Genomic DNA, 57,671 nt, shown 5'->3' on the forward strand with positions numbered 1-57,671 from the left:
CTCGCCCTCGTGGATGTGGATCGAGACGTTCTCCAGCGCTTGCGCCTTGCCGTAGTGGACGCTGACATTCTCGACCTGGAGCAGCGGCACCTTGTCCTTGAAGCTGGTTTCGGGACGCGCGTGGGTCTCGATGGCGCCGCCGAGATAGACCCGCCGCACGGTCTCGTTCTTCATGACGTCCTCGGCCTTGCCGGTCACGATCTCCTCGCCGAGATACATGGCGAGCACGCGGTCGACCAGCGCCGCGACGCTCTTGACGTTGTGGTCGACCAGCATCACCGCGCGGCCCTCATCGCGGAAGCTGCGGATCAGGTCGGAGAAGACGTCGACCTCGGCGCGCGTGAGGCCGGCGAACGGCTCGTCCACCAGCACCACCTTGGGATCACGCGCGATCGCCTTGGCGAGCTCGAGCCTGCGCAGATCGGCGAAGGGCAGCGTCGGTGGGCGGCGGTCCATCACCGAGCCCAAGCCCACACGGTCGGCGATCCATTTGGCGCGCTCGACCAGCGCCCTGTCCGGAAACAGCATGAACAGGCTGTCCGGCAGCAGGGCCACCATGATGTTCTCCAGCACCGTCTGCCGGTTCAGCGGCCGCGAGTGCTGGAACACCATGCCGAAGCCCTTGCGCGCGATCTTGTGCGCGGGCAGGCCCGCAACGTTTTCGCCCTCGAAGATCACGTCGCCTGCGGTCGGGCGCTCGATGCCCATCACGCTCTTCATCGCGGTGGATTTACCCGAGCCGTTCGGCCCGATCAGGCCGAAAATCTCGCCGCCATTGACGTCGAAGCCGAGGTTCTTCACCGCGGTCAAGCCGCCAAAGCGCTTGGTCAGGCCGCGAACTTCCAGCACGGGCCGGTTTGAAAGCCTCTGATCCATTACGAGCGAGCCTCGCGCGAGAGGGCCGCTCCGAGGAAGCCGCCGGGGAAGAACAGGACGACGAGCAGCGCCACTGCCGAGACGATGAAGGTCGCGAGCTCACCGGTCGGGCGCAGGAACTCGCCGGCGACGATCAGGAAGATCGCGCCGAGCGCTGCGCCGAGCACGGTGCGCCGCCCGCCGAGCACCGCGGAGACGATCACGTTGACGCCGACCGCGACGTCGACGACGGTGCCGACCGAGGCGGTGCCGAAATAGAACACGAGCAGCGCCCCCGACAGTCCCGAGAAGAACGCGCTGACGATGAAGGCGGCGAGCTTGTGCTTGACGATGTTGAAGCCGAGTGCGCCGGCCTGCACCGGGTCCTGGCCGCTGGCCTGCAGCACGAGGCCAACAGGCGATTGCGACAGGCCGTAGAGGATCGCCGCCGAGATCGTCATGAAGCCGAGCGCGATCCAGTAATTGGCGCCGGCATTGATGGTGATGACGTCGGGGATGGTGAGGCCGATCTCGCCGCCGGTGAGATCGGCGAACACGACGATGAAGTTCTGCAGCATCAACACCGCGACCAGCGTGGTCAGCCCGAAATAGGGCCCGCGCACCCGCAGCGCCGGCAGCGCCAGCACCAGGCCTGCGATGACGGAGGCGAGCGCACCGAGCACGATGCAGAGATAGACCGACCAGCCGAACTGGGCATTGAGGATGCCGGCGGTGTAGGCGCCGACACCGATCAGGAAGGTCGGGCCGAAATTCACCTCGCCCGCGAAGCCGAACAACAGGTCCCAGGCCATCGCGAACACGCCGAAATAGAACGCGACGGTCAGGAGCCCGAGCACATAGCCGGAGACATAGAGCGGCAGCGTGGCCGCGATGATCACGAGCGCCAGTGAGACGAAGAACAGGCGCGAGGTAAAGAAACCAGCCATCTCAGCGCCTCCCCAGAAGGCCCTGGGGCCGGATGTACATCACGAACACGAGCAGCAGGAGCGCTGGAATGGTGCGATAGGCCGGTGAAACCAGATAGGCGGTCAGCGTTTCGAGATAGCCGACCACGAAGGCTGCGATCAGCGAGCCGGAGACGCTTCCGAGGCCGCCGAGCACCACGATCGAGAAGGCGCTCGCGGTCAGCGGTCCGACGCTATATGAGCTGACCCCCAAGAACATGCCGAGCAGCACGCCGGCGATGCCGGCGAGGATCCCGTAGATCGCCCACACCACGATGTAGATGTTGGTGAGCTCGAGCCCGAGCAGCGTCACACCGCGCGGGTTCATCGAGGCCGCCAGCACCGCCTTGCCGGTGCGGGTGCGGTTCACCAGCAGCCACAGCAGCGCGATGACGAGGCAGCATACGATCGCGGTAAAGATCTCGTTCGTCGGTGTGCGAACGCCGAGGATATCGACGACACCCTCGACGATCGGCAGCACCGTCTTGGCGTTGTTGGTGAAGAAATAGGCGATCAGCTCCTGGATCATGATGCCCCAGAGCAGCGTGCCCGTGAGGACGAAGATCTCCTTCTCTTCGTTCGGAATGCGCCGGGAATCCTGGATCGGCTTCACCACCGCGAAATAAGTCGCGAACGCCGTGAGGAGCGCGACGCCCACCCCGATCAGCGCGCCGGCATAGGTGCCGACGCCGAGGATGCTGGCGGCGGCCCAGGCCGCGACCGCTGCCGCCACCATGATGGCACCGTGGGAAAGATTGAGCACGCCGGAGACGCCGAAGATCAACGTGAAGCCGGTGGCACCGAGAGCGTAGAGAGCGCTGATGGCAAAGCCATCGATCAGAATCTGGAAAGCTCGCATTGATGATTGGCCGCGTGGCAGCCGGGCTGCCGCTTTGAGGGAACGTGCTGCTGATGTCGCAAGTGGAAGCTCCCGGGAGGCGGTCCCGGGAGCAATTCCGATCAGTTGCTGAGCTTGATGAAGCTCGGGAACTTGATGTCGACCTTGGCGATGTCCTTGGGCCAGACCGCGCTCTGCTTGCCGTCCTGCCATTGCAGCATCAGCCCGGTGATCAGGCCCTTGCCGTATTTGATCGAGTGCGTGAACGGATCGTCCTTGCCGTAGAACTGGACGCGGCCGATCGTGCCTTCCCAGTCGGTCTTCTCCAGCGCATCGACCAGCTTGTCGGCGTCGGTCGAGCCGGCGCGCTTCACGGCGTCGGCGATGTAGTAGACCTCGTCATAGGCGGTGTAACCGGCATAGGACGGGTAGTTGCCGAACTTTTTCCTGAAGTTTTCCGCGAACGGCACCGACTTCGGCGTCACCGCGACGCCGGGGCCGGAGACGCCCTGATAGAGCACGCCTTCGGCGGCCTGGTTGGTGTCCTTGCCGAAGGTCTCGTTGGTGGCCTGCGAGGAGATGCCGAACATCGGGATCGGCACCTGCTGGTTCTTCCACTGCACCGTCGGCTGCACGCCGACGTGGGAAATGCCGGTGATGATCACGTCTGGCTTGGCGCCCTCGATCTTGTTGAAGATCGGCGTGAAGTCCGTGGTGTCAGGCGAGAAGCGGATGTGGTCGAGCACCTTCAGCCCGATCTTGGGCAGGCACTCCTCGTAGCCGACGTCGAGCGGCTTGGTCCAGGCGGCGTCCTCGCTCATGATGACCGCCGACTTCATGTGCATCTTGTCGACGAGCAGGTCCTTTGCGGCGTCGCAGACCGACAGCGCCAGCGCCGCCGAGGTCAGATAGCCGTGGAAGGTGTACTTGTTCTTCTCGTAATCGGCGTGAACGCTCTTGCTGATCTCGTTGGAGGCCGCACCCGGCGTGACGAACGGCGTCTTCAGACGCGAGGCCCAGGGTTCCAGCGCCAGCACCACCTCGCTGATGTAGCTGGCGATGACCACGTTGACCTTGTCCTCGTTCACCGCGCGCTGGAAGGCGCGTACCGAGTCGGCCGAAGAGGAATGATTGTCGTAGCCGATGATCTCGATCTTGCGGCCGTTGACGCCGCCGCTGGCGTTGATCTCGTCGGCGGCGAGCTGCGCCGCCTGCGGGATCGATGCGCCGGCGATCGCCTGCGCTTCGGCGATCACGCCGATCTTGATCGGATCGGCCGCAAAGGCCGCACCTGAGGCTGCCAGCAATGCGCCCGCCGCGGCCGCACCAAACGCACTTCGTAACGCACCAGAGAGTGCTTTATTCATATTGTTCTCTCCCTTGAACCAAGCTTCTTTGAGCTATTGTGGCCGGACTATAACGGCGAGAGAATCCTCGGCAAGTAAAACTGTATTCAGGATTGTACGATGGGGACTAAAGTCTAGCTGCGCAGATATCGGGCACGGCGGATGCGTATTCCGCATGCAGGCATGCAGATTTCGTCGGTGGGCATGCGACAGCAGCACAGGCCCGCAAACGCGTCACCGCGATCGCCGCGGCTGCACATCGAGTGGTTTGAGGCGGGCAGGATCGAATGGAGCGAGGTCGACGATTCGCGCTGCGCCTTCGACAATCAACTCCGCTAGCGCTTCGCCGCTTGCGGGCGCATTGAGGATATGCCCCAGACACCATGTCCACAACATGGAGTCCCTCATTCCGCGGCACGCGCCCAATCAAGGGTAAGCCGTCCTCGGTCACCGGACGAAAGCAGGCCTGCTTCGCGATGATCTTCTCTGGCCGGAACAGCGGCGACAGTCGTTCCGACATTTGTTGCAACCAGTCCATAAGATTGGGCTCGGGCTTCACGTCGGCTGGATCGGTCGGAAAGGCAGCGGTGTCAGGGCAAGCAGTGACATAGGTGCTGCCATCCGGGCGAGGGAACACCTCGATGGGAGTGGTCTTGCCGTAGATCTCCATCTCGAGAAACAAGGCGTCTGCCGACACAGGCGTGCCGGTGTCGTACACGATGCTCGGGCTGCGCTCGCCATGGATTGCGGGCAGACTCATCCATTGCGCAGCGAGCAGCGACCCTGGACCCATTGCGATCACCACTGCGTCGGCATCGATGACGCTGCCGTCGACTTCGACGCCCTTCACCGTCGCGCCGTCGGCATCGCGCACCGCGCTCGTAACGCGGCCATCACGAAGCTCTGCGCCGTGCACGATCGCCGCGTTCATCACGACCGACGTGAACCTGCGTGGATGAACGATGGCCGTCGTCACGGTCGTGCCGATGCGCTGCGCGATGACGACGCCGTCGCTGAGCCAATCTAGCGCGGAAGGCGCCGCGCCAGCGCGTCGAACGGCGTGCCCGCACACCAGTCGCGCGCCAGGAAGCCGGCGACCTTGCCGGAGGCTGCGGCCCGCCACCTCTGTCCGCTCGACGACGATGACATCGACTCCATGCAGGCGTGATGCATGGAAACCTTTCGAGTCGCGGGTGGGCAGTGTCGCACGCAAGCCTAAGGCGCCGACGCGAGGGCTGAAAGGCGGCCTCATTGCGGCGGCTTGTTGGCAACGCGACAATTCGTCCGCCCGCGCAGTCAACCAAAGCTTGCCGTGAGCATGTCAAGCCTTGACCTCGCTTACGATGCTTCGCAAAACCGTCCGGGGCGAAAGGCCGGAGTTTGCCGTGGGTGTTGCTGTACTGACCATCTTGCTCGCGATTGCGTTTGCGGCCGGCTACTTCCTGCGCGATCTGATGTCCCGCAAGCGCCGTGCGGAGGCCCGCCGGTGGCGCGGCTACGCGCAGCCGGACTGGCTCAACGCGCGTCCGCCTGCCAACACCAACGAAGTGACCACCGTCAATCAAATGGCGGCGCCGGCCCCGGCGACCAGCGAGCTCGGCCAGATGCTGGACCGTTGGGAAACCAGGGCGCGCGCCCGCCGCGCGGGGTAGGCGGCCGTCTCAGCTCGCATTCCCGCGCCGTGGACGGCCATGATAGGTCACCTATACTGACCATCTTTTTGGCGTTGCAGTTGCGGTCATTTCTCGTCTAGAAACGGCGCGTTGAGCCTTCCGGCAACCAACCGTCAACGGTTTTGACCGAGGATTTGGGGCTCAAAAGGGTCTGGCAATGCTGATTCGCGGCCAAATCGATGGGATTTCGGGGGAGGTGGCTCTGGCCGCCGCCACGATCCCGGCCGCGCTGCTGCCCACCCTCCTTATTGGCGGCCTTCTTCTTACTTGCCCCTGAGGGCCGGCTGGGCGCCACGCGCCTGGGCGCTCAGGGGTTGGTCGAGATCACCGGACACCTCAAGCGCCCTTAAGACTGACGGCGCGAAAGCTCAAAAGGAATATTGCAATGGCCCCCGCGAACAAGTCCGACAAGGACCGCGTCATCATTTTCGACACCACCTTGCGCGACGGCGAGCAGTGCCCCGGCGCCACCATGACCTTCGAGGAAAAACTCGAGGTTGCCGAGCTGCTGGACGATATGGGCGTCGACGTCATCGAAGCCGGCTTCCCGATCACCTCGCAGGGTGACTTCGAAGCGGTGAGCGAGATCGCCCGCCGCTCCAAGAATGCCGTCATCGCCGGCCTGTCCCGCGCGCATCCGGCCGACATCGACCGCTGCGCCGAAGCGGTGAAGTTTGCCAAGCGTGGCCGCGTCCACACCGTGATCGCGACCTCGCCGCTGCACATGCGGGTGAAGCTGAACAAGACGCCGGAAGAAGTGCTCGAGACATCGGTCGCGATGGTCGCGCGCGCCCGCAACCAGATCGACGACGTCGAATGGTCGGCCGAGGACGGCACCCGCAGCGAGATGGACTACCTGTGCCGCATCGTCGAGGCCGTCATCAAGGCCGGCGCGACCACGGTGAACATCCCCGACACCGTCGGCTACACGGTGCCGGAGGAATACACCCACTTCATGAAGACGCTGATCGAGCGCGTGCCGAACTCGGACAAGGCCGTGTTCTCGGTCCATTGCCACAACGACCTCGGCATGGCCGTGGCGAACTCGCTGGCCGGCGTGGTCGGCGGCGCGCGCCAGGTCGAGTGCACCATCAACGGCATCGGCGAGCGCGCCGGCAACGCCGCGCTCGAAGAGATCGTGATGGCGATCAACGTGCGCAACGACAAATTCCCCTACTGGAACAAGATCGACACGACGCAGCTGACCCGCGCTTCGAAAGTGGTGTCGGCGGCGACCTCGTTTCCCGTCCAGTACAACAAGGCCATCGTCGGCCGGAACGCGTTCGCGCACGAGAGCGGCATCCACCAGGACGGCGTGCTGAAGGACGCCTCGACCTACGAGATCATGCGGCCCGAGATGGTCGGCCTGAAGCAGTCCTCGCTGGTGCTCGGCAAGCATTCCGGCCGCCATGCCTTCGTGCACAAGCTGGAAGAGATGGGCTACAAGCTCGGCCCGAACCAGCTGGAAGATGCGTTCACGCGGATGAAGGCGCTGGCCGACCGCAAGAAGGACATCTACGACGAGGACATCGAGGCGCTGGTCGATGAGGAGATGGCGGCCTCGCACGACCGCATCAAGCTGACCTCGCTGACCGTGATCGCCGGCACCCATGGCCCGCAGCGCGCCACCATGAAGCTGGACGTCGACGGCCAGATCAAGATCGAGGAAGCCGAAGGCAACGGTCCGGTCGACGCGGTGTTCAACTGCATCAAGCGCCTGGTGCCGCACGAGGCCAAGCTCGAACTGTATCAGGTTCATGCCGTGACCGAAGGCACCGACGCGCAAGCCGAGGTCTCGGTGCGGCTGTCGCATGACGGACGCTCGATGACGGCCCGCGCGGCGGATCCGGATACGCTGGTGGCGTCCGCAAAGGCCTATCTCGGCGCGCTCAACAAGATCGTCATGAAGCGCCAGCGCGACACCGTGACGACGGCTGCTGCGAGCTGAGAAGCGAAGCTTGTCATTCCGGGTCTGGTCCTGCGGACCATCCCGGTATGACGGTGCTTTGGCTGCGAATAGCTGCCCTGCTAACGGCCGGTAGCGGCTCGATGCGTGAGCCGCTATTGATGCTCCCGGCTCGAGGACAGGCCGCCCGCATGGGGCGGCCCAAGAGAATAACAGGGAGAGAATATGCGCACCTTCGCGATCGCGGCATCCGTCGCGACATTGGCATTGGGTCTCGCCGGCCCCGCCAGCGCCGACCCGATCATCATCAAGTTCAGCCACGTCGTCGCGACCGACACGCCGAAGGGCAAGGCGTCCGAGAAGTTCAAGGAACTCGCCGAGAAGTACACGGGCGGCAAGGTCAAGGTCGAGGTCTATCCGAACTCGACGCTCTACAAGGACAAGGAAGAGCTCGAGGCGCTGCAGCTCGGCAGCGTGCAGATGCTGGCGCCGTCCAACTCGAAGTTCGGCCCGCTCGGCATCCGCGAGTTCGAGGTCTTCGACCTGCCCTACATCCTCCCCGATCTGAAGACGTTGCGGAAGGTGACCGAAGGCCCCCTTGGCGCGCGGCTGCTCAAGCTGCTCGAGCCGAAGGGCATCACGGGCCTCGCCTATTGGGACAACGGCTTCAAGCAGATGAGTGCCAACAAGAAGCTCGTCACGCCGGCCGATTACCAGGGCCTCAAGTTCCGCATCCAGTCCTCGCGCGTGCTCCAGGCCCAGTTCAAGGCGCTCGGCTCGCTGCCGCAGGTGATGGCGTTCTCGGAAGTCTACCAGGCGCTGCAGACCGGCGTCGTCGACGGCCAGGAGAACACCTGGTCGAACATCTATACCCAGAAGATGCACGAGGTGCAGAAGTACATCACCGAGACCAATCACGGTTACATCGGCTACGTCGTGATCGTGAACAAGAAGTTCTGGGACGGCCTGCCGGCCGACATCCGCGACCAGCTGTCGAAGGCGATGAAGGAAGCGACCGATTTCAACAACGCGCAGTCGCAGAAGGAGAACGACGACGCGCTCGCCGAGATCAAGAAGAGCGCCAAGAGCGAGATCATCAAGCTCACGCCGGAGCAGGACGAGGCGATGCGCAAGGCGATGGAGCCGGTCTACAAGGACGCGGCGGGCCGCGTCGGCCAGCCGCTGATCGACGAATTCCAGAAGGAAGCCAAGAGCACGATGAACTGAGTGCACGACGAACGAGGCTCGACGCGACCTCGCTTGAACGAATGATGAATGAAAGGCTTCCGTGCGGATCGCACGGAAGCCTTTGTTGCGAACGATTTCCGATTGCGGCTGAATTAAAATTCATGGCCGTTACATCTTCGTAAGAGCGCTCTCTCTGTCCAAGTTGTAAGTTGCACCTTGGCCTTGCGACGCCCATCTTCAGGACATCCTTCCAGAGGAGGTTCTTATGAGGAAGTTCACCATCGCCGCCATCGCCGTGCTCAGCATCGCCGGCTCGGGCGCGGTCTATGCCCAATATCACCGCCCGTGGATGGAGCACTTCCACCACATGCGCATGAACCCGGAAGATCGCGCCGCCATGGTCGACGCGCGGATCGCCGCCGTCCATGCCGGGCTGAAGCTCAACGCCGATCAGGAGAAGCTGTGGCCGCCGGTCGAGGCCGCGGTGCGCGACTTCGCCAAGCTGCGGATCGACCGCGCCAATGCCCGGATGAACGCAGGTCCCGGCGACAACGACGCCGGCAAGCCCGATGATCCGGTCGCCCGCCTGCGCCAGCGCGCCGACGACATGGGCGCAACCTCCGCGGCGCTGAAGAACATCGCTGACGCCGCCGACCCGCTCTACAAGACCCTCGATGACGGCCAGAAGCGGCGCCTTGCCCTGCTGACCCGCCACCGCGGTCCGTTCGGCGGCGGCGAGGACGGACCGCGCCACCACTTCATGGAGCGGGGCATGGGCCGCATGATGGAGCGTGGCATGGACCACTTCCGGGGCGGCGACGGTGGCCCCGACCGGGAAGGGCGTCTTTGAGCGCACCGGGATTCCCCGGATATTAACCTCTGAGAAGCCGCTGGAATCCAGCGGCTTTTCGCGTTTCCAGGGCTGTGGAAGAACCTTGGAAAACATGCGTCACATCGCTTGCCATACCCGGATCGCTTTGCTAAACGACCGGCCTCGCAAGGCATTGACCGCCTTTCGGGCGCATAGCTCAGTTGGTAGAGCAGCTGACTCTTAATCAGCGGGTCCCAGGTTCGAGCCCTGGTGCGCCCACCAAATCCTCGTAAAGATCAATAGCTTACAAGGTGGTCGCACAGCGTTGCGGCTGCTTTACCTGCATGGGTCACGTCTGGGTCACCAACTGGATCGAATAATGCACCCGTGACGGGCGATCATCAGTCGATCAAGATCGAAGCTAAGCGGGTGAAGCCGGCCCCGTGGGGAGCCACTGAAATCTGGCAGTCGAGTCGGCGGAGCTGGGGATTCTCGTGCAGCAGCCGCGGCCAACCAAAATTCCGTGCCCGGAGGTCCGAGAGGCGCGTCCAGTTCAGTGACGGCGTCCCAGGGCGCATGCCCAGACCCCACCCTGCCAGACGCGCTGCCAGCGGCTTGATCAAAGCTGCGCCGATCACAGCGATGGAGGGCCTCACGGGATCATGACCTGCAAGAGGCGGGACCGGACACTTCTCCCGGTGGAGGAGTCTATCGCGTCGATTGCTCATATCTACGGTCGCAATCCCGTGCCGCGCCAAGTCGAAGCGTAATGTCGAGTTCAGCTCAGTCCGCGGGAAGAATGGTGTGCAAGCGTTTCTTCGCGGGGATACGCGCAGCAGTTCAGGTGTGCTTCATCAGAACGGTGGTGCCGGCGCGTCCGACACGGGATGTTGCGGCGAGGCGGACAAACAGCGAATTTGCGCTGTGATGCCGGCACATTTGGATACGCCCAAACAGCACAGATGAGAGGATGAGCACCAGCGGTTGTCTTCAGGGAGTGCGACGGTGAACAAGGGAATTGTGGTTGCCGAGCAGCCCGACGCAGTTGAGGTCGGCGCTCGCATTCTGATGGCTGGCGGCAATGCCGTCGATGCGGCTGTCGCATGTGCTTTCGCACAAGGCGTCGTTGACCAGATGAACGGAGGCGTGGCCGGCTATGGATGCGCTCAGGTCTATCTTCCCGGGCGGGGCATCCATGATGGCTTGAACTTCCTGTTTCAGGCGCCCGCAGCTGTGGTCCCTGGCATGTGGAGCCATCTGCTGGAACGCGAGACCCCGGATGGTTTCGGTTTTGTGTTAAAAGGATACATCAACGACTTCGGCTATAAGTCGATTGCGGTGCCGGGCGCTGTAAAAGGCTGGCACGACCTTCATCGTCGCTTTGGGTGCTTGCCGTGGGGGGAAGTCGTCCAGCCGGCCCTGCGTCTCGCAGTAGACGGATATCGCATCACGCCTGCCGTGCGCGAACAATGGTTCGTCGTCGATGACGCGGGCCGGGCCGATAACATCCATCGTCTACGTCAGACGCCGGCTTACGCACATCTGTTCTTTGCTCCCGATGGTGGCGCACTGAAGACGGGTAGCGTGGTGCGCAATGCGGATTATGGTGCGACCCTCGAGACCATTGCCCGCGATGGCGCAGCCGGCTTCCACACGGGCCGCATCGCTGATGCTATCTCGGAGGATATGGCGAGAAACGGAGGCCTGTTGCGCCGTGATGATCTCGAGACCTATGAAGTCGAACCCGTAGCGCCGCTATGGGGCGAGTACCGCAGCCATCGAATCAGCGTGCTGCCGCCGCCGACCAGCGGGGCGATGCTGTTGCGTATGCTGGGCACACTGCAGCATTTCGACCTTCATGGGATGGGCCACAATACGCCTGACTACATCGCCACGATTGCCGAAGTCATGAAGCGCGCTCAGCTCGCAAAAGAAAAATTGATCGGAGATCCGCGGCATGACCGCGTAGACGCGGCGGCAATTTTCGATCCCGTGATCTGCCGGCAGGACGCAGACGAGATAAAACGCGGGGAGCGCGCGCGTATCGAACGTGTGGGTGACGGGGAGGCCAAGACGACCACCCATATTTCGGTGATAGATGCACATGGCAATGCGGTCACCATGACGCACTCCCTGGGAGCTCAGTCGGGTGTTCTGACCCCTGGGCTGGGCTTTATGTATAACGGCGCTATCGGAATGTTCGATCCTCGGCCCGGCAACTCCCGTTCCCTCGAGCCCCATCGTCGTCGCGTCACATCCATGACCCCCGCCATGGTTTTCGCCGGAAACCGATTGCGAATGCTCCTCGGTGCTCCGGGGGGATCGCATATTCCGATGGGCGTTCTTCAGGTGATTCTCAATGTCGTCGACCACGGCATGTCGATCTCTGACGCAGTCGCCGCACCGAGGTTTTCGGCACCCGGTGAGGTGATCGATCTGAGCGCCCGGATTCCGGCCTATGTTTCCGATGGGGTAGCAGCGCGCGGGTACCGCATTGCTCGATCGGCGCAGAGCTTCACCGTCGCGAAGGTTCACGCAATTCTCTGCGGCGATGCGGGCAAACCCGAGGGGGCGGCTGATCCCGGCGGGGGAGGGATGGCTCTGGCCGTGTAGGAAGCTGCAGTTGCCTGCGGATCCGGATTGGCAGCGCAGCTGCCTTACACCTGCTCCATCGCTTATTCCGATAGACCGCGCCCTGTAATTTGAATTTCCAAAGGCTGAGCCGGCTCCATAGGCTCGTCATGGTTTGAAACCCCGCCGGCTCCCAGGAGTGCAACATGGATAGTTCTCGCCGTTCTGCCGCGCCCGTGCCGTTTGGACGCCTCACTCGCCGCGGGGCTCTGCTTGGGGCGACGGCTGCACTGATCGGAGCTTCAATTCCTGCTGGAGCGGCGGCGCCGAAGACGATCCGGGCCGTCATGCACGCGCCGTTGCGTCTGATCGATCCGATCACGTCGACGGCCTATATTTCCCGCGATCACGGCTACATGATCTACGATACGCTCGTCGCCGCCGATGACAATTTTCAGCCCCAGCCGCAAATGGCCGAGTGGACGATCTCGGACGACAAGCTCACATACACATTCACGCTTCGCGATGGTCTGGCCTGGCATGACGGCCCGGCTGTGACTGCGGAGGATTGCGTCGCCTCGATCAAGCGCTGGTGGCAGCGCGACACCATGGGGCAACTGCTGGCGAACTATGCCGCCTCCCTCGAGGCATCCGATCCGCGGACGATCGTCCTGAAGCTGAAGCAGCCGGTCGGCTTCGTTCTCGATGCGCTGGGCAAGCCGTCGTCGAACGTGCCGTTCATGATGCCGAAGCGGGTGGCCGATACGCCCGCCACGCAGCCGATCACTGAAACGATTGGATCGGGGCCCTTCAAGTTCGTGAAGGAAGAGTTCCAGCCCGGAGTCCGTTCGGTCTACGTCAAGAACGAGAAGTACATCCCGCGCAAGGAAAAGCCCAGTTGGACCTCCGGCGGCAAGGTCGTGAAGGTCGATCGCGTGGAATGGATCGTCATGCCGGACGCCCAGACCGCCATCAATGCTCTGGCGAACGGCGAGATCGACTATATCGACGAGCCGCAGGTTGATCTGCTCAAATTGTTCGAGGGCAGCAATGACGTCGTCGTCAAGAATAACAACAAGTTCGGTCTGCAGGTCCTTGCGCGCATGAACTTCCTTGCGGCGCCATTCACGAACGAGAAGATCAGGCGAGCGGCGATGCTCGCGTTCAAGCAAGAGAATTTTCTCGCCGCTATGGTGGGAGATCCTTCGGGCTACAAGGTGTGCGGGGCCATGTTCGTGTGCGGCACGGCGCTGGCTACCGACACGGGCTCCGAATCGCTGGTCAAAGGCGACGGAATGGCCGAGGCTCGCAGGCTCCTCAAGGAAGCGAACTACGACGGGAAACCGATCAGGATCATTCAGCCCACCGACGTCAACACGCAGAAGGCGCAGCCTATCGTCGGGGCGCAAGCCCTCAAGGACGCCGGCTTCAATGTCGAGCTTCTGCCGATGGACTGGCAGACCGCCGTGGCAACGCGCGGCAATTCCAAGCTGGCGCAGGAGGGTGGCTGGCACATGTTCTTTACCGCCCTGGGCGGTGCGGAAATGTCCAATCCGCTGACGAGCGCGCCTTTGAATGCGATAGGCGCTGCCGGCTATCCCGGCTGGCCCGACGACAAGGAAATCCAGGCACTCCGGATTCGTTTCGCGGAAGCAGGAAACCTGGACGAGCGAAAGAAGGTCGCGGCGGAGTTGCAGAAGCTCGCCTACGAGCAAGTGATCTACATCCCGCTCGGCCAAATCGCGACGCCCGCCGCATGGAGTTCCAAGTTGACCGGCGTGCTGGATGGACCAGCCGTGCCTTACTTCTGGAACATGGATAAATCCTGATGGAGCATCGCCCTTGGGCGCTCGCTCTGCACTGGAAGGCGAGCATGCGCTAACGCCACCCGATGAAGGCTCCCATGTTTGGTTTTATTCTGCGACGCATCTTCGCCTCGATTCCGGTCATGTTCGTCGTGACGGTGACAATCTTCATGCTGCTTCGCCTGACACCCGGCGATCCCGCATCCGTGATTGCCGGCGACAACGCGACGGCGGAGCAACTTGCTCGCATCCGCGCACAGCTTGGGCTTGACCTGCCGCTGCAGCAGCAATTCTTCGATTGGATGTGGCGCCTGCTTCACGCCGATTTCGGAACCTCCATCATCTCCGGAACACCGGTTTCGACGCTGATTGCCGATCGGATCGAGCCAACATTCAGCCTCGCGCTGGCGACGATCACGCTGTCGGTCATCATCGCCGTACCGTTGGGTGCCTTAGCTGCCGCGCGGCATGGTACTTGGGTGGATCGAGCCGTGATCGCGCTTTCTGTCCTTGGCTTCTCGATTCCGGTGTTTGTCATCGGGTACGGCTTGATTCAGATCTTCGCCGTCGACCTTCGCTGGCTGCCCGTTCAGGGCTTTCGCAGTATCCGGTCCGGTTTGGCGGAGTTCAGCCTGCGTATGGTCATGCCGACGCTCGCGCTCACTTTCCTCTACGTCGCACTGATTGCCCGCATCACTCGAACGAGTTTGCTCGAGGTGCTCGGCGAGGACTACATCCGCACGGCGCGTGCCAAGGGCATTTCGGAGCGAACCGTATTCATGCGTCACGCGCTGCGGAATGCTGCGGTGCCAATCATCACAGTTATCGGCATCGGCTTCGCTCTCCTCGTCAGTGGTGTCGTCGTGACCGAGAGCGTGTTCAACCTGCCCGGTGTTGGTCGGCTGACGATCGATGCGGTCCTCGCCCGCGATTATCCAGTGGTGCAGGCCGTGATCCTCCTGTCGAGCTTGCTTTACGTGCTGATCAACCTGGCCATCGACGTTATCTACGTGCTGGTCGACCCGCGGATTCGATACTGATGAGCCTCAATTCGCACCTCGAACCAGTCGAGCCGAGGCGGTTCAGTCCGTTTTTCCTCGCGCCGGCGCTCGCGCAGGCCCCGTTGGTGGCGCTGTCCGGCGCCATCTTGATCGCGATCCTGGCCATGGCGCTGCTGGCCCCATGGCTGGCGCCTCACGATCCCGCCCTGCTGAGCCCGCTGATGCGGCTGAAGCAGGCGAGCGCCCAATATCCGCTCGGAAACGATGCCTACGGCCGTGATCTGCTCTCGAGAGTACTCTACGGCGCGAGAGTGTCCCTCGGTATCGGGCTCGGAGCTGCGCTGTGCAGCGTCGCGGTTGGACTCGCCATCGGGCTCCTTGCGGGATTCATCAGGTGGCTCGATTCCATCATGATGCGCGTGGTGGATGGATTGATGGCGATCCCGAACGTGTTGCTCGCAATCACCATCGTAACACTTTCGGGGGCGAGCCTGACGACGGTGTTGATCGCCATTACATTGCCGGAGATTCCACGCATCATCAGGCTCGTTCGGTCGGTCGTGCTGACGGTTCGCGAGGAGCCTTACGTGGAGGCCGCGATCGCGCTTGGCACCTCGACCCCGCGCATCCTGTGGCGGCATTTGATGCCGAACACGTTCGCGCCACTGATCGTCCAGGGTAGCTATGTCTGTGCATCGGCCATTCTCACTGAGGCCGTGCTCTCCTTCCTCGGCACAGGCATCAACCCGGTGACCCCCAGTTGGGGAAACATCATGGCCGAGGGTCGGAGCTATTTCCGCCTGCGGCCGGAGTTGATCTTCTGGCCGGGGCTGTGTCTGTCGCTGACGATCCTGTCGATCAACATTCTCGGCGACGCGTTGCGCGACAAGCTCGACCCTCGTCTGGTTAAGCGTGGGGAAGGACGGTGAGCGGCGTGTCACTACTCTCGTTGCGGAACCTGTCCGTGGCTGACGCATCAGGCCGGGTTGTCGTCCGCGACCTTTCGATCGACGTTCATCCGGGCGAGACGATGTGTCTGGTCGGCGAATCCGGATCGGGCAAATCGGTTACGTCGCTCGCGGTCATGGGACTGCTTCCGCGCGGCACACTGCGGCCCGTCGGAGGCGAAATCCTGCTGGCGGAAGAGAGCCTGCTTGCAGCCGGCGAGACGCGCCTGCGGGCATTGCGCGCGACAAGCATGGCCATGATCTTTCAAGAGCCGATGACGGCGCTCAATCCGATCGAGCGGGTCGGCAACCAGATCGACGAGGTGCTGCGCGCCCATACCTCCCTCGGGGCCCGCGAAAGACGATCGCGCATCCTAAGCATGCTGGAAGAGGTCCATCTGCCGGACGTCGAGCGAATTTGTCGTTCTTTCCCGCATGAGATGTCGGGCGGCCAGCGTCAGCGCATCATGATCGCGATGGCGCTGATCCTGCGTCCGCGGCTACTCATCGCCGACGAGCCGACCACCGCACTCGACGTGACCACGCAGAAGCAGATCATCGGATTGATCAAGGAGCTGCGCGAAAACCACGGAACCGCCGTTCTGTTCATTACCCATGACATGGGTGTCGTTCGCGAGATCGCGGACCGCGTCACGGTGATGCGCAACGGGGCCATCGTGGAGTCCGGGTCGGCGCAGGATGTCCTGGCGACGCCGCGCGAGGAATACACACGCCGGCTTCTCGCAGCCGTACCGAGCCTTGTGCCGCGCCAGCGCCGCCCCGAAACCGGCTCCAAGGTCTTGTTGCAGGTTCGCGGCCTTGGCAAGCGCTACGGGCTCCGTTCAATGTGGGGTAAGCCGCGTCAGGTCGTGGCGGCACGGGACGTCGACTTCTCGCTGCGTGCCGGACGCACATTGGGCATCGTCGGCGAATCGGGTTCCGGGAAGTCGACGGTGGCGCGATGCGCGATCAGACTGACGAATGCCAGCGAAGGGACGATCGACCTCGACGGTCAATCGGTGACCGGCGGGTCGCCGCGCGATCTCAGGCTGCTGCGCCGTCGTGTGCAGATGGTCTTCCAGGATCCGTATCGTTCGCTGAACCCGAGGATGCGCGTCGGCGACTCGATCATCGAAGGGCCGACCAATTATGGTGTTCCCCGCAGCGAAGCCATGATCGAAGCTCGCCGACTGCTCGAGCTGGTCGGCCTTCCGGCTGACGCAGTCAAGCGGTATCCGCACCAGTTTTCCGGTGGACAACGACAACGCATCGCTATCGCAAGAGCCTTGGCGATGAAGCCGGAGGTCCTCGTCGCCGATGAGGCGGTCTCGGCGCTCGATGTTTCGGTCCAGTCCCAAGTGCTTGAGCTATTGCGCGACGTGCAGGAGCGGTTTGGGCTCGGAATCCTGTTCATTACCCACGATTTGCGGGTTGCCGCCCAGATCTGTGACGAGATCATCGTGATGAAGAGCGGCAGTATCGTCGAGCAGGGACCGGCAGATGCGGTACTCGGCAAGCCGCAGGCGCAGTACACGCGCCTGCTGTTCGAGGCCGCTCCCGGCCGCCAGTGGGATTTCGCCAATTGTCGCCCGATTCAGCCGACGGCGCTCGCGGTGGCGGCGGAATGATCCGATCGACCGCCGGTCGCTCCAACCCAGCAGAAGGACTCCTTGTGTCCCGCTCGTATCGTATCTCGGTGATTCCCGGTGACGGCATTGGCAATGAGGTGATGCCTGAAGGCGTGAGGGTGCTCGAACATGTCGCGGCGCTGTTCGGCTTCTCGCTGAAACTGGACTGGTACGATTTCGCGTCGTGCGACTACTATCTCAAGCATGGCGCGATGCTGCCTCCCGATTGGAAAGAGAAGATCGGCGGCTCGGATGCAATCTACTTTGGTGCCGTTGGCTGGCCGGAAAAGGTGCCAGACCACATCTCGCTGTGGGGCTCGCTTCTTCAGTTCCGACGTGAGTTCGATCAGTATGTGAACCTTCGGCCGGTCCGCCTGATGCCCGGGGTTCCCTGTCCGCTGGTCGGCCGGAAGCCTGGTGATATCGACTTCTGGGTCGTTCGCGAGAACACGGAAGGCGAGTATTCCAGCATCGGCGGACGCATGTTCCCGGGAACGGACCGCGAGATCGTGATGCAGGAAACGGTCATGAGCCGCCAGGGCGTGGACCGTGTGCTGAAATTCGCCTTCGATCTCGCGTCAAGGACCTCGCGGCGGCATCTGACCTCGGCGACCAAGTCGAATGGCATCTCCATCACGATGCCGTATTGGGACGAGCGGGTCCGGGAGATGGCCGCTCAATACCCCGACGTGCGCTGGGACCAATATCACATCGACATTCTGACCGCGCATTTCGTTCTCAACCCGAACCGCTTCAATGTCGTTGTGGCGTCGAACCTGTTCGGGGACATTTTGTCGGATCTCGGTCCGGCCTGCACCGGAACGATCGGCATCGCCCCCTCAGCCAATCTCAATCCGGAGCGAGGCTATCCATCCGTGTTCGAGCCGGTCCACGGCTCGGCGCCCGACATCTTTGGTCAGAACATCGCCAATCCGATCGGACAGATCTGGTCGGGCGCCATGCTGCTGGAGCATCTCGGCGAGACCCAGGCGGCCCGATCCATCGTAGCCGCGATCGAACGGATACTGGTCGAGCCGGCGCTCAGGACACGAGATCTGGGTGGTCGCGCCAGCACGCAGGAATGTGGCAAGGCGATCAGCGAGGCGCTCGATCGCTGATTGTCAGGATGCCGCCAGGCCATCGAGCATCAGGTACTTCAGCTCGGTATATTCCTCGATGCCATGGCGGGATCCTTCCCGCCCGAGCCCGCTCTGCTTGACGCCCCCGAAGGGCGCGACCTCGTTCGAGATGGCGCCCGTGTTGATCCCGACCATGCCGTATTCGAGGGCCTCGCTGACGCGGAAGATCCTGCCGACGTCACGCGTATAGAGATATGCCGCAAGTCCGGAAGCCGTGTCGTTCGCAGCCGCGATAATTTCGGCTTCGGCCTCGAAGCGGATGACACCGGCAACGGGACCGAAGGTCTCTTCCTGTGTCATCTTCATGCCGGCTTTCACGCCGGCAAGAACCGTCGGTTCGTAGAAGGTTCCGCCGAGACCGTGCCTGCGGCCACCGGTCACGACCCGCGCGCCGGAGCGGACGGCGTCAGAGACGTGATCTTCGACCTTCCTGACGGCATCCATCGTAATGAGCGGCCCCTGGACGACGTCGCTGTCGAGGCCGTTGCCGACCTTCATCTGCCCGACCCGTTCCGCCAGACGAGACAGGAACGCATCGTGAATGCCGGCCTGGACATAGATGCGGTTTGCGCACACGCAGGTCTGTCCCATGTTGCGAAACTTGGAAACCATGGCCCCCTCAACAGCGGCATCGATATCGGCATCGTCGAAGACGATGAAGGGTGAGTTGCCGCCGAGCTCGAGCGCGACCTTCTTCACCGTGGACGCACACTGGCGCATCAGCAGCTTGCCCACCTCTGTCGATCCGGTGAAGCTGACCAGTCGAACGGCGGGGTGACTGGTCAGCACGCCGCCGATCTCTACGGCGTCGCCTGTAAGGACATTGAGGACGCCCGCGGGAAGTCCTGCGCGCTCGGCAAGCATCGCGAGCGCGAGTGCCGAAAGAGGGGTCTCTGGTGCCGGCTTCACGACCGCGGTGCACCCGGCCGCGAGCGCCGGCGCAACCTTTCGCGTGATCATGGCTGCGGGAAAGTTCCAGGGCGTGATCGCCGCGACGACGCCGACAGGCTGGCGGACGACCATGATGCGGGAGTTTGCGCGCGGCGAAGGTATGGTCTCGCCGTAGACGCGCTTGGCCTCCTCGGCGAAGAACTCGACGAAGGATGCGGCATAATCGATTTCGCCGCGAGCCTCAGCCAGCGGTTTTCCCTGCTCGAGCGTCATGAGCAGCGCGAGGTCGTCACGCGCGGCATTGATGAGCTCGAACCATCGCTTGAGCACAGCCGAGCGCGTCTTCGCCGTGGAGCGCGACCAGGCCGGGAACGCCTGTTCGGCTGACAGGATTGCTGCATCGGTCTCCGCCGCGCCAAACCGCGGAACGCGGGCGACGACAGCCCCGGTGGCCGGATTCATAATCGGGTCCGCCGCTTCGCCGCACCATTTCCCTCCGACGAAGCAACGCTCGGAGAGCAACGCCGGATCGCGCAAGGAGATCGAGGTCATGACGCCGGCGATGATTGGAGGACGTCACGCATGGCCGCAAGAAAGATGTCGGCATCGTCCCGTGAGAAGGGAAGCGGGGGACGAATTTTCAGGACATGGCCATCGAGGCCGGATGCACTGATCAGGATGTTCTTTCGTCGCAGGTCGTTGACGAGGCGCATTGCGATCTCGGGAGCCGGACTCTTGCTGTCCCGGTCGCGCACGAAATCCGCGCCGATGAAGAGGCCGGCGCCGCGAACGTCGCCGATGCAATCGTGCTCGCGTGCCAGCCGGCGCAATCCGGCCTTGATGTAGTCGCCGACGTCGAGCGCGTTACGCTGCAATTTCTCCTCTGCGATTACGTCGAGCACCGCTAGGCCAGCCGCACAGGAGACCGGATTGCCGCCGAATGTGTTGAAATAGCGTGCCGTGGCCGCGAAGTCGTGCAGGACCTCGGGCCGCGCGACCACGCCGGCAAGCGGAATGCCGTTGCCCATCGGCTTGCCCATGATGACGATGTCGGGCACCACCTTGTGACGCTGGAACCCCCACATCGCATCACCCGTCCGCGCGAAGCCAGGCTGGACCTCGTCCGCGATGAATACGCCGCCGGCGCGCCTGATTACGTCAACGGCGGGCGCGAGGAAGCCGGCGGGCTCCGACAGAATGCCATCACTCGAGAAGATGGTATCGGTCACCAGAGCGGCGGGTTTGATGCCGTGACGCTTGAGGTCGTCGATGGCGCGCTGCACGTGATCGGCAAATATCTCGCCGACCTGGGGACCCAATCGATAGGAATCCGGTGCCGGCACGGTCCGGACATGCTGGCCAAGCGGCACGCCCGCGCCGAGTGACGGTGAAAACTCCGAAACCGCGGCCGTGATGCCGTGATAGGCGTTCTCCGTCACGATGATCCCGGCGCCCTTGGTGAAATTCTTCGCGACCCTCACCGCGAGATCCGAAGATTCGCTTCCAGTGCAGGTGAACATCACGTTGGCGAGTTCGCTGGGAAAGGTGGCGATCAGGCGTTCCGCATAGGTGACCACGACCTCATAGAGGTATCGCGTATGCGTGTTCAGGGTCGCCGCCTGACGGGCGATCGCCTCGACAACGCGCGGGTGACAATGACCGACCGAGGGCACGTTGTTGTAGACGTCGAGATATTTCGTTCCGTCTGCGCCGTGCAGCCAGACGCCCTCGGCGCGGACGACATGCACGGGTTCCTCGTAGAACAATTTGTATGATGGCCCGAGGACGCGCTTGCGACGTTCCAGCAGCGCGGCGACATCATCGGCCAATTTTCCGGCCCGGGCCGGATCGAACGCGTTGACCATCAAGGGACGTGACATGGTTTCACCTGGTTGTGTTGGCGCGCAGCGCTCGCTGCGCCGTTTCAGGAGAGATGCGAGCGAGGCGGTCGAGGCCGTCCCATGCCGCACCATTGTTCTTGAGGATATACGGACTGTTATCGGGGTAGCGCTCGGCGCGCCAGCCGGTGATCAAGACAGTAACCAGCAGCCGGGTCGCAATCAAATCGGGCAACACCTCAATTTCTTCGGCCCGCAGCGGCGTGACGGCCTGGTACGCCTCGGCGAATTCGCTGGGGCCCTGGAGAGGGTCCGGGCCGGCGGCAATATGATAGGCGGCGCCGATCGCGACGTCGTTGACAAGTTGAGTGCGAACAATGTCGCCGAAATCGATTATTCCGGAGACCTTATTCGTGTCGGCGAGATCGACGAGGACATTGTGTGTATTGAGGTCGTTGTGGACGACCTGGGTACGAAGCCGGTTCAGGCGGGGCTTGACGATTGTCCGGAAGCGCTTGAGCGCAGTCTGCGCGAGAGCTTTCTTTTCCGCGTCTCGAACATATTCAAGCAAGGGCTGTAGCCGATCCGCATTCGCAATATCCCAGGCGAGCTCGTAGCTGTCGGACGGATGACGGAAGTTGGCGAGTGCACATGCAAGTCGCGCGAGCGCCCGGCCAAGCCCGTGGCGCTGGTTGATCGTCCCGCCGGTCTCTGAGAGCGGGAGGCCTTGAAGAAAGCTGAAAAGGCGCACCGTACGCCGCGTGGTCGCGCCGATCGAAAGGCGCAGCTCAACTGCGCCGTTTCGCGCTTTCTGGATGCGCTGGACCGGAAGTGCCGCGTCAACTTGCGCGATCCATTGCAACGCCGCCGTTTGCAAGTTGGTGACCTCCGGAGGTTCGGCGGGGTTCGTGACCTTCAGGAGATATTCGACGCCGGCAGCATCGCGAAGACGGAACATTTGGTCCCGCTCGCTTGCCAGCTTCTTCGCGGTCGTTTCCAGGCCGTAGTGCAGTTGCGCAATCTCGGTGGCCTGCTCGTCGGAGACGTCAGGAGACGGCGTGGACAGGATTGAGGACAGGATGGGGTCGTTGAAGATCCCCATTCGGTCGACGCTCACGATTCGACTCCAAATGCGACCCCGTCATGTCCCGGGTCGGCGCCACCATCGAGACGGCCGTCGACCAATCTGATGCCGTGAACGGCCGCGAAGCCAAACCCGTAGGGGGAGCGGATGATCTCGTAACCGTCGCCCTCCAGCTCCTTTGTTACATGCAGCGAGATACGGTTCGAGACGTCGATGGCATCGCTCGTCGACGAGAATCTCGGAGCGCTGACGGCCTCGGTCATGGTCATCCCGAAGTCGAGCACGTTGAGAATAGCCTGGAGCACGCCCATGGCGATCTGCGTGGCGCCGGGAGCGCCGACAACGAGGTAGGGGCGTTCACCGCGGAACAGGATGCTGGGGCAGATCGAACTGAAACGCGATTTGCCGGGCGCGATCGAGTTGGCGTGCCCCGGCCGCGGGTCGAAGACGGCCATGCAGCCGTTGTACATGAAGCCGAGGCCATCGGTGATGACACCGGACGGCTGACCCAGCGAATGGGTCATCGACACGCAGCATCCGTCCTTGTCGACCACGGACAGGTGGGTGGTGTCCTTGGTGGGGAAGCCACCTCGCAGGCGCGTAACGCTCGATCGCTTGCCATGTCGGATGTCGTTGGCAATGACCGACGCGTAATCCTTGCTCAGAAGCCGCTCAAAGGGAACCTGCACGAAGCCGGGATCGCCAACGAACTTGTCCTTGTCGGAAGTGGCCCGCTTCATGGTCTCGCTGACCGTCCGAAGGTAGGCGGCAGTGTTGTGGCCGAGCGAGACGAGATCGAAGTTCTCCAGCACATTCAGCATTTCGACCAACATGAGCCCGCCGCCTGGCGGATGGTTGGTCGAAACTCTGTAACCGCGGTAGTCACCCCAGATCGGCTGGTTCAGTTTCGGCTGGAAGGCTGAGAGATCGTCGAGCGCGATCAGTCCGCCCTTCGTCTTCATGTCCTCGGCGATCCGGTGCGCAATTTCACCCTTGTAGAAGACGTCTGCACCGCCTCTGGCAATCAGCCGCAGGACGTATCCAAGATCCCGGTTGACGACCTTATCCCCGACGCGCTTTGGCGAGCCGTCCGCGCGGCAATAGAGATCTCGCCCTGTCTTGCTGAAGGCGATGCGGGCATGATTGGGAGCGCGGCCCATTTCGCCGTCATCCGACCAGAACCAATGCACATGTGGCCGCACGGTCCAGCCGCTCTCGGCATAAGCGATGGCCGGCTGAACGATCTCAGACCAAGGCAGCCGTCCGTGGGCGCGGTGCGCCGCCTCGTAGGCACGTAGCGAGGCCGGGATTGCGGCCGAACCGTAGCCGAGATCGTTGACCTGCCCCTGCAAGACAAATCCGAAGCCGTCGCGCGTCTCGTCGACAATCAGATCGCTCCACATGTCGGGCCGCGCCGAAGCGGGCGCTGGTGCGTGAAAGTCGATGTAGCCGTGATGCTTACCTGGGGCATAGATCGCCATGCTCCCGAAGCCGGCAATACCGCACATCAGGGGATCGACGACCCCTTGCACGAAAGCACAAGCGATCGCCGCGTCGACGGCATTGCCGCCCATACGCAGGATATCCGCGCCGGCATCCGCCGCTTCGGGTTGCGGCGCTGCGATCATGGCAGTGATCTCTGACAATTTTGGCTCGCTCTGTTCGAGGGACATGCAGCTCAAAGCTCGGCTGCCCCGTGCTGCGCTATCTGACGGGAAGCTGAATTTTATAGAGATGATGGTCGAAAAAGCGACCGTCTGACCTTGCGGTGAAGTTTCCGGTTACGATGCCGCTGGCGCCATCGAAACGACCGCCGCCGCCGATAATCGTCCACGCGATCGAACCGGCGGCCGCGCCCCCGGGCAGGTCGACGCTGCGGCCAGGATGGCGGGTTTCAACGACCAAATGACTGCCGATGCCGGGAAAATCGACGCGCCCGGCCTCCCAAAACTGGCCGTCCTGGGCGAACACCATGGTGTCGAAACTGGCTTGCCCCGGGATGCATTCGATCCTGGCCTCGGCAGACAGTCCTTCATTTTGCACGTCGAGGATCGTGCCGGTGGCTTGCGATCTCACGAATCCCTTGGCATCAGGCATCGGAGCGCCTTCGCCTTCGAAGTGAACTAGCACGGTCAGGATCTTCATCTGCCTCGCCTCGCCAAACTGCTGCCTCAATGCAACATAGGCGACTGGCGATGCTGACAGGTTGTGAAAGGGCGGCGAATATCAGCTCGGATTCGCTGAATTGCTCGATAATATCAGCGGATTCCGCTGGCCTATTTTGACTAGCTTGACCCAGAAGCATATCGGGAACCAACAAGGTTCATCATGACGCAAGCATACGACGTTGCCATTATCGGCGCTGGCCACAATGGGTTGGTCTGCGCGAATTATCTTGCCCGGGCTGGGCTGAAGGTCGTGGTGGCGGAGGCCAGGCCGGTCATCGGCGGTGCCTGTACCACGGAGGAGCTCATCCCTGGTGGACGCTTCTCATCGTGTTCCTACATCCAGATGATGTTGCGCCACGAGGTCGTCGAAGACCTCGAGCTGAAGAAATACGGCCTCGTGTCCGTGGCGCCCGAGATGCAGGAGATGGCGCTCTGGAGCGACGGCGATCATGTCATGCTCTGGCAGGAGATCGACCGGACGCTGCGATCGATCGAAGCGCATAGCAAGGAGGATGGCCCCAACTTCATGCGCTTTGCAACGCAGTTGCGCCGCTTCGGCGACATCACGCAGTCGGCACTGCTCAGCGATCCGCCAACGGCCGACAGCCTGCGTCGCACCTTTAGCGAGGCCGGCGAAAACGAGCTGTTCGAGGAATTCATCCTGCTTTCGGCGGAGGAATTGCTCTCGCGCTACATCAAGTCGGACCGCCTCCGCGGCTTCATGATGTTCATGGGCATGGTCTCGACGTGGGGCAGTCCGACGACGCCTGGGACGGCCTACGTCTACGGATATCATGCGCAGGGCGAATTCGAAGGCCATTTCGGCCGCTATGGCCTGCCCAAGCAGGGCATGGGCATGATCGCAGAGGCGCTCGCGGCCGGCCTTCGCGCGCATGGCGGCGAACTCCGTACCGGCCTGCCGGTGAAATCCGTTCGCATCGAGAATGGCGTTGCGACCGGCATCGTGCTGGCCGATGGCAGCACAATCGCGGCCGCCACCATCGTCTCGGGCGCGGACCCGAAGCGATCGCTGGTCGATCTTCTGCCGGGTGGCGCACTCGCAGCGCCGGTGGCCGCGAAGGCAGGAAATATCGACCAGCGCGGCTCGATGGCGCGAATTCATCTTCTGATCGATGCCTTGCCCGATTATGTCGGCTTTCCGGCCGGGCAAGCAGGGCCCCAGCATCAAGGCCTTGCCATCCTGGGCCCGACGCCGGCGCTCTATGAGCAGGCATGGCAGGCGCAACAGCGCGGCGAGTTTGCCGATGACTACGTGATCGAGGCCTTGATTCCTTCGGTAACCCATCCGGAGCTCGCGCCCCCTGGTCAGCATACCTTGTCGCTGGGTGTCCAGCAGCTTCCCTTCGAGCTCGGTCGCGGCAACTGGAATAGCCGCAAGGAGGAATGGGCGGACCAAGTCATGGAGATGTACTTCCGCTATGCTCCCAATCTGCGGAACCATATTCGCGGTCGTCACGTCATCACGCCGCTCGATCTGGACCGGACCTACAACATTACGGGCGGCAACATCTTCCACGCCTCGATGGTCGGACTCGAAAACCTGTTCGAGCAGCGCCCGATCGCTGAAGCTTCGACGTATCGAACGCCGATCGCCGGTTACTATCTCTGCGGAGCCGGCAGTCATCCGGGCGGCGGGGTCACCGGCGCGCCCGGCCACAACGCAGCCCATCGCATCCTTGCCGACCTAAATGGCCAGCGTGACCAGCGCGTTGTTCGCAATCCCCGAGACTATGAAGCGGGTATGCTCGACGGCCTCTTGAAAACCGACATAGGGCAGAAGCTCGGATATCAGGTCGCGAAGTCACGGGTCTTTCGCTCCGTGACGGAGTTGCTCAATCGGAATCGATAAAGGCTCGGTCCGAAAGACTCAGGCCGAGCCGCGTGGAACAACCTTGCGATATTGCCGCCCATAAACTTCGTTCTCGCCTTCGTGTGCCGAGACGAGGGTATCGACAAAGAAGTTCTTGTCACTGCTCGTCACGATGGCGTCGACTGTGACCCTCGTCGACCAATCGGCACGGCCGAGCGTCCAAACGGCCGAGGTCGTACAGCACGCCGACAGCGGATCGTTCGCGACAATGCTGTAGGTTCGCTTCATCGTCGACCCGAATGTGAGGCCGTCCTTTTCCAGCCGGATCTCGCCATTATCTTCATCGACGACAGTTTCCAACAGCGATGATCCGACGTCGAAGCTACGGCGGCGCTCAAGTTTCGGTGCGCGCAGCACGGATGCAGCCAATGCAGGCGCATTCATCACGATGGAGGGAGCTGGCGGAGCGCAGCGATGGCCTGCCTTGCGCAGCGGCAACCTCAACTCGCATCTGGCGAGATCGAGGGTCAAGGTCGCATGGTGGGGGGCGGGCCAGATGATCGGGAAATAGCTCGTCGAGATCGCGAGCCGCAGGCGATGGCCCGGCTTCAGGCACCATCCGATCGGCGCGAGCGCAAGCTTGACCTCATAGCCTTGGCCCGGTTCGACCGTCACCGGATGCTCATCGCCCTCGCGGTGGCTTAGGTTGAGGAAGCCATAGGTGACCCGCGTGGACGTGCCATCGGGAGCCACGTCGCATAGCCGGGCAACGATCTGCCCACAGGGGCGGTCGGAACTGACCGCGAGAGAGAGAACGGGTTGGCCGAGTAATTCCGTATCGTTTACCACAGGCTCGCGGTCGAAGCAGAGCGACAGTCCGTCGGCCTCGCGCTGGTCTTCCGCAAGATGGGCGCCTGATCCTGCCGGATACCAGGGCATCCATTCCCCGGAGGTTGCGCCGACGGTGAGGGGCGATCGCACTTCCGCCTTGATATCCGAACGCAAATCAATTCCGAGCCGACCCGGCGCCAATCCATACCGTTGCATTTTGACCGAATCTGGCGGCCAAGCGCCTTCCTCGACCCAATAGCCTGGCCGTTCCATGAGGTCCGGACTTGGTTCATGCGATTCGATCAGCCAAGCCATGAGCCTCGGCCACTCCGAGGGCGTGCCCCCCTTCAGGGTATGGTCGAACCAGCGTGCGGCAAGCTCGACAAAATCGAATCCCGGCCCGGGGCGGGCGGTGTGCGGGAAGCAATGCCCCCAAGGACCGGCAACGACTGAGCGCGATATGTGGGATTCCCTGAGAAGGGTCGGAAGGGCGACCGCATAGCCGGTGTCTGCCCAGCCGACCGTTGCCAGAATAGGACAAGCGATCCGGTCAAAGTCGCGTTTTGCCGAACCGGCGTGCCAGTATGCACCAAACGTCGGGTGCGCGCCCCAGAGCTCAAAATAATTGCGGTAGGCCGAGAGCCGTTGAAGCCACATCTCGCGCCATCGCTCGCCGACGACCCAGGGCAGGGGAGGCCGCAAATGCATGCCGCTGAGCTGTGCGCCATGCCAGACGGCGTAAACCAGAAGGCAGCCGCCCTGATAGCGATTGAGGTATCGATCGTCGGCGCCATCGACCGGCAGAATCGCGCCTAGCGAAGCCGGCTGCCGCGTTGCCACCATCAGGCTTGCATGCGCGGGCCATGACAGGCCGGTCATGCCGGTCCGTCCGTTGCACCAGGGCTGTGCCGCAATCCAGGCCAGGGCTTCAACGGCATCCGTCCAATACGCAGCGTCGAACTGGTCCGGGTGCAATCCATCCGAATTGCCGGTCCCGCGAACGTCGAGCTTGACGCAAGCATATCCCCGCGATGCGAGCCGCGCGTAGATGGCCTCGTCCGCAGGGGCGCTGCCGTCCGAGCTCCGGTAGGGGTGATAGTCGACAATGGCGGGGACCGGGTCCTGGTCCGCTCCCGCAGGCCGCCATAGTCGGCCGGCAAGCGATATCCCGCTGGCGAGCGGGACGGTCAAATGGTCGATCCGCAGGATTTCTCCGTCCGGAGCATCTGTACCCATGGCTCACTCCTTGCTGCCAAAAAGTAGCAGGGCTGGAGGGCCAAACCTCACTATTCACTATCGGAAATTCAGGCCAATATGCTGTTTTGGGGTCGCAATCCGGGACCTTTGCAGCATGATCTGGAGGTGGATACACGCCGATGCATCTTACGTTCAGGCAGATCTCCTATTTTGTCGCGACCGCCGAGGCGGGCTCGGTGTCCGGCGCCGCGACGCGCCTGAACATTTCGCAATCCGCCATCACCGAGAGCGTCAGGGCACTCGAGGCGCAGACCGGCGCCGTGCTGTTCGATCGCAGCTCAAAGGGCGTCACTTTAACCTATCAGGGCCACCAGTTCCTGCGGCACTCGCGGCTGATCCTGGCTGCCGTCGCCGACGCCGGGCGTGTGTTGAAGACGGGATCGGAGGCTGTCTCCGGCGTTCTCAACCTCGGCGTGACGAGCCTCGTGTCGGGCTATTTCCTTGCTGATCTGCTGGCGCGATTTCGGCGCATCTTTCCCAACGTGCAGGTCAAAGTCGTGGAGGAGGATCGGGCCTTCATCGAACATCTCTTGGTCAATGGTGAGCTCAACGTCGCACTGATGCTCGTATCCAATCTGGAGGATCATGACGCGCTGGAGTTCGAGACGCTGGTGCGATCGCCGAACAGAGTTTGGTTGCCGGCCGGCCACGAACTGCTGGCGCAGGAGCAAGTCACGCTGGCAGCGATCAATGAGGAGCCGTTAATCGGCTTGTCGATCGACGAGATGCCGCAATCGAACGCCGCGCTTTGGCAGACCGCTCGTCTGCGACCGAACTTCGCGTTGACGACCTCGTCCGTCGAGGCTGTCCGCAGTCTCGTTGCCACCGGCGCCGGCGTAGCCATCATGCCAGACATGACCTTCAGGGCATGGTCGCTCGAGGGCGATCGTCTCGAAGCACGCTCGATCCAGGGGATCGAAGTTACCGTCGACGTGGGGGTCGCGTGGCGCCGAGGGTCGGTCATTTCGGACCAAGCCCAGATATTCCTGCACCTTGCGCGCGAATACAGAAGCGAAAGATAGCGCGACCGGCTTTTCCGATAGGAACCAGCCAGCTTTTTGTATTTCCCATAGCCTTAGCGCCTTGGCTAGGTTCAGCAACCAAACGGATTGTCAAGCTGGAGCCTGGCCGATGAACATCGCCCAACCGAACGTCATGACCAACCTGCTGATCGACGGAAAGCTTTTTCCAGGCGACGGGCCGGTCGAGACCATCATCAATCCGGCTACCGGCAAGATTCTCGGTGAGGTTCCGGAAGCCTCGGCCGATCAGATCGGCGCCGCGGTGAAGGCCGCGTCACGCGCATTCGAAAAGTGGTCGCAAACCACCCCGGCTTACCGTGCCGGATTGCTTCTGAAAGTGGCGGACCGCATCGAGGCGGAGGGCGAGGCGTTCGCGCGACTGGAATCGCTTAACTGCGGCAAGCCCTATCTCAAGATGCTGGGCGACGAGATTCCGGCAATCGTCGACGTCATTCGCTTCCTCGCCGGGGCGGCGCGCTGCATGACGGGAAGCGCCGCAGGCGAATATGTCGGCAATCACACCAGCATGATCCGCCGCGATCCCGTCGGGGTTGTGGGCTCCATCGCTCCCTGGAATTTCCCGCTGATGATGGCGGCCTGGAAACTGGCAGCGCCGCTGGCGGTCGGCAACACGGTCGTGATGAAACCATCCGAGCAAACCCCGCTCACGGCGCTGAAGCTCGCGATGATTCTCGCAGAACTGTTTCCGCCAGGCGTCGTCAACATCATTCCGGGCCGCGGCGACAGTGTTGGCTCGTCGCTGGTCAGTATGCCGGGCGTGCGCATGGTGTCGTTGACCGGCGATATAACGACCGGTCAGAAGGTGCTTCAGGCCGCCGTGAAAACCCTGAAGCGGACCCATCTCGAGCTCGGCGGCAAGGCCCCCGTCATCGTCATGGACGATGCCGATCTCGATGAAGTCGTTGCGAGCGTCAAGAGCGCGGGTTTTTACAACGCCGGGCAGGACTGCTGCGCGGCTTGCCGCATCTATGCGGCCCCCAAGATCTACGACCGCGTGGTGGCCGACCTCGCAAGCGCCGTGAAGACCATCAAGCTCGGCGCGCCGGAGGACGAAGCGACCGAGCTCGGACCGCTGATCACCGAGCGCCAGCGCGAACGCGTCGCGAGCTTCGTCGAGCGTGCGAGCCAGCAGAAGCACATCGAGATCGTGACCGGCGGGGCGCGTACCAATCGTGACGGGTTCTACTACCAGCCGACCGTTATCGCGAACGCGCAACAGACTGACGAAATCGTTCGTCGTGAGGTCTTCGGACCGGTCGTCTCGGTGACGAGGTTCAATGACGCGGAGCAGGCGATCTCCTGGGCCAACGACAGCGACTACGGCCTCGCGTCCTCGGTCTGGACCCGCGATGCGAAGACGGCGCTCAAGATCAGTTCGCGCCTCCAGTACGGTACCGTATGGGTCAACACCCACTTCACGCTAATCAGCGAGATGCCCCACGGTGGCTTGAAAATGTCGGGCTACGGCAAAGATCAATCGATGTACAGCCTCGAGGACTACACCGTCATGCGCCACGTCATGATGAACTTTGGCTGAGCGAGTGCCGCCATGGAACAGGTCTGCATCGGTTCCATACGGCAGCTTGCGGTTGAGGACACTCGACTACGGCTCGATCGTCTCGACATCAAGATCCTTGCTGCGTTGCAAAGCGACGGTCGGATGAGCAATCTCAAGCTCTCCGAACTGGTCGCGCTCTCGCCGACACCGTGCCTGCAACGCGTTCGTCGTCTCGAAAATGCAGGATTCATTGTGGCTTACGGCGCCACTCTCGATGCAAGGAAATTCGCTCCACATATCACAGTCCATACGGATGTCACCCTACGGCGTCGGACCGCGGAGTGCACTCAACGGTTCGAGCGCTACGTCCGTGACGAACAGTTTATCGTCGAATGCTATCTGGTGAGCGGCGGGTTCGACTACGTGCTTAAGGTGGTGGCTCGGGACGTAGACCATTATCGCGGAATTATGGAAGACATGCTCGCAGCCGAGGTAGGCGTCGATCGCTTTTCGAGCTTCATCTCTTTGCAGCAAATCAAGCAATCTCGCGGATTTCCACTTGGGCTGGTCAGCGCTCTTCCGACCACCGCCAATCGCAAGACGCGAGCCATCAGGCGAGGCTAGTGAGGCGGGAGCTTGCAATCAGGCGCGATGGATCCAGGATTCTCGCGGCAGTAAACGCACGACTTAAGTTCCCTCCGTCTACTCTACGCTGCCACTCTGAATCATTTTGCGCTTGCCCGCAAGCACCCGCACTTGACGCTAGAGGGCACAACGATTTCAGCGCGGGTGCAATCCTGCGTAGCGATTGCGATGAGCCAATGCAGATCCCCGCTGGCGTTGCGCGGCAAAATGATCATGCGCAGTCCATCGAATGGACAATCTCTTTCATGTCTGCATAGCGGAGATGGCCCACATGCCTCTCATTGCGTACACGTGCCGGAGATTGGTCCCGCGCCTTAATCGCATCGGCAATTCTAGAGTGTTCCCTGATAGTTGCGGCTTTTCCAGAGAATAGGTCAGCAGGTACCAGGCTCGAACGAACTGTTGAATTGTTGAAGCGATTTTTGTGAAGATGGCAAGCGCGGCGCGACGGTGGCGGCCCCACCATCAGTTGCTGGACGCGCTGCCAGATCCCAGGTCGTTGGCGGGTTAGTCAAAGCTATGCCTATCACGGCGATGGAGGGCCTGAGTGACCGGCAAGAGACGCGTGCGGAGTCACAAGCCAATCAAGACCCGGGACCCCGCGCGTACAGGCCGAGAGCCAGTAATGAAAACGCGCTCAGCACGACGCCCAGCGCCAACATGGCTTCATGTGACGCCGTCGCAGCAAGCCATACGCCGATCGCGGCGTTCATCATCTGCCAAAAGCCCAATAGCGCCGAGGCCGCGCCGGCCTTGTCGCCGAATGGAGAGAGCGCGCGGGCGGTGGCCAGTGGACCGACAATGCCCATGCCAAGGAGAAATACGCTCATCGCGCCGAGGAACGGCAAGAAAGTTGGGTTGACCATCGAGATGACCAAGATCGCAAGGCTGCTGGCCGCCGTCGCGCACAGCCCGGCTCGGATCGGGCCATCGAGCCCATACCGTGCTGCCAATCTTGTTGCCAGCACGCCCGCGGCGAATACGATAAAGACGGTACCGGCGAAGAACAGGCCGAGCTGGATCGGCGTGAAGTGTAGCGCTTCGATGAATAGGCGCGGCGCAGCCGAAAACATCGAGAACAAGCCGCCGATGATGAGGCTCGAGGTGGCTGCCGGGATTGCGAACCGTCGATCGCCAACCAAGCCCCTGTAGATTTTGGCAATGGCCACCGGATTGAGCGGCGCGCGGATCGAGTGGTGGGTTTCCCCGAGAAGGACGCCATAGGCAACGGCGCCGACTGCGGCAAACGCGGCGACGAGCGCGAACTCGGAGCGCCAACCAAAGATGTGATCGAGTGCGCCGCCAAGCAGTGGTGAAAAGCCGGGGGCTGCGGACATCGCGATCATCATCAGAGCCAGTGCCCGCGCCAAAGCAGCCCCGCTGAACATGTCCCGGGCTACGGCACGAGACAAAACTGACGTCGCGCACGCGCCCGCTGCTTGGACTGCGCGGCCAACCAAAAGATTAGGTAGATCGTTAGCCAAACCGCACCAGATGCTGCCGCCGAAGAACACCGCAAATCCGATCAAAACTGGCCAGCGTCTTCCGTAGCGGTCCGAAAGCGGTCCGACGACGAGTTGGCCCAGCCCGAACACCGTCAGAAAGATAGTGATAGCGGAAGTGACTGCCGCGCTCGTGACATTCAACGAGATTGCAATCTGCGGCAGCGAAGGCAGCAAAATGTTGGTCGCAAGGGTTCCCATAGCGGCCAGAAGGGAAAGGATAGCGATCGGTAGGGCGCTAGGGATCCTAACACTCGGCCGCGCGGGCTCGATTGCTTCGCACTGGTCAGCCATTTGAACTTTCGCGGTGACAGGGATCGGCGGGCTATGCGGCGGACGCCGCGGTTCGCGCTGCCCGCCGATCTTTTTTTTACGGGGATTGTCCGTTATCGGCGGATGACGCGCTCGACCGCGATGGCAGTGGCTTCACCGCCGCCGATGCAGAGTGCCGCCACACCCCGCTTGAGGTTTTGTGCCTCGAGTGCATGCAACAGCGACACGATCAATCGCGCGCCGGTGGCGCCGATGGGATGGCCAAGCGCACAGGCGCCGCCGTTGACGTTCAGCTTCTCCCTCGGGATGCCGAGATCCTTCTGCGCCGCCATCGCCACCACGGCAAAGGCCTCGTTGATCTCGAACAGATCGACGTCCCCCGCGCTCCAGCCGACCTTGTCCAACAGCTTGCGAATAGCTGGGATGGGCGCCGTCGTGAACCACTGTGGCTCTTGGCTATGGGTGGCGTGGCCCTTGATCTCGGCGAGCACTGGGAGGCCGTCGCGATCCGCGCGCGAGCGCTTGGCCAGAATGAGGGCCGCGGCGCCGTCGGCATTTGCGGAGGAGGCGGCCGGCGTGATGGTGCCGTTGGCGCGGAACGCGGGTTTCAAGCCCGGGATTTTGGCGGGATCGACCTTGAGCGGGTGCTCGTCATTGGCAATGATCCGTGACCCGGCTTTCTCCGTCAGCACAATCGGCGCGATCTCGGCCTTGAACGCTCCGCCTTCGACCGCCTTGCGGGCGCGGGTCAACGTCTCCATCGCATACGCGTCCTGGTCTTTGCGCGTGAACTGATAGGCTTCTGCCGTGGCCTCGCCAAAGTCGCCCATCGAGCGGCCGGTCTCGTAGGCGTCCTCCAGACCGTCCATCATCATGTGGTCGATGATGCGGTCGTGGCCAGCGCGGTAACCGCCCCGCGCCTTGGCCAGCAAATAGGGCGCATTGCTCATGCTTTCCATGCCGCCGGAGAGAACGATCTCGGCGGAGCCCGCATTGATGATGTCGTGAGCGAGCATGGTGGCCTTCATGCCGGAGCCGCAGACCTTGTTGATGGTGGTGGCGCCAGTGGCATCCGGCAATTTGGCGCCGCGAGCGGCCTGGCGCGCCGGCGCCTGACCTTGTCCGGCCGGCAGCACATTGCCCATGAACACTTCTTCGATCTTTTCAGGCGCCAGCTTGGCCCGTTCCAGAGCTGCTCCAATCACGTGAGAGCCGAGCTTGTGTGCGCTGAGGGTCGAGAGCTCGCCCATGAAGCGGCCGAGTGGCGTACGGGCGGCGGAAAGGATGGCGACGGGATCGGAAGCGGCAGCCATAGCGAATTCTCCTCTTGATCACTGTTGTTATATGACGATAGTCATATAAGATAGTCGGCATTGCAATGAAATGTTGCCGTGGTCTGCAAAAGCACGGTTCAAGAATTGCAGGGAGGGGATGGGAACGGTTTTGCGGCCGTTCCCCCAAGAGCTTGCACGGAGCGGCGATGCGTTACGTAGAAGACCACAGGCGTCAAACTCACAGCCGGATCGTTGAAAGCGCGTCCTATGGTTTGCGCCAAAACGGTGCCGAAGGGCTTAGCGTTGTGGAACTGATGAAGCTCGCGGGTCTGACGCACGGCGGGTTCTATAACCATTTCGATTCGCGTGCCGCACTTGTTGGCGAGGCAATCGCGTTTGCGATGGACCAAATGGTCGAGCGGTGGAAAACGCTGGCGAACGGGAAAGGCAACGAGGATCGCATCGCGGCGTTGATTGCCGATTACGTCAGTTCCCGCCACCGCGATAATCCTGGAGGAGGTTGCGCGCTTCCAGCCCTAGCAGCTGATGTCGCCCGCTCGAGCCCGAGCGAGCGGCGGGCCCTTGCTTCCAAACTGGAGAAGATGATCGACATCCTTGTCGAAATGCTTCCCGCTAAGGGATCCCAACAGGCGCGCCAAATCGCGACCGGCGCCATTGCAACCATGGTTGGATCTATCGTGCTGTCGCGTGCTGTCGGCGCCGGAAAGCTTTCCGACGATATTCTCGACGCCGGACGGATGACTGCCGGCGGTCGAACTCGCAAGCCGCAGCGCAGAACGACAAAGGCGATGAGCTGCGGCAAACCACAATTTGGGAGGTCACCATGACGGCCGGCAAGTGGCTCAAGACAGCCTGCAACCTGTGTTACATAAACTGCGGCATTGAAGTCTGGGTGAATGATGGGCGACTCGAGAAAGTGCGAGGCGACCGATCAAGCCCGAAGTCGCAAGGCTATCTGTGCAACAAAGCGACCCGTATTCCCTATTATGCGCATCACAGGGATCGGCTCACGGCCCCGTTGCGTCGTCGCGCCGATGGTGGCTTTGACGAAATCGAATGGGACGTGGCGATTGCAGAGATCGCGGAGCGCCTTCGAGACATTGTCCACAGGTATGGCGGCAAGAGCATTGCCCTTTACGGCGGTGGCGGGCAGGGCAACCACGCCGGCGGCGCCTACGCCAGTGGCCTGTTGCGCGCGCTGGGTTCACGCAGCGTCTTCAACGCTCTTTCCCAGGAGAAAACCGGGGATTTCTGGGTCAATGGCCACATGTTCGGCAGCCAAACCTGTCACACCGCAGAGGACGTGCATCATTGTGATCTTTTGCTTGTCATCGGTGCAAATCCCTGGATCGCGCACGGTTTCCCCAATGCGCGCGACCACCTCAATCAAATCCGCAAGGATCCCGCACGCAAGCTAATTGTCATTGACCCTCGACGAACCGAAACCGCCGACATGGCGGATTTGCATCTCGCAGTTCGGCCCGGTGCCGACGCATTTCTTCTTGGTGCGCTGCTGGCCATGCTTGTCCGTTCTGACCAGATCGACCATGCGTTCATTCACGAGCACACGATCGGCTACACTGAAGTGAGGCAAGCGCTATTGAACATCCCCATTGCAGAATGGGCGGCCGCTGCCGATATCTCGCTTCCTGATCTGGAACGCTGCGCCGCGATGATTGTAGCGGCGAAGGCCATGGTGGTTCGGGTCGAGCTTGGCATCCAGCAAGGCATTAACTCAACACTCAACTCCTATCTTGAGAAGCTCTTGATCATGCTTTCCGGCAATTTTGGCCGTAAAGGCACCAATCAATTGCATAGTTGGCTTCAGCCACTCTGGGGTAATTCTCCGAACCAAAGATTTGCGCCGACCGGCGACGCCATTATCGGGGGATTGTTGCCGCCCAATATTTTTCCCGAGGCAGTGCTCAAGGACCATCCCGACCGGCTGCGCTGCGCCTGGATCGACAGTTCCAATCCCGCCAACACCGCCGCAAACACCGAGGCGGTGGAACGCGCGCTACAATCGCTCGAGCTATGCGTTGTGGTCGACGTTGCGATGACCGAAACCGCACGGCTCGCGCATTACGTTCTCCCGGCCTCCACACAATACGAGAAGACCGAATTTACTTTCTTCAACTTCGAATTTCCGACGAACTATTTTCACGTTCGCGCCGCGGTATTGCCGCCGCTCGCCGGCACCTTGCCGGAGCCCGAGATCTACACGCGGCTTGCCATCGCCCTGGGGCTTCTGCCGGGTGACAATGTGCTCGCGCCGCTGCGCGAAATAGCACGGCGCTCGCGACCTGAATTCGCCGCGGCCTTTCGTGCTTTCATAGCGGAAAACCCTGCGACAGTACCTGCCCTGGTGCTCTACCATACGCTGGGGCAGACGCTTCCGGATGGTACGGCGGCCGCGGCCCCTATGTGGAGCGCGGCCTTGGCTTGCGCGAAGCGATCGCCCCAAGCGGTACGGCGGGCGATCGGCGCATCCGACGAGGTAACGGACCAGCAGCTGGGAGATCTCCTGTTCGACACCATTGTAGCGACCCGGCAGGGCGCGGCGGTTACCCGGCACGAGTATGACGAGGTCTGGTCAATGATCAGCCATTCGGATCGCAAGGTTCGGCTGGTCGTGCCTCAGATGTTGGAATGGCTGGCGCGTCTCGATCCGCGAGCTGCGGGCGCTCCAAAGGAGTTCCCGTTCATGCTGGCGGCTGGTGGCCGCCGCATGTTCAATGCTAACCAGATATTTCGCGATCCCGCGTGGCGTCGCGAGGATCCGGACGGCGCGCTGTTGATCAATTCGAGTGATCTGAGCGAGTTGGGCGCCAAGGATGGCGACTGGATCGCCGTCGAGTCGGTGGTCGGGCGGCTTGTTGTTCGCTGCAAGGTCGATGACGCCATGCGGAAAGGCCAACTGGCTTTGCCGCACGGCTACGGTCAGGCATATCCCACAGCCGACGGCGAGCGCCTGATCAACGGACCGCGCATCAATCTGCTCACCGAGAGCGGCAACCGCGATCCCGTTGCCGGCACGCCGTACCACAAGAACGTCGCGGTTCGTCTCGCCCTGGTGCCCGCCCACGAGGCTGCCGTCCATCAGTCGCAGTCCGAGCGGATTCATATGCGAGCGGCCGGGCAATAGTCGAAGGGACCATCATATGACCGAGAAACCAATCGCGATCGTGACCGGAGTAGGCCCGGGCACCGGAGCTGCCATCGTCAAGCGCTTCTCTGCCGGCGGCTTCCGTGTCATGGCGCTTGCTCGTTCGCCCGAGCTCATCAATAACCTCGCGCAAGAGCTTCCCGATGTCCACGCGATGACCTGCGACGTTACAGACGAGAGCCAGGTGCGGACCGTTGTCGCCGACGTTAAGCGCCGTTTCGGCGCGGCCGAAGCTCTCATCCACAACGCGGTCGGAGGGGGCTGGGGAAACTTCCGCGAGATCGACCCGAAGATGCTGAAGGACAACTTCGAGGTCAACGTGATGGGCTTGTTGTACCTGGCGCGCGAAGTCGCTCCTGACATGATCGATCGCGGCAAGGGCGCAATCCTGGTCACCGGAAACACGTCTTCGATCCGGGGGAAGGCCAATTTCGCCGGCTTCGCGCCGACAAAAGCAGCCCAGCGTATTCTGGCCGAATCGATCGCGCGGGACATGGGGCCTCTCGGCATTCACGTCTCCTACGTTCTCATTGACGCCGTGATTGATACACCCCGGATGCGCTCAAGGATGAGCGACAAACCGGATGAATTCTTCATCAAGCCTGCCGCGATCGCCGATGAACTGTATCATCTGTACGGTCAGGACCGGTCGGCCTGGTCGTTCCTTACGGAATTGCGACCGTTCCACGAAACCTGGTGAGGTCTGGCCGGCGAGAAACATGGCCACGGCATGCACGCATAGTCATTTTGGAGAGCTCTGCAAATGCAGGTCTTGAAGGGTCAGAACCATGAATGATGGATCAATCTCGATCGACACAGGGACGGACGAACTGCTGTGCGCGATCCGAGATCGCGTCGCAGTGATTACGTTGAACCGACCCGAAGCGCGAAATGCGCTGTCCGACCATCTCACGCCGGCGTTGCGCCGGATGATCAAGCGCAATGGTGAGGACCCGAATGTTGGCGCACTGCTGATTACCGGTGCAGGCACCGCTTTCTGTTCGGGCGGCGACGTCAAGGGGATGGGCGGCGGCAACTCCGCCGCACCCGCCATGTCATTCGAGGACAAGGTTGCGCGATTGCGGGAACGTCAGCGAACCCTGACCGGCGTGCTCGTCTCGGTCCGTAAACCCACCATCGCCGCGTTGCCGGGACCTGCGGCTGGCGCCGGGCTTGCGATCGCGCTCGCCTGCGACATTCGTATTGCAGCCGAATCCGCCATCATGACGACCGGTTACGCCAGGATTGCGCTGACCGGCGATTACGGCATTTCGTGGCTATTGACCCGGCTGGCCGGAACGGCGCGTGCGCGTGAACTGATGTTTTTGTCCGAACGGCTCGATGCACGCCGCTGCGAAGCGCTGGGGCTGGTAAATCGCGTGGTGTCCGATTCTGAACTGCAACACGAAACATTTGCAGTGGCGAGGACGTTGGCAAACGGTCCAGGAAGCGCGTTTGGCTCCATCAAGGATAATCTCGATCTTGCGCTTTCGGTTGACTTCCTGACGTCATTGGATCAAGAGGCCGAGAGGATGGTCGTTGCGGCGGGCACTGCGCAGCACGCCGAAGCCGTCCGGGCTTTCATTGAGAAACGTTCTCCCAAATACGGGTGAAACGAGATGGGTTCATTGCCTTGAGGGCCGAGTGGTCCGTGCTCGCAACGCACAAGGTCCAAGTCGATCATTCGGGTGCGGCGATACGAATGGAACGTGTTCCGATCGGAGCGCCGGTCGCGCGGTCGATGGTGAGGGGATCGATCTCCGTTCCGTTCTCGGCGTCGAAGAACCGGATCGTCTTGCCTCCGCCGCGATGCTTTCGTCCCCACGCGCTCATCGCAAACAGCACCGGCAAAAAGTCCCGCCCGGCTTCCGTCAGCACATACTCGTCTCGCGGCGGACGGTCTGAATAGCGACGTTTCTCCAGCAATCCCTCGTAAACCAGGGCTGCAAGCCGACCCGCCAGCATCGTCGGCGCGATACCGAGACTCTTACGAAAGTCGTCGAAGCGGGTCAGCCCCCCATGGGCGTCGCGCATGATCAGCATGCTCCATGCATCCCCGACAAGCGCGAGGCTGCGGGCGATCATGCAAGGCTGGGTCGAAAGTTTATTCATGTAAGTCTCATTTTAGTACTGACTTAGTACTAAATTGATAGTAACAGGCTATTCGTCGATGTTCGAGGACAAATTGAGAAAGCCGGAATGAGCAAGGCGCAACGCAGCATGGCCGAGCCCCGCACTTCCGACAGCATTGGGCAGGTGTCGGTGCCATGTGCATCTTGTGGACCGATGTCCTTCCATCTTTGGAATTCCGGTTTCAGCCGAATTTTGGAGTAGGTGATGTCCAATTATGCAGGCCGCGCCGGATCGGTGGTGCGCTATGTCGATGCGCCAAATCTTTCGATCGGTGCTGCAGGAACCACTTTTGCCTATCGCGACATCGGTCCACGTACCGACGTGCCGGTGATCCTTCTCAACCATTGGGGTGCGGTTCTCGACAATTTTGATCCGAGGATCGTCGATGGGGTCGCCACTAGGCATCGCGTGATCGCAATCGATTACCGAGGTGTCGGCGCTTCAAGCGGGAAAGCGCCTGTAACTGTGGGCGAAATGGCGCGAGATACGATTGCTCTGATCTCCGCTCTGGGCTTTGTAAAGATCGATCTGCTTGGCTTTTCCCTCGGCGGGTTCGTGGCGCAGGATATTGCGCTGAAGGTGCCGGGTCTTGTGCGAAAACTCGTTCTGACCGGCACTGGCCCGGCAGGCGGCAAAGGTATCGAGAAGGTTGGGCCTGTATCCTGGCCGCTGATGATCAAGGGCTTGCTGACTTTGCGAGACCCAAAAGTCTACCTGTTCTTCACGTCCACGGCCAATGGCCGCAAAGCCGCAAACGCCTTTCTGGCAAGGCTGAAGGAGCGCAAGGTAGATCGGGACAAAGGAGCCACACCAGAGGTTTTGTTGCGGCAACTGAAGGCAATCAAGAGCTGGGCACAGCAGACGCCTCAGGATCTCGGCAGCATCCGCATTCCTGTACTTATCGCGAATGGCGACAGCGATATCATGGTCCCGACCGCAAACAGCATCGATATGGCGCGCCGGATCCAAGGTCCACAATTGATTATCTACGAAGATGCCGGGCATGGCGGAATTTTTCAGCACTACGCCGACTTTGTTCCGAAGGCCTTGTCCTTCCTTGAAGCCTGAGACCACGGCAATGCTTCGAATGGAGAACACCATGAAGGCGTTCGTGGTCGACAAATACAAGAAGAAAGGCGCTCTGCGCTTGGCCAATTTGCCGGAGCCGGAGATGCAGGACGACGATGTCTTGGTTCAAGTTCGTGCAGCCGGCGTGAACCCTCTGGACTCCAGAGTAAGGGACGGAGAATTCAAGCTCATACTGCCGTATCGTCCGCCTTTCATTCTGGGGCACGATGTTGCTGGGATAGTCGTCAGGGTCGGCCGCAATGTCAGGCGGTTCAAGGTCGGCAACGAGGTCTATGCTCGGCCGCGCGATCATCGGGTCGGAACATTCGCCGAATTCATTGCCGTGAATGAAGCGGACGTGGCGCCAAAGCCCAAGAACATCAGCATGGAAGAGGCCGCCTCTATCCCGCTGGTTGGGCTGACCGCCTGGCAGGCGCTGGTCGAGGTGGGCAAGTTGAAGCCTGGCCAGAAGGTCTTCATCCAGGCTGGCTCCGGTGGGGTGGGGACTTTCGCCATCCAACTCGCCAAGCATCTCGGTACATTCGTTGCGACGACGACAAGCACGAAGAATGTCGAGTTGGTTAAGAGTCTCGGCGCGGACTTGGTCATCGACTACAAGACCCGGGATTTCGAAAAGGTCTTGTCGGGCTACGATCTGGTCCTGCACAGCCAGGAGACCAAGACGATTGCAAAATCCCTACGCGTGTTGAAACCAGGCGGCTTGCTCATCTCGATCTCCGGGCCGCCCGACCCCGAATTCGCCAAGGAGCAAGGTATGAACCTCTTCCTGAAACTGGTGATGCGCTTGCTGAGCCGCGGTGTGCGGAAAAAAGCCAGAAGCCTTGGTGTGCGTTTTTCATTCCTATTCATGCGCGCGCAGGGGCAGCAGCTGCGCGAAATCACCTCTCTGATCGAGTCCGGCCCGATCCGTCCGGTTGTGGACAAAGTGTTCCCGTTCGAAAAGCTTGGCGATGCGCTCGCCTATGTCGAGGCCGGGCACGCAATGGGCAAGGTCGTCATTGCAGTGAAGCAATAGGTCACCAAACGCTTCCGAGGCAGCAACATGACTCAATCTAACCGCGACACCCAAACGTTCACCCAAGGCGTTGCTCTCATTGTCGGCGGCGGACCGGGCATCAGCTCGAGTTGCGCCAGGCTGTTCGCGGAAAGTGGCATGCGTGTCGGTGTTGCAGCCAGGAATCCCGAAAAAGAGGTCCTTCGAACTCTCGAGAAGGCGTATGGCGTGCGTCGGTACGCCTGCGATGCAAGCGAACCGGCAGCCGTGGCACGGCTGTTCGAGGATGTCGTTCAAGACATCGGGACGCCGAGGCTTGTTGTGCACAACATCGACGGCCGGGTTCCCGGCATCTTCCGCAAGAACATTATCGAAGCGGACCCTGCCATGGCGTTCGAAACGCTTCGAAATTCGGCGTTCAGCGCGTTTTTGGTTGGGCAACGAGCAGCTCGTCTCATGCTCGGAAATGAACCAGATGCCAATGGTGCGAGAGGAACGATCATCTTCACGAACGCCAGCGCATCGCTCAAAGGCTTTCCGTCAAGTGGCGCATTTGCAATGGCATGTCATGCCAAGTCCGGACTCGCACAAAGCATGGCGAGAGAACTGATGCCGCAGGGCGTTCACGTAGCGAATGTGCCGATCGACGCCGCGGTCGGCTGGACGCAGGAGGACGGGACCCGCTCGCACCGGTTCGCCGGAACGACTGTCGACGACGATATGGCGGACCCCGTCCATATCGCACACACCTATCTGCACCTGCATCGCCAACACCGGTCGACTTGGGCGTTCGAAGTCGTGCTCCGGCCGTGGGTCGAGAAATGGTGACTCTCACTTAATTCAATGCCGACCTGCGTAGCGCCCGATCTCGCTTTCCCGGTTGCCAGCTTCAGCCAGTGTTCGCGCGACATTGTGGCGCGCGGCGGTTGGTGCGAGCCAGCGAATGATTTGCGTTCTGGGTGCGCGAACGCTCAAGTCATCTTGACAGTTCTATTTTAGAACTATTTACTTTCATTGTCGCGCCGGGCGTCACGATCGACACGGGCTCGGAAAGCGGCATGGCGTACACGCAGCTAAAACTGCAGCGCTGGAATGGGACCATTTGGGAGCAATTCGGCAACGTACTCAGCGCCGAGGGCAAGTGAACTGGCCGTTTGAGGTGCAATGCAGGTGATCTGAGTCCGCAAAGCCGCCAACTGAATCATAGAGGGCAAATGTCCGGCGACGTACTTTTTCGACCTTTCCGGCTGAAAGAACTAAACTTTCCGAACCGGGTCGTTATGGCGCCGATGACGCGCTCATTCTCTCCGGACGGAATTCCGAGCGAAGACGTCGCCCGGTACTACCGCCGCCGTGCCGAAGGAGCGGTCGGGTTCATCATCTCGGAGGGTACGGGTGTCGATCGTCCGGCATCCCTGAACGATCCAAATGTTCCTCGCTTTCATGGCGCGAAGGAGCTGGCGGGGTGGCGGCGTGTGGTTGACGAGGTGCACGCCGCGGGTGGCCTGATGGCACCGCAGCTATGGCACGTCGGAGCCGTTCGCGGACGCGCTCAGAATTGGTCTCCTCCCGGTGCCTACGACAGTCCGTCAGGCCTGTCGCGACCGGAGAAAAAGTTCGGCGAGCCGATGAGCGACGAGGACATCGCAGACGCCATTCGCGCTTTCGCCGATGCGGCGCTCGCGGCGAAGCGTTTGGGGTTCGATGCAGTCGAATTGCACGGCGCGCACGGCTATCTGATTGATCAGTTCTTTTGGGAGGGTACCAATCGCCGCGAGGACGCCTATGGAGGCAAGGATCTGCCCGGCCGGGCCAGGTTTGCCGCTGATATCGTTCGCGCGACGCGCAAGTCGGTCGGAACGGATTTTCCGATATTGCTCCGGATCAGCCAGTGGAAGCAGCAGAACTATGAAGTGAAGCTGGCCGATACGCCTCGCGCATTGGAAGCCTGGCTCAAACCTCTGGTCGACGCAGGAGTCGACATTTTGCATTGCTCACAACGGCGCTTCTGGGAGCCCGAGTTCGATGGCTCCGATTTGAATTTCGCGGGGTGGGCCAAGAAGGTGACGGGAGTGCCGACGATTTCGGTCGGGTCAGTCGGTTTGACCGGCGAGTTCATTGCCGCATACAGCGGCGAGAGTTCCCGTCCGGCATCACTTGACGAGCTGATCCGCCGCCTCGATCGCGAGGAGTTCGATCTCGTCGCGGTGGGCCGGGCACTCCTTCAGGATCCGCACTGGCTATTGAAGGTACGTGACGGCCGGACGGAAGAACTGATGGCTTTCGAACGGACCGCGTTCGCGGCGCTGAGCTGAGCCTGCGAAAAAGACAATTCAACCGGGATCCACCATGAACCTCTCAAGAATCTGCATGCAAGGGCTGGTGCTGACCGCGCTTGCCGTCGGCGCGAGCCCCGCCGCCAGGGCAGAGGGCTACCCAAATAAGCCGATCACGATCAAGGTGGCTTTCCCCGCCGGCGGCCCGGCGGATGTGTCGATCCGAGCTGCGAATATCGTGCTGCAGCGCAATCTCGGCTCTTCTCTGATTACCGAGAACGTTCCTGGCGCCAACGGGTCGATCAGCGTCATGGCTGTCCTCAGGGCCGGTCCTGATGGTTACACGCTGCTCGGCACAGCAGGCACGGATTTCCTGGTCGCGCCCTTCATGGTTGCCTCCGCGAAATACCAGGCTGACAAGTTCCGCCTGCTAGGAGTGGTCGGGATCTCCGATTTTGTCCTCTTGTCCAGCAACGCTCATTCCTTCAAGAACGTCGACGAAATGATCGCCTATGCGCGCAGGCCCGGCAGCAAGGAGCTGACGCTGGCTCATTGGGGCACCGGTTCGACATCGCATATCGTTGGCGCGGATTTGCAGCAGCGGACCGGCGCGAAATTTCTGGAAGTGCCCTACAGGGGCGTCGCGCCGGTGCTGGCCGACATGTCGGGTGGACACATTGACCTCACCTTTGCGCCACTAGGCGGCTCGACGCTCAGCCTGATCCAGACCGGCCAAGTCAAGGCGATCGCCGTCGCCAGCGCGAGTCGCAATCCAGCCCTGCCGGACGTGCCGACGATTGGTGAGAGCGCATGGGGCAAGAATTTCGAATACAGTCTCTGGTCGGCGCTGTTTGCGCCGCCCGGCACGCCGGATGAGGTTGTCACTCGGTTGAACGAGGCGATGAATGAATGGACCACAAGCGAAGATAACCTCGCACGGATCCAGAGGGATGCCTCCCGACGACTGGAACCAATGAGTGTCGATCAGGCCGAGGCCTTTCTCAAAAGTGAGCGCGAAAAATACATTGCCATGGTGCGCGCGCTAAATCTGCAGCCACAATAGCGGTAATGCCGGCGCAGAATTTCCATTGCCAAATTTTCGAACCAACGTGCGTCGGCGTTAACATCCGGGAAGTCGAAGCCAGAGGCGCCAGTATCTGCGATGAATGGGAGTTCTTCGAAACGTTCTTGGAAGCCCTCAGCCGCCACTGAATAACGCTTATCCAACGTTTTTTGCCCGTGTTCAGACTGTCGTTTCAGAGTGTCGGGTTGAAATCTTGAGTGGACGAGACCGTGGCCAGGGTTCACTGAGCCGTCGAACTGTTTGCCTTGAAAATGCGGGAGGTTGGCTATGAGCGAGAAAATCCAGGTCGGGCAAATCCGCACCGAGGTGCACGGTCACGTCTTCAAGATTATCATCGACAACGTGGCGAAGAAGAACTCGTTCAGTCCGCAGATGATGGCGCAGATGTCGGATGCGATGACGCTTCTCGATCGGACGGACGATTATTGGGTCGGGGTGCTCTGTGCCGAAGGCCCGGATTTCACGGCTGGGCTGGATATGCCGAAGTTCTTCGGACCCAAAGCCGAGAATACCGAGATCAAGCCTGGCAGCATCGATGCGTTCGCACTGAAAAGCCGGTGCCGCAAGCCGATCGTGACGGCGGTACAGGGGATCTGTTTCACGATCGGAATCGAAATGATGCTGGCCGGTGATATCGTCGTGTCGGCCGATGACGCCCGGTTCTGCCAGATGGAATCCAAGCGCGGGATTGCACCGCTTGGTGGCGCGCACTTTCGCTATCTGACCCGGGCCGGCTGGGGAGACGCGATGTATCACTTGTTCCTGTGCGACGAGTTCGATGCGGTCCGGGCTCACAAGATAGGGTTTGTTCAGGAGGTCGTTGCACCCGGCCAACAGATCGCGCGTGCAATGGAGATTGCGAACCTGATCGCCAAGAACGCTCCGATCGGCATTCAGGTAACCAAGGAAGCTGCGCTGAAATACATCGAGGCCGGCGAAAAAGCTGCGATCGACTACATCCCGAAGATCAAGGAACGCGTCCTTAGCAGCGAAGACATGAAAGAAGGCATCCAGTCTTTCGTGGAACGTCGCTCTGCAATATTCCGTGGGAAATAGAGGTCCCGTCGATCTCACGTGGCCGCGCAGCTGCGAAGCGGGACACAGCCGGCGTCGTGCGCGTGAGAACCGGCGTCTCGATTTTGCTTCACGTTGTCGCGCTGGTCGATACCACGCTCGGCAACAATAAGATCAGGGCGGGTGATAAGGTCATCATGTGGTACATCTCGCGATGATGAGGAGCGAGAGTGACGGCAGCTTCATCATCGATCGCAAAAACCTGCGGCAGCACGTCTCGCTTTGGCGAGCGTGAAGGACAACCTTTGACCATGCCCTGACCGTCGATCTTCTGGATTCGATGTACCAGGAGGCGGAATACATGGTCCGGTCGGCGCGAACGACCAAGAAACAAAGAGGTGGCGCGTGCCTTCGTTCACAAGCGCAAGCCCGTGCTCAAGCAATAGCTTGGATTCAGCTTGGATATCAGCCTCTCTCACCGGCGTTGAGTTCATCGGCGCTGGTACCGTGGGCAACGGCTGCGGCCTCGAACGTGTCCGGTATCTCAAGCACGAGGATAGCATCGAGCTCGAGTCGAGAACACCGGCGTCTTGGAAAATCGGGTCGAGCGCCAAGGCAGTTGATTCAGGAATGTAGCTTGCAAAATGCAAGTCATGATGTAACTATGCGTTCATAGCCAAAATACTGCGGTCGCGAGAGGCCGCAGACAAAGGAGGCAGCTTTGTCCGAGGAAGCATTTGTGACGCGCGAAGAGCGCGGCAATATCTCTGTCTTGACCATGGTGTACCGGCCGTACAATCTGCTCGGCCCCAAGCTCATCAACGCGATCGTGGCGCAGGTGGAGGAGGCGCAAACGGCCGGCAGCCGCGCCATCGTCATCCGTAGCGGACTGCGGCATTTCTCCGCCGGTGCCGATCTCGACATCTTCGATAAGCGGGTCGCGGCGGAGAGCATCGATCAGGATGGCGAGAATCGGCGGCTGAACGGTGTCGAGTTTCTGCGCTTCATGGAGCTATTGCCGATTCCGCTGATCGCGAGCGTTCACGGCGTCTGCCTGGGTGGCGGGCTCGAGCTTGCGCTGTCGTGCGACTATATCATTGCGGCCTCTTCGGCGAAGATCGGCTCGGTCGAGGCGACGCTTGGGCTGCATCCCTTGCTGGGAGGAATCCAGCGTCAGGTGCAGCGGATCGGTGCGCAACGCGCAAAGGAAATGTCGATGCTGGCGCGACGCTATGATGCGCCGACGCTGGAGAAGTGGGGATTGATTAATCTTACTGTCCCGGAAGAATCGTTGGAAACGGCGACGATGGCCATCGCGGAGGAGTTTGCGCAAGGACCGACCGTGGCGCATGCCGCGACCAAGGAACTCGCGCATATCGCGGTTAACCAAGGCGTGGTAGCTGCGGACGAGGCGATGGCAAGAGTACAGGCGCCGATCTGGGCCTCGGAAGACCTCAAGACCGGTCTTGCGTCATTCCGCAAGAACGGGCCCGGTCTCGCCAAGTTCGCGGGACGCTGACATGAGTGGCCCTCTCAGTGGAATCCGTGTGGTCGATTTCTCCCGCGTGTTGGCCGGCCCGCTGTGCGCGCGGACGCTGCAGGATCTTGGCGCCGAGGTGATCAAGATCGAACCGCCAAGCCCCGATGTTTCGCGCTTCGCGTTTCCATCGACCGACGGCATGTCGGGCTATTACGCCCAGCAAAATGCTGGCAAACGGAATGTCAGTATCAATCTCAATATTCCGGGCGCCTACGAAATGGCGCTGAAACTATGCGACACGGCCGATATCGTGGTCGAAAATTTCCGGGCGGGCACGCTGGGTTTCTTCGGCTTGGATTACGCGACGTTGTCGAAACGCAACCCGCGCCTGATCTACGCGTCGATCACCGGCTATGGGCAGGGTGGACCATGGCGGAGCCGGATGGCTTATGCGCCGACCGTGCAGGCCGAGGCCGGCTTCACCGAAAACAGCGTCCGTCACTATGGCAGCGCGCTGACGGAGCCGCGTACCGACAGCCTGTCGCATGCCGACGTTTACGCCGGGTTGCAGGCTGTGATTGCAATCCTCGCAGCCCTCAACAGTCGGCAGAAGACGGGGCAAGGCCAGTATATCGACGTCGCCATGGCGGCGACGCTGCTCGCGGTCAACGAACGCGCGCATGTCGATCTGTCCGACGACGACATCGGTGCGGAGCCTGCGGTGCTCGGGGCGACCGATTGCTCGTTCTTCACAGGGCCGCAAGGCGAGCACTTCACCGTCGCGACCAGCATCGTCGGCAGCCGGACCTTTCCGTCGTGGCTGCGCGCCATGCGCCGGGTCGACCTGATGGATGATCCGCGCTTCTCCAGCGCTGCCGCGCGCCGCTTGAATTTCGGCGTGCTGCACCAGATCATCCAGTCCTGGATCCTAACCTTCCCCGATATGGCGAGCCTCGACGCCCAATTCGACGAGGCCAAGATCGCCATGGGCGAGATCCGCTCGATCAAGGAGCTCACGGCGTCCGAATGGAGCGATTACTGGGGCGCTGTCCAACGCGTCTCGGACCGCAGCGGCGGCGAGTACCGGTTGCCGGGCCGGCCGTGGCATTTTTCCGCGGAAGAGTTGACTCCGATTGGTACGCCTGCCTTTCAGGGCGAGCACAATTTCGCGGTCTTCAGCGAACTCGGCGTCAGCGAGGCAGAATTGAAGCGTCTAACCGAAGCTGGCGTGCTCGTTTCGCATCGGCGTGTGCTACAGCCCGAGATCGTTGCCAAGCCGGAAGCCGAGCCGGGGCAGGCCGCCTGATTGATCAAACGCCGAAGGGCGCACTGGACATGCACGAATCCAGCTCAATATGATATGAGCCGAGTTCGGGGTTGAAAAAGCTATGTCCAGTGTCAAGCAAAGCCGTCTTGCGAACAAGGAATGTTCCATGGCGCGCGCTATGGAGGTGGTCGGTGATCGCTGGTCGATCTTGATCCTGCGGGAGGCCTTCTACGGCGTCAAACGTTTCGACGAGTTCGAATACTATGTTGGGATTGCTCCCAATATCTTGAGCACCCGGCTGAGGAAATTTGTCGATGCCGGCGTGATGACGCGGGTGCCACTTCCCGAACACGCGGGTCGATACGAGTACGTTCTGACCGAGAAGGGACGCGATTTCTTTCCGGCCTATCTCGCGTTGAAGAAATGGGGGGACGACTGGCTGGCGGAGCCGGCCGGGCCGCAGGTTGTGTTCCGCGACCGCATTGCCGGGCGCCCGATCGAATATCCGGAATTGCGGACGACTGGCGGCAAGCCGCTGCGGCTTGAGGACGTCGAAGTTATGGCGGGTTCTGGCGCCGTCCAGTTCAATCGTAAGCGATTTGGCGGTGGTGCTGCTGATCGCGATGCGGCTGACGCAAGGGCGACGGTCAAGCGAGGAAAGCGCAAGTAAGAGCGCTCCGGCGTCATTCCCAACGCCGAAAGATGATGCTGGCGTTGACGCCTCCGAAACCTAAGCCATTCGAAATCGCATGCTGCATTGTCATGCGCCTGGCCTCACGCGACACGAGGTCGACGCCATCGGCGGCCGCGTCGCTATTTTCGAGATTGAGAGTGGGTGGTGCGACTTGGTCGCGTAGCGCAGGATCGTGAAGATTGCTTCCGCTCCTCCGGCTGCGCCGAGCAGGTGACCGGTCGCCGATTTTGTGGCGCTAACGGCAATTGTTCCGTTGCGGCTGAACACCGTTTTGATCGCTTCCAGTTCGGAAACGTTGCCAACCGGCGTCGAGGTGGAATGGGCGTTGAGATGCTGGATATTCACCGGGCTTGAGGCCGGCCTGGCGCAAGGCACCTTCCATGGCGCGGCTCGCGCCGTCGCCGTCCTCCGGTCCCGACGTGATGTGGTAGGCATCCGCCGTCGTGCCATAGCCTGCGATTTCGGCAATCGGTTGGACACCACGGCGGAGCGCGTGTTCCAACTCTTCAATGACGAGGATACCGGCGCCTTCGCCCATGACGAAGCCGTCGCGGTCGCGGTCGAAGGGGCGGGATGCGCGAGCTGGCGTTTCGTTGAATCCGGTCGAAAGGGCCCGGGCAGGGGCGAAACCGCCGAGGCTCACGAGATCGATGCACGCTTCCGAGCCGCCGCAAACCGCAACGTCCACTTCTCCGGTTCGGATGAGGCGTGCGGCATCGCCGATCGCCTGCACGCTCGCGGCGCAAGCGGTGACCGGTGTACCGACGGGACCTTGAAGTCGTAGCGGATCGAGATATGACCGGCCGCGAGATTCGCGAGAAAAGACGGCACGGTGAACGGCGAGAGGCGCTTGATCCCGCGCTGATCCGTGGTGCGGACCGCCTCGACGATTGCCGGAAAGCCCCCGATGCCAGATGCAATCACGGTCGCCGTGCGCTCCAGCGAATGCGCGTCGGAAGGGGTCCAAGCTGCCTGCGCAATGGCCTCGGCCGCGGCGACCAGTGCGAAGAGGATAAAGCGATCCATCCTTCTTTGATCCTTGGGCTATACGGGTTTTGAAGGAAGGTGCTGCGGCACAAACCGGGCTGGAGCGTCAGGCTCGTGGAGGCGCAAAACAGCACTTGAGCCTCTGATCGCTGGAATGTTCCCGGTTGCATTCGCGCTTCCGAAAGATTCGTCGATTGCCGCATCGACGCGTGCGCTGTCGTTCGTTCTTCTCAGTTCTGTCGGGCGTCGAGTAATTTCGCTCAAGCATTTTCCTGGGTTTTGTCGACGCAGTCTAATTTTACGCCGGGACAGGGATACCCCAGAAAGCTCACTCCTGCCTCCGCAAACGCTCTCCTTATTCGCTCGACAGTGTCGAAATGAGCGCAAATCTTGCCTTCCAAAGCCTCCAGTCGGCGAATGGTCGATATGCCCAGACCGGTTTTTACAGCAAGTTCGTACTGCTCCCACCCGGCCAGCACTCGCGCGGCCTTGATCTGCCGTGATATGACCAACATTGATTTCGTCCCCAGGGGAAAATGGTCATTCTAGCGATGACCTTGGCGTCGCTGATAACGGCAACGTACTAGAATTTGGTCGGATGCTATCAGTTAATTTAACAGCGTCAACTATTCAGGGGAACTGCGGCCGCTAAAAACTCTCTCGGGGCGTAGCACGTTGTCACGCTCGCGGCTTCGAACGTCGCATCAGGTGTACAAGGCGAAGCGAAGCTCGATCCGCTCGAATTGCTACGCGGCGTTGTTACGGAGCAATGGCGGAGATGTTGCTCCGCGCGTGGTTTTGGTGTGAATCACCCAAGATGCGCGGTAACTAAGGCGCGCACGCGTGAAAATGATCTGACGCGAAGCTCCCGCGCATGTCGGCCTCTATAGGCCTTTGATCAGGCCAAGTCCGCGGCGCGCCGGAAACTGGCTCTGTACTGACTGGGACTACAGCCTTGCACACGTCGGAAACTTCTGGCGAAACCAGCTTGATCGCTGAAGCCGACTTGCTCTGCGATTTTGGAAAGCTGCATGTCCGAGCTGCGCAATAGGCGGCAAGCTAACTCCTTGCGAGCATCGTCGAGCAAAACGTTATAGCTCAACTTCTCCGATTCCAGCTTTCTGATCAGAGTCCGTTTTGACGTGGCGAGCTCATCAGCCACTTCCTGCAGTGACGGCCATGCAGGTGCTTTTTGCCGAAGCAGCTCGCGGACCTTGGCTGCCGTGCCGCCTATCAATCTGGTAAGCTCGTCTTCACCGGCCATCTTGAGCCGTTCGCATAGGTCAGGATCGGCGCTCGCTGATGGCTCCATCGCCATTTCCAGCGGCACTCGAATGCTCAGGAACTGTTCGTCGAAGCCGAAGGTGGTGGGCACCTTATCTGAAATTCGCAGATTGCTCGGCATCTCCCACGGGAAGGTGAGGCGAGTTGAGTCGGATGCCACGTCTTCCGAGATGGCCCGCAAAATATTGTAGAGGGCGAGCACGGTAGTGTACCCGAAGAACTTCTCAAAACCACCCAGATGCAAACGGGGCCAGAATTCGAGTATCGCCGCATCGCCCTGCTGAAAACATCGGCGATCGAACATGGCGTTGCGAACCGGCGTGTAGCGCACGATCGTCACCATCGCGTCCCAAAGGGTGTCGCTGCACAATGCGGAAAGACCTGCTGGTCCGTGTGCAAAAAAGGGGATAGCTAAGCCTAACTCGATGCCCCCCTCGGGTCGCTCGATGGCACGGAACGCCTCAAGCAAAGGTAGAAAGTCAATGAGCGGCAGCAGTCGGGGCGGCCCGGTGATGACAGCCGGATGGGAGGCAATGAGCTTGGACGAGATACGGAAATAGGCGGAGTGGAGACTAGGTTCGAACCATGACGAGCGGAGCTCGTTGGAGATTGTGCGCGCTGCCCTACTGGCTCTGCTCATGGATGATGCCCCGCCGAGATGGCAACCTAAGACAAATTTTTGGCAACTTCAACAATCGCTCATCGGCGTCGGTCGCACTAAGCAATACGCACCGGATCGCTGCAATGAATCCGTAACCAGGAAATGTCCACGAGGAAACATTGACGCGCCAAGGAACGCGAAAGCGGCCTGGAGGCAATCGACGAGTTCTCTTAGCGCTTGAGCCAAGTATCCTGTCAGGCCCGCCGGAAAAGCCGGCCGAAGTGTCTCGCCTGGCCGGCTCGCCTTGAATGGCGGACCATTCACCTCATCGAAGTGGAAGAATCCGAAGCCGGAAAACCCGGCCGTTGCGAGCCCAACCACGCCTGGCTCGGCGGGGGGGCTGAGAAGTGGGGGGTGTTTTGAGGAATACGAATTTTGACTACGATTGGCTCGTCATAGGCTCCGGGTTTGGCGGCAGCGTCTCGGCGCTACGCCTCGCGGAGAAGGGCTACCGTGTCGGTGTGCTGGAACGAGGGAGACGCTATCGCGACCAGGATTTCCCTAAGTCCACCTGGGATTTCGGCAAGTTCGTTTGGGCTCCAATGCTGGGCTTGAAGGGCATATTCCGGATGGCATTGTTCCGACACGTCTTTGCCCTCAGCGGCGCCGGCGTCGGTGGCGGCAGCCTCGTGTACTCCAACACGCTCTATCGCGCCAAATCCGAGTTCTTCGAGAATGCGCAGTGGTCTGCGCTCGGCAGCTGGAACGAGATTCTGCAGCCCCACTACGACACCGCAGAGCAGATGCTTGGCGTGACGCCCGTGCCATTCGACTCGGTCAATCAGCAACTGATCCGCGAGATGGCGCGTCACTTTGGAACCGAAGGCACGTTCACCCGCACGCCTTGCGCCGTGTACTTTGGTGAGCCGAACAAGACAGTCGAGGATCCTTACTTTGGGGGAGAAGGGCCCGACCGGACCGGGTGCACGCGTTGCGGCGCCTGCATGGTGGGTTGCCGCGTCGGCGCTAAGAACACGCTTGTTAAGAACTACCTGTGGTTCGCCGAAAAGCGCGGCGCGAAAATCCTGGCAGAGCGAGAGGTCGTTGACGTGACCCCGCTCGGTGCGGCCGACGGTAGCGAAGGTTACCGCGTGACAAGCGAGCGCCCTGGTGCCTGGTTCGCTCGCGGCCGGCAGACCCATACGGCGCGGGGCGTGGTCTTCGCCGGCGGCTCACTCGGGACCAACGAACTGCTGGCTAACTGCAAGCACGGCGGCTCTCTGCCAAAAGTCAGCGATCGTCTGGGGGAACTGGTGCGCACCAACAGTGAATCGGTTCTAGCGGTGCGCCTGCCGGAGGATCGCAAGACATGGAATGACGTCGCCATCAGCTGCAGCGTGCACGTCAACCGTGACACCCACATCGAGTTTATCACCTATGGCCGCAACGCCGACTTCATAGGCGGGCTCTACACGGTGTTGGTTGGCAAGGGAACACCTGCAACGCGACCACTGAAATGGGTGGGTAGTATGTTGATGCACCCGATTCAGGGGCTCAGGACGTTGCTGCCCCTGGGCTGGAGCCGGCGCGCGGTGATGCTTCTGGTGATGCAGGCGCTAGACAACGCGATCACGCTGCGCGCCAAGAAACGCTGGTTCGGCCGTGGCTATCGGCTTGCTACCGCACAGAACCTCGACAAACCTAACCCGACCTACATCGAGAGCGGCAATCAGGCGGCCCAATGGCTGGCCGATCACACGGGCGGCATTGCCCAAAGCAACTTGCTTGAGGCGCTGGGCAACATTCCGACCACAGCGCATTTACTCGGCGGCGCCGTGATCGGCGCCGACGCCGCGAGCGGCGTAGTCGATCGTCAGCTCCACGTCTTCGGTTATCAAAACCTGCTGGTGTGCGACGGCGCGGCGATGCCGGCAAATCCCGGAGTCAATCCATCGCTGACGATCACGGCACTCGCGGAGTACGCCATGGCGCGGATACCAGCGGCGCGTTCGGAGCAACTGGAGCCGGCGTTAGTAACCGCCTAATCACGACGCTATCGACTCATCATGAGCGGACACGAGCATTGCCGTAGCGACGTGCTGCCAGAGCTAATCACCATACGCCAATAGCTTCATCATGTCGCGCGCCCGCTGTTGCGCAGCTCCACCGCATGTCGGCGAGCCAGGCTCGTGCTTTGATCTGCTGTCGTTGGCAACATTGCCTGAGCGGCGTTGCGCCGAGCTTAGGTACGCGCGGCCGCGCTTTCAATAAAAGTTGCTTTCCTTCTTCAACAAAATCGGACTTCACAAGAAGAGATGCAAATCTCCAATTCGAGAATCATATCTTCGCAGCGAGACTGACAGACGGTGCTGCTACCGTCGTCGGCCAGATGCGGACCCGGATAACTTTGACTACGCCATCTCACGATGAGATCTGAAGTACCAAAGATGATATCTGAGCAACAACTACTTGAAGAGTCGTGCTCAACGAACAACAACACAACTATTACTCATCGGATGCATTGCAATCTCTCCAGCCTCGCTCGATCCTCACTTGCGGTGAGGCTCGGGATACTCGAGTCCATATTCTTTGAGGGGGCGATTGATCATGAAGAGACTGTTGGCGACGAGTTTCGCTGCTATGACGTTTTTCGGTTGGACGCAGGCGCGCGCGTTTGAGTTCGGTTATCCAGGTTACACGCAAAAGCCCGGAATCACCTTGGGCGGTGGCTCCGCAGGAACGCCGCCACCAGGCTTGTATATGTTTGATCAGGCGTACACTTACCAAGCCAACATAGTTGGTCCCGGCGCTCCGAACGTCGGTGGCGCGCCGACATCGGTAAAGGTGGCTGGCGTGGCATCTGGCTTGCTGTGGGTGCCCGGATGGGAAGTTCTAGGCGCACAATACAATGCGGTAATCGTGCAGCCTGCAGCAATGGTGTCGATCGGAGCCCCGCTGGGTACGTCTGTATCAGGACTTCAGAATACCTACATTGTCCCGGGGGAATTGAGCTGGCGACTTGGAGATAGCGGCTTCTTCGTAAAGGCCGGCTTCGGAATGTACGTGCCGGACGGGACTGTCGGGAATACTTGGTGGACCTACCAGCCCGAATTCGTCGTTTCCTATCTCAAGGACGGTTGGAATCTGACCGCGAACCTATTCATGGAATTCAACGCAAGAAATCCGGCAACCAAGTATCAGTCTGGTGATGTCCTACATGCCGAATTCACGGCGACCAAACAGTTTGGAAATTGGACAATTGGCCCCGTCGGATACTATGTCGGTCAAATCACCGATGACCGTTCGAGCGCCTTCTATGGCAACGCGATCAACACGAACAGATACGACATTTGGGCGGTAGGCGGACTTGTCGGCTACAACTTCGGCCCGGTTCAGCTCAACATTTGGGCGACTGACGAGATATCCGCCAAAGCATCCGGCGGCACCGCCTTCCCTGGGGCGGACACGGCGGTCGCAATAAAGGGGTGGAGCGTTTTTGGTCAACTAAGCTATCGGCTCTGGGGACCTGATGCGCCGGCCGCCGCGCCAAAAAAGCTGGTTTACAAATAGTATCTTATAAAGATCATAGCTCGCTGGCTTTCGTTCGCACGACGTTGGACATTTTAAACCGAGCTCGAAGACTTGCGGACCCGGTGACGGGTCCTTTCTTTTCGCGAAGGACGAGTAGCGAAAGTCGAGCGGCAATGGTTGCCCGAACTTGCCGGAAGCGAGACGCCTGCATGCTCATCCGGATTGATCCCGGCGGGTTCGAAGACTCCGTCCGGAAGAGACCCGGAGGGACGGTCCGGACATTGATGTGGTTTTCCGCGTGTCTGGTATGTGGGGAGACCGACCTAATGATCATGCGTTCTTGCCTCGTGTCCAGCAGTTCGACAGGCTATCGAGCCAGCTCGGAGAGGTCGTCGAGATGGTGCCTGGCGCCGGGTGAGGGGCACTGCTTTCACCTGGTCGCACGTAGCGTCGGCCCCGCAAGCGCGTCGGCGCTTCAGCGCACGCTCAGCCGACAATGGATCACCTGCCGTGTTCCGTCGGCATCGGATGGAGTGTGAGAAAGAAGCGTAGAGTGGATGTCGGACAAGTCGAGTGTCTGCGTCTCAGGTGCTTCTCGGAACATCTGCGTGACTTCACGAGGCAGGTTGAGACCGCGAGCGGTCAAAAAAAGGGGGCCGCGTATGCGGCCCCTAGAAGTGCATGTCGGGAGGACATGCAAGGGAGTGAACAAGTGGTCACGAACCCCGCCTACCTAGATAGTTTTATTTACAGTGTCAATTTAATTGTTCGCGATGATAAACTTGACAGTGTTAACTGTAAGATCCAGATTGCATCAAAAGGTAGGAGGTCATCGCAAGAGCTCCGTACAGTCTCAGGGCTTTTAAAAAAGGGGGAACATTGACGGCTCAGCTGGATAAAGCGGCGATTGACGGGGACATAGCGCAAGTCTCGCTAGGAGTCGTTGCGATAGCCATCGACCGGAAACGCAATGCTTTTGACGTCGCCGTGAGCAAGGCCCGTGCAGGATTCCATTGTTCGATAGAGCAATCGATCGAAGCCGAGGTTGGTGGGCTATGCAGCTCAGTTCGCGTCTCGGGTCGTGGAACTCCGAGCGGATCGTTGGTCGGGAAAGACTTCGGAAGAGAGCGATGGCCGTCAGCCTCCAAGATCGCTGCTCGCCGCAGGTCGGGTGGGCTGTGGGCATAGGGGCAATGCCACGGCCCACCCGCTCTGAGCAGCGTCTTGAGAGCGGGCGTTTCC

At 61.2% G+C, this 57,671-nt stretch carries 48 protein-coding genes, 1 tRNA gene and 1 pseudogene (1 of these 50 only partly in view); 31 read left to right on the forward strand and 19 right to left on the reverse strand.

The window, feature by feature from the left end; genetic code table 11:
- The 5 genes from XH90_RS08610 to XH90_RS08630 form a co-directional block, all read right to left on the reverse strand.
- On the reverse strand, positions 1-876 hold the 5' portion of the coding sequence (locus XH90_RS08610) for an ATP-binding cassette domain-containing protein (RefSeq protein WP_194480393.1). Its footprint begins 606 nt before the window's first position; only the first 876 of its 1,482 coding nucleotides appear in the window; its start codon is at positions 874-876; its stop codon lies beyond the left edge, outside the window.
- Positions 876-1,802 carry a branched-chain amino acid ABC transporter permease gene (locus XH90_RS08615; protein ID WP_194480394.1) on the reverse strand — a complete coding sequence of 309 codons (927 nt, stop codon included), beginning with the start codon at positions 1,800-1,802 and terminating at the stop codon, positions 876-878. The genes XH90_RS08610 and XH90_RS08615 overlap by 1 nt, the downstream gene beginning before the upstream one ends.
- A 1-nt stretch (position 1,803) precedes the next feature.
- Positions 1,804-2,679: a branched-chain amino acid ABC transporter permease gene (locus XH90_RS08620; protein ID WP_194480396.1), complete on the reverse strand. Its 876-nt coding sequence runs from the start codon at positions 2,677-2,679 to the stop codon at positions 1,804-1,806.
- 101 nt (positions 2,680-2,780) lie between these two features.
- Positions 2,781-4,025 (reverse strand): ABC transporter substrate-binding protein, encoded by a 1,245-nt coding sequence (locus XH90_RS08625; protein ID WP_194480398.1) that lies wholly within the window; start codon positions 4,023-4,025, stop codon positions 2,781-2,783.
- A gap of 106 nt (positions 4,026-4,131) precedes the next feature.
- Entirely contained in the window at positions 4,132-5,217 is a 1,086-nt protein-coding gene (locus XH90_RS08630; RefSeq protein ID WP_246755723.1) for an FAD-dependent oxidoreductase, read from the reverse strand.
- 130 nt (positions 5,218-5,347) lie between these two features.
- Here XH90_RS08630 and XH90_RS08635 point away from each other — a divergent pair, with 130 nt between their 5' ends.
- The 11 genes from XH90_RS08635 to XH90_RS08685 all read left to right on the forward strand — a co-directional run bounded on the left by XH90_RS08635 (position 5,348) and on the right by XH90_RS08685 (position 18,652).
- Complete coding sequence (locus XH90_RS08635; RefSeq protein WP_194482626.1) at positions 5,348-5,656, forward strand: hypothetical protein; 309 nt, start codon at positions 5,348-5,350, stop codon at positions 5,654-5,656.
- 406 nt (positions 5,657-6,062) lie between these two features.
- Entirely contained in the window at positions 6,063-7,625 is a 1,563-nt protein-coding gene (locus XH90_RS08640) for a 2-isopropylmalate synthase (RefSeq protein WP_194480400.1), read from the forward strand.
- Between the two features lie 183 nt (positions 7,626-7,808).
- Positions 7,809-8,810 (forward strand): TRAP transporter substrate-binding protein, encoded by a 1,002-nt coding sequence (locus tag XH90_RS08645; RefSeq protein WP_194480402.1) that lies wholly within the window; start codon positions 7,809-7,811, stop codon positions 8,808-8,810.
- Between the two features lie 226 nt (positions 8,811-9,036).
- On the forward strand, positions 9,037-9,621 hold the full coding sequence (locus XH90_RS08650; RefSeq protein ID WP_194480411.1) for a Spy/CpxP family protein refolding chaperone: 585 nt from the start codon (positions 9,037-9,039) through the stop codon (positions 9,619-9,621).
- Positions 9,622-9,788: 167 nt separating this feature from the next.
- A tRNA-Lys gene (locus tag XH90_RS08655) sits at positions 9,789-9,864 on the forward strand.
- Positions 9,865-10,587: 723 nt separating this feature from the next.
- Positions 10,588-12,195 (forward strand): gamma-glutamyltransferase family protein, encoded by a 1,608-nt coding sequence (locus XH90_RS08660; protein WP_194480413.1) that lies wholly within the window; start codon positions 10,588-10,590, stop codon positions 12,193-12,195.
- 164 nt (positions 12,196-12,359) lie between these two features.
- Positions 12,360-13,982 (forward strand): ABC transporter substrate-binding protein, encoded by a 1,623-nt coding sequence (locus XH90_RS08665; RefSeq protein WP_194480415.1) that lies wholly within the window; start codon positions 12,360-12,362, stop codon positions 13,980-13,982.
- 74 nt (positions 13,983-14,056) lie between these two features.
- On the forward strand, positions 14,057-14,998 hold the full coding sequence (locus tag XH90_RS08670) for an ABC transporter permease (RefSeq protein WP_194480417.1): 942 nt from the start codon (positions 14,057-14,059) through the stop codon (positions 14,996-14,998).
- Entirely contained in the window at positions 14,998-15,888 is an 891-nt protein-coding gene (locus XH90_RS08675; RefSeq protein ID WP_194480418.1) for an ABC transporter permease, read from the forward strand. Before XH90_RS08670 ends, XH90_RS08675 begins: the two co-directional genes overlap by 1 nt.
- Positions 15,885-17,534, forward strand: a complete 1,650-nt coding sequence (locus tag XH90_RS08680; protein WP_194480420.1) for an ABC transporter ATP-binding protein — start codon at positions 15,885-15,887, stop codon at positions 17,532-17,534. The genes XH90_RS08675 and XH90_RS08680 overlap by 4 nt, the downstream gene beginning before the upstream one ends.
- Complete coding sequence (locus XH90_RS08685) at positions 17,531-18,652, forward strand: tartrate dehydrogenase (RefSeq protein ID WP_305853186.1); 1,122 nt, start codon at positions 17,531-17,533, stop codon at positions 18,650-18,652. The genes XH90_RS08680 and XH90_RS08685 overlap by 4 nt, the downstream gene beginning before the upstream one ends.
- 3 nt (positions 18,653-18,655) lie before the next feature.
- Here the strand turns inward: XH90_RS08685 and XH90_RS08690 are convergent, their stop codons facing one another.
- From XH90_RS08690 to XH90_RS08710, 5 genes are all read right to left on the reverse strand, one after another.
- A complete protein-coding gene (locus tag XH90_RS08690) occupies positions 18,656-20,116 on the reverse strand; it encodes an NAD-dependent succinate-semialdehyde dehydrogenase (protein WP_194480424.1) in 1,461 nt (486 codons plus the stop codon).
- A complete protein-coding gene (locus XH90_RS08695) occupies positions 20,113-21,444 on the reverse strand; it encodes an aspartate aminotransferase family protein (protein ID WP_194480425.1) in 1,332 nt (443 codons plus the stop codon). Before XH90_RS08695 ends, XH90_RS08690 begins: the two co-directional genes overlap by 4 nt.
- Positions 21,445-21,448: 4 nt before the next feature.
- Positions 21,449-22,519: a phosphotransferase gene (locus tag XH90_RS08700; protein WP_194480427.1), complete on the reverse strand. Its 1,071-nt coding sequence runs from the start codon at positions 22,517-22,519 to the stop codon at positions 21,449-21,451.
- Positions 22,516-24,114 carry a gamma-glutamyltransferase gene (ggt, locus tag XH90_RS08705; RefSeq protein ID WP_194482627.1) on the reverse strand — a complete coding sequence of 533 codons (1,599 nt, stop codon included), beginning with the start codon at positions 24,112-24,114 and terminating at the stop codon, positions 22,516-22,518. Before ggt ends, XH90_RS08700 begins: the two co-directional genes overlap by 4 nt.
- A gap of 76 nt (positions 24,115-24,190) precedes the next feature.
- On the reverse strand, positions 24,191-24,631 hold the full coding sequence (locus XH90_RS08710) for a hypothetical protein (protein ID WP_194480429.1): 441 nt from the start codon (positions 24,629-24,631) through the stop codon (positions 24,191-24,193).
- Positions 24,632-24,814: 183 nt separating this feature from the next.
- Here XH90_RS08710 and XH90_RS08715 point away from each other — a divergent pair, with 183 nt between their 5' ends.
- Positions 24,815-26,524 carry an NAD(P)/FAD-dependent oxidoreductase gene (locus tag XH90_RS08715; protein ID WP_194480431.1) on the forward strand — a complete coding sequence of 570 codons (1,710 nt, stop codon included), beginning with the start codon at positions 24,815-24,817 and terminating at the stop codon, positions 26,522-26,524.
- An 18-nt stretch (positions 26,525-26,542) separates the two neighbouring features.
- Here XH90_RS08715 and XH90_RS08720 read toward each other — a convergent pair whose 3' ends face one another.
- Positions 26,543-28,552 carry a CocE/NonD family hydrolase gene (locus XH90_RS08720; RefSeq protein WP_246755727.1) on the reverse strand — a complete coding sequence of 670 codons (2,010 nt, stop codon included), beginning with the start codon at positions 28,550-28,552 and terminating at the stop codon, positions 26,543-26,545.
- Positions 28,553-28,692: 140 nt separating this feature from the next.
- On the opposite strand from XH90_RS08720, the gene XH90_RS08725 reads away from it, so the two are divergent.
- The 3 genes from XH90_RS08725 to XH90_RS08735 all read left to right on the forward strand — a co-directional run bounded on the left by XH90_RS08725 (position 28,693) and on the right by XH90_RS08735 (position 31,738).
- Positions 28,693-29,595: a LysR substrate-binding domain-containing protein gene (locus XH90_RS08725; protein ID WP_194480434.1), complete on the forward strand. Its 903-nt coding sequence runs from the start codon at positions 28,693-28,695 to the stop codon at positions 29,593-29,595.
- A 109-nt stretch (positions 29,596-29,704) separates the two neighbouring features.
- Positions 29,705-31,153: a gamma-aminobutyraldehyde dehydrogenase gene (locus tag XH90_RS08730; protein ID WP_194480436.1), complete on the forward strand. Its 1,449-nt coding sequence runs from the start codon at positions 29,705-29,707 to the stop codon at positions 31,151-31,153.
- A gap of 12 nt (positions 31,154-31,165) precedes the next feature.
- Entirely contained in the window at positions 31,166-31,738 is a 573-nt protein-coding gene (locus XH90_RS08735; protein ID WP_194480438.1) for an Lrp/AsnC family transcriptional regulator, read from the forward strand.
- A gap of 605 nt (positions 31,739-32,343) precedes the next feature.
- On the opposite strand, the gene XH90_RS08740 is transcribed toward XH90_RS08735, so the two are convergent.
- Complete coding sequence (locus XH90_RS08740; RefSeq protein ID WP_194480440.1) at positions 32,344-33,555, reverse strand: multidrug effflux MFS transporter; 1,212 nt, start codon at positions 33,553-33,555, stop codon at positions 32,344-32,346.
- A gap of 92 nt (positions 33,556-33,647) precedes the next feature.
- The gene (locus XH90_RS08745) at positions 33,648-34,847 is read right to left on the reverse strand and encodes an acetyl-CoA C-acyltransferase (protein WP_194480442.1); all 1,200 of its coding nucleotides are present in this window, start codon (positions 34,845-34,847) and stop codon (positions 33,648-33,650) included.
- Positions 34,848-35,014: 167 nt separating this feature from the next.
- On the opposite strand from XH90_RS08745, the gene XH90_RS08750 reads away from it, so the two are divergent.
- The 4 genes from XH90_RS08750 to XH90_RS08765 all read left to right on the forward strand — a co-directional run bounded on the left by XH90_RS08750 (position 35,015) and on the right by XH90_RS08765 (position 39,608).
- Positions 35,015-35,656 (forward strand): TetR/AcrR family transcriptional regulator, encoded by a 642-nt coding sequence (locus tag XH90_RS08750; RefSeq protein ID WP_194480444.1) that lies wholly within the window; start codon positions 35,015-35,017, stop codon positions 35,654-35,656.
- A complete protein-coding gene (locus XH90_RS08755) occupies positions 35,653-37,974 on the forward strand; it encodes a molybdopterin-dependent oxidoreductase (RefSeq protein ID WP_194480446.1) in 2,322 nt (773 codons plus the stop codon). Before XH90_RS08750 ends, XH90_RS08755 begins: the two co-directional genes overlap by 4 nt.
- 16 nt (positions 37,975-37,990) lie before the next feature.
- Positions 37,991-38,695 carry an SDR family NAD(P)-dependent oxidoreductase gene (locus XH90_RS08760; protein ID WP_194480447.1) on the forward strand — a complete coding sequence of 235 codons (705 nt, stop codon included), beginning with the start codon at positions 37,991-37,993 and terminating at the stop codon, positions 38,693-38,695.
- Between the two features lie 88 nt (positions 38,696-38,783).
- A complete protein-coding gene (locus XH90_RS08765) occupies positions 38,784-39,608 on the forward strand; it encodes an enoyl-CoA hydratase-related protein (protein ID WP_194480449.1) in 825 nt (274 codons plus the stop codon).
- A gap of 67 nt (positions 39,609-39,675) precedes the next feature.
- Here XH90_RS08765 and XH90_RS08770 read toward each other — a convergent pair whose 3' ends face one another.
- On the reverse strand, positions 39,676-40,107 hold the full coding sequence (locus tag XH90_RS08770) for a helix-turn-helix domain-containing protein (protein ID WP_194480451.1): 432 nt from the start codon (positions 40,105-40,107) through the stop codon (positions 39,676-39,678).
- Between the two features lie 225 nt (positions 40,108-40,332).
- Between XH90_RS08770 and XH90_RS08775 the strand changes: the two genes are divergently transcribed.
- The 10 genes from XH90_RS08775 to XH90_RS08820 all read left to right on the forward strand — a co-directional run bounded on the left by XH90_RS08775 (position 40,333) and on the right by XH90_RS08820 (position 50,002).
- On the forward strand, positions 40,333-41,196 hold the full coding sequence (locus XH90_RS08775; protein WP_194480453.1) for an alpha/beta fold hydrolase: 864 nt from the start codon (positions 40,333-40,335) through the stop codon (positions 41,194-41,196).
- 31 nt (positions 41,197-41,227) lie between these two features.
- Positions 41,228-42,232 (forward strand): NADP-dependent oxidoreductase, encoded by a 1,005-nt coding sequence (locus tag XH90_RS08780; RefSeq protein ID WP_194480455.1) that lies wholly within the window; start codon positions 41,228-41,230, stop codon positions 42,230-42,232.
- 27 nt (positions 42,233-42,259) lie between these two features.
- On the forward strand, positions 42,260-43,039 hold the full coding sequence (locus XH90_RS08785; protein WP_194480457.1) for an SDR family oxidoreductase: 780 nt from the start codon (positions 42,260-42,262) through the stop codon (positions 43,037-43,039).
- Between the two features lie 131 nt (positions 43,040-43,170).
- Positions 43,171-43,356 (forward strand): hypothetical protein, encoded by a 186-nt coding sequence (locus XH90_RS08790; RefSeq protein WP_194480459.1) that lies wholly within the window; start codon positions 43,171-43,173, stop codon positions 43,354-43,356.
- 69 nt (positions 43,357-43,425) lie between these two features.
- Positions 43,426-44,526, forward strand: a complete 1,101-nt coding sequence (locus XH90_RS08795; RefSeq protein WP_194480460.1) for an NADH:flavin oxidoreductase — start codon at positions 43,426-43,428, stop codon at positions 44,524-44,526.
- Positions 44,527-44,560: 34 nt separating this feature from the next.
- Entirely contained in the window at positions 44,561-45,550 is a 990-nt protein-coding gene (locus XH90_RS08800) for a tripartite tricarboxylate transporter substrate binding protein (RefSeq protein ID WP_194480462.1), read from the forward strand.
- 288 nt (positions 45,551-45,838) lie between these two features.
- The gene (locus XH90_RS08805) at positions 45,839-46,627 is read left to right on the forward strand and encodes a crotonase/enoyl-CoA hydratase family protein (RefSeq protein ID WP_194480464.1); all 789 of its coding nucleotides are present in this window, start codon (positions 45,839-45,841) and stop codon (positions 46,625-46,627) included.
- Positions 46,628-47,306: 679 nt separating this feature from the next.
- The gene (locus XH90_RS08810) at positions 47,307-48,104 is read left to right on the forward strand and encodes an enoyl-CoA hydratase/isomerase family protein (protein WP_246755729.1); all 798 of its coding nucleotides are present in this window, start codon (positions 47,307-47,309) and stop codon (positions 48,102-48,104) included.
- 1 nt (position 48,105) lies between these two features.
- Positions 48,106-49,371 carry a CaiB/BaiF CoA-transferase family protein gene (locus XH90_RS08815; RefSeq protein WP_194480466.1) on the forward strand — a complete coding sequence of 422 codons (1,266 nt, stop codon included), beginning with the start codon at positions 48,106-48,108 and terminating at the stop codon, positions 49,369-49,371.
- An 82-nt stretch (positions 49,372-49,453) separates the two neighbouring features.
- Entirely contained in the window at positions 49,454-50,002 is a 549-nt protein-coding gene (locus XH90_RS08820) for a helix-turn-helix domain-containing protein (protein ID WP_246755731.1), read from the forward strand.
- Positions 50,003-50,092: 90 nt separating this feature from the next.
- Here the strand turns inward: XH90_RS08820 and XH90_RS39760 are convergent, their stop codons facing one another.
- From XH90_RS39760 to XH90_RS08835, 5 genes and pseudogenes are all read right to left on the reverse strand, one after another.
- A complete protein-coding gene (locus XH90_RS39760; RefSeq protein ID WP_371748329.1) occupies positions 50,093-50,371 on the reverse strand; it encodes a hypothetical protein in 279 nt (92 codons plus the stop codon).
- Complete coding sequence (locus XH90_RS39765; RefSeq protein WP_371748360.1) at positions 50,262-50,564, reverse strand: hypothetical protein; 303 nt, start codon at positions 50,562-50,564, stop codon at positions 50,262-50,264. The genes XH90_RS39760 and XH90_RS39765 overlap by 110 nt, the downstream gene beginning before the upstream one ends.
- 12 nt (positions 50,565-50,576) lie before the next feature.
- Positions 50,577-51,052 (reverse strand): annotated as a pseudogene (locus XH90_RS39770) (beta-ketoacyl synthase N-terminal-like domain-containing protein); the annotation flags it as partial.
- Positions 51,053-51,273: 221 nt separating this feature from the next.
- Positions 51,274-51,528 carry a helix-turn-helix transcriptional regulator gene (locus tag XH90_RS08830; protein WP_194480468.1) on the reverse strand — a complete coding sequence of 85 codons (255 nt, stop codon included), beginning with the start codon at positions 51,526-51,528 and terminating at the stop codon, positions 51,274-51,276.
- Positions 51,529-51,911: 383 nt separating this feature from the next.
- Complete coding sequence (locus XH90_RS08835) at positions 51,912-52,937, reverse strand: AraC family transcriptional regulator (RefSeq protein ID WP_194480469.1); 1,026 nt, start codon at positions 52,935-52,937, stop codon at positions 51,912-51,914.
- Positions 52,938-53,317: 380 nt separating this feature from the next.
- Between XH90_RS08835 and XH90_RS08840 the strand changes: the two genes are divergently transcribed.
- Positions 53,318-54,943: an FAD-dependent oxidoreductase gene (locus tag XH90_RS08840; RefSeq protein WP_194480471.1), complete on the forward strand. Its 1,626-nt coding sequence runs from the start codon at positions 53,318-53,320 to the stop codon at positions 54,941-54,943.
- A 562-nt stretch (positions 54,944-55,505) separates the two neighbouring features.
- Positions 55,506-56,468, forward strand: coding sequence for a transporter (locus XH90_RS08845; RefSeq protein WP_194480473.1), 963 nt, complete (start codon positions 55,506-55,508; stop codon positions 56,466-56,468).
- Positions 56,469-57,671 lie beyond the last annotated feature (1,203 nt).

Origin of the sequence: Bradyrhizobium sp. CCBAU 53338, assembly GCF_015291665.1 — a bacterium.
GTDB lineage: Bacteria > Pseudomonadota > Alphaproteobacteria > Rhizobiales > Xanthobacteraceae > Bradyrhizobium.

Bases quoted from the DNA above. Each gene is read 5' to 3' on its own strand.
- XH90_RS08615 (WP_194480394.1), bottom strand. From the start codon at position 1,802: ATGGCTGGTTTCTTTACCTCGCGCCTGTTCTTCGTCTCACTGGCGCTC.
- XH90_RS08785 (WP_194480457.1), top strand. From the start codon at position 42,260: ATGACTCAATCTAACCGCGACACCCAAACGTTCACCCAAGGCGTTGCT.
- XH90_RS39765 (WP_371748360.1), bottom strand. From the start codon at position 50,564: ATGGGCGAAGGCGCCGGTATCCTCGTCATTGAAGAGTTGGAACACGCG.
- XH90_RS08685 (WP_305853186.1), top strand. From the start codon at position 17,531: ATGATCCGATCGACCGCCGGTCGCTCCAACCCAGCAGAAGGACTCCTT.
- XH90_RS08625 (WP_194480398.1), bottom strand. From the start codon at position 4,025: ATGAATAAAGCACTCTCTGGTGCGTTACGAAGTGCGTTTGGTGCGGCC.
- XH90_RS08650 (WP_194480411.1), top strand. From the start codon at position 9,037: ATGAGGAAGTTCACCATCGCCGCCATCGCCGTGCTCAGCATCGCCGGC.
- XH90_RS08800 (WP_194480462.1), top strand. From the start codon at position 44,561: ATGAACCTCTCAAGAATCTGCATGCAAGGGCTGGTGCTGACCGCGCTT.
- XH90_RS08670 (WP_194480417.1), top strand. From the start codon at position 14,057: ATGTTTGGTTTTATTCTGCGACGCATCTTCGCCTCGATTCCGGTCATG.
- XH90_RS08675 (WP_194480418.1), top strand. From the start codon at position 14,998: ATGAGCCTCAATTCGCACCTCGAACCAGTCGAGCCGAGGCGGTTCAGT.
- XH90_RS08795 (WP_194480460.1), top strand. From the start codon at position 43,426: ATGTCCGGCGACGTACTTTTTCGACCTTTCCGGCTGAAAGAACTAAAC.
- XH90_RS08760 (WP_194480447.1), top strand. From the start codon at position 37,991: ATGACCGAGAAACCAATCGCGATCGTGACCGGAGTAGGCCCGGGCACC.
- XH90_RS08745 (WP_194480442.1), bottom strand. From the start codon at position 34,847: ATGGCTGCCGCTTCCGATCCCGTCGCCATCCTTTCCGCCGCCCGTACG.
- XH90_RS08725 (WP_194480434.1), top strand. From the start codon at position 28,693: ATGCATCTTACGTTCAGGCAGATCTCCTATTTTGTCGCGACCGCCGAG.
- XH90_RS08750 (WP_194480444.1), top strand. From the start codon at position 35,015: ATGCGTTACGTAGAAGACCACAGGCGTCAAACTCACAGCCGGATCGTT.
- XH90_RS08640 (WP_194480400.1), top strand. From the start codon at position 6,063: ATGGCCCCCGCGAACAAGTCCGACAAGGACCGCGTCATCATTTTCGAC.
- XH90_RS08845 (WP_194480473.1), top strand. From the start codon at position 55,506: ATGAAGAGACTGTTGGCGACGAGTTTCGCTGCTATGACGTTTTTCGGT.
- XH90_RS08665 (WP_194480415.1), top strand. From the start codon at position 12,360: ATGGATAGTTCTCGCCGTTCTGCCGCGCCCGTGCCGTTTGGACGCCTC.
- XH90_RS08815 (WP_194480466.1), top strand. From the start codon at position 48,106: ATGAGTGGCCCTCTCAGTGGAATCCGTGTGGTCGATTTCTCCCGCGTG.
- ggt (WP_194482627.1), bottom strand. From the start codon at position 24,114: ATGATCGCAGCGCCGCAACCCGAAGCGGCGGATGCCGGCGCGGATATC.
- XH90_RS08715 (WP_194480431.1), top strand. From the start codon at position 24,815: ATGACGCAAGCATACGACGTTGCCATTATCGGCGCTGGCCACAATGGG.
- XH90_RS08620 (WP_194480396.1), bottom strand. From the start codon at position 2,679: ATGCGAGCTTTCCAGATTCTGATCGATGGCTTTGCCATCAGCGCTCTC.
- XH90_RS08805 (WP_194480464.1), top strand. From the start codon at position 45,839: ATGAGCGAGAAAATCCAGGTCGGGCAAATCCGCACCGAGGTGCACGGT.
- XH90_RS08710 (WP_194480429.1), bottom strand. From the start codon at position 24,631: ATGAAGATCCTGACCGTGCTAGTTCACTTCGAAGGCGAAGGCGCTCCG.
- XH90_RS08780 (WP_194480455.1), top strand. From the start codon at position 41,228: ATGAAGGCGTTCGTGGTCGACAAATACAAGAAGAAAGGCGCTCTGCGC.
- XH90_RS08820 (WP_246755731.1), top strand. From the start codon at position 49,454: ATGTCCAGTGTCAAGCAAAGCCGTCTTGCGAACAAGGAATGTTCCATG.
- XH90_RS08695 (WP_194480425.1), bottom strand. From the start codon at position 21,444: ATGTCACGTCCCTTGATGGTCAACGCGTTCGATCCGGCCCGGGCCGGA.
- XH90_RS08690 (WP_194480424.1), bottom strand. From the start codon at position 20,116: ATGACCTCGATCTCCTTGCGCGATCCGGCGTTGCTCTCCGAGCGTTGC.
- XH90_RS08645 (WP_194480402.1), top strand. From the start codon at position 7,809: ATGCGCACCTTCGCGATCGCGGCATCCGTCGCGACATTGGCATTGGGT.
- XH90_RS08635 (WP_194482626.1), top strand. From the start codon at position 5,348: ATGCTTCGCAAAACCGTCCGGGGCGAAAGGCCGGAGTTTGCCGTGGGT.
- XH90_RS08730 (WP_194480436.1), top strand. From the start codon at position 29,705: ATGAACATCGCCCAACCGAACGTCATGACCAACCTGCTGATCGACGGA.
- XH90_RS08775 (WP_194480453.1), top strand. From the start codon at position 40,333: ATGTCCAATTATGCAGGCCGCGCCGGATCGGTGGTGCGCTATGTCGAT.
- XH90_RS08740 (WP_194480440.1), bottom strand. From the start codon at position 33,555: ATGGCTGACCAGTGCGAAGCAATCGAGCCCGCGCGGCCGAGTGTTAGG.
- XH90_RS08770 (WP_194480451.1), bottom strand. From the start codon at position 40,107: ATGAATAAACTTTCGACCCAGCCTTGCATGATCGCCCGCAGCCTCGCG.
- XH90_RS08830 (WP_194480468.1), bottom strand. From the start codon at position 51,528: ATGTTGGTCATATCACGGCAGATCAAGGCCGCGCGAGTGCTGGCCGGG.
- XH90_RS08755 (WP_194480446.1), top strand. From the start codon at position 35,653: ATGACGGCCGGCAAGTGGCTCAAGACAGCCTGCAACCTGTGTTACATA.
- XH90_RS08720 (WP_246755727.1), bottom strand. From the start codon at position 28,552: ATGGGTACAGATGCTCCGGACGGAGAAATCCTGCGGATCGACCATTTG.
- XH90_RS08735 (WP_194480438.1), top strand. From the start codon at position 31,166: ATGGAACAGGTCTGCATCGGTTCCATACGGCAGCTTGCGGTTGAGGAC.
- XH90_RS08835 (WP_194480469.1), bottom strand. From the start codon at position 52,937: ATGAGCAGAGCCAGTAGGGCAGCGCGCACAATCTCCAACGAGCTCCGC.
- XH90_RS08765 (WP_194480449.1), top strand. From the start codon at position 38,784: ATGAATGATGGATCAATCTCGATCGACACAGGGACGGACGAACTGCTG.